The sequence below is a fragment of the Sporosarcina saromensis genome, from assembly GCF_033253735.1.
In the GTDB taxonomy this organism is placed as follows: Bacteria; Bacillota; Bacilli; order Bacillales_A; family Planococcaceae; genus Sporosarcina; species Sporosarcina saromensis.
On record NZ_JAUBDI010000001.1, the window covers coordinates 1 to 57,671 of the forward strand.

Sequence of the window (57,671 nt, forward strand, 5' to 3'; positions counted from 1 at the left end):
TACCCCTCCAGTCTTTATGGAATGTTTTCGTCGACTACCATTATACAAGACTTGGGGAGGTACTTCCTTTTTTGTGTCTACAAACCCTTGGGAGACATAGGCTGGTAATTATGAAATTCATTCAACTAAGAAGAATTTCAATAAAATACGAAACTTTTAAAGAGTTTAGACGTAAATATTAGAGAGGATAGTTCTATGTAAAATATTGGAGGTTTTTGTTTTGAAAAAAGGAAGCATTAGTATTGCTTTATTTACTGGTCTATTTGTTGGAATTACTGTATTTTTAACAGAGTATTTACTTCCAAACAGCAACCTTGTTACCTCAGTAATAATTGCTGTATTATCTGGTGTCATCGGTGGCTTAATAGGCATTAAATTGTTCCCAAATAAATCTTGAATAAAATTAGTTAAAGTAAATAGTGTTTAGTTAAATTTAAAACGAATACTCAATTTTGGGGTACTTTCAAGAGGCCCTTGATCATCTACAAAACGTAATTTATAAAAGCTGTAGGTCAACACATTAATTCTTAATGTCTGCCTACAGTTTGAAACAATATTACTAATCTTTTTTTAGTTATTGACATATGAAGTGTTATTATAACGAAAGTTCGTTTTCGAACAAATTTTATACTGATTGCAATCATAAATTTACAAAATATAAAGATGCATTTTAGTTAGTAACGATACAAAAAGGTCATCCCATTTGCAGGTTACCCTGAATTTGAGATGACCTTATTTATTTCAAGTCAATAACTGTACATGTCTTTTTGAATTCGTTGAAGTTTGAACGATGCTTTCCGTTGCTTGCTCCATCGATTTATACAGTTAAATCGCATCATCCATAATACCGTTTTGTAGTTGGTACATCATATAGTACAATCCCTTTTGAGAAAGTAACTGCTGATGCGTTCCACGTTCAACAATCTCTCCCTGATGCAACACGAGGATTAGTTCTGCATCTTGAATCGTACTTAACCGGTGGGCAATTGCAATTGTCGTTCTTCCTTTTCTCATCTTCTCCAAGCTAGCTTGAATGGCGACTTCCGTTTCTGTATCGATATTTGCGGTCGCTTCATCCAAGACAAGGATTTTAGGATTGGTTGCAATCGTTCTTGCAAACGCGACGAGTTGTCGTTGTCCACTTGAGAACGTCGAACCGCGTTCCGTCACTTTTTGTGCATACTTATTTGGCAGCTTCTCAATGAATTCATTCGCATGGACGAACTCGGCCGCACCGCGAACTTCTGCGGAAGACATTCCTTGATGGTGCAAGCGGATATTGCTTTCTATATCCCCATAAAAGAGGAATGGATCTTGTAGGACAAGGCCGATTTTCTTGCGCAGTTCCGGTTTCGGTAAGTCTTTCAATGACACACCATCAATGAGGATTTCGCCTTGATTGTACTCATAAAAGCGCATGAGTAAATTGATGATTGAACTTTTTCCACTACCCGTATGTCCGACAAGCGCGACAGTTTCCCCGGCACTCGCTGTAAAACTAATATTTTTCAGCACATCGTTTTTACCGTCATAAGAGAACGTCACGTTTTTAAATTCAATCGTTCCGTTTTGAATTGCTTTGTGTGCTGTGTCTTGTTGTTCTGGCTCCATATCGGGATCATCCATTAGCTTGAACACACGCGATGCTGATACGAGTGCTTGTTGAAAGATGGACATTCTTTGCATAACTTGTTGAACAGGTTGGAATAATCGTCCAATCAACGTAGTAAATGCATAGATAACACCTACTTCTACAGCACTGTCCAGTGATAGAAATCCAAAATAACCTAAGACAAAAACGATTGCTACGGCATAAAGTAAATCGATGAATGGACCAAGCAAAATACTATCGAACTTAATATTTCGCATACCTGCTTTGTAATGGCCTTCATTAATATCATCAAATTCATTCGCCAATCGTTGCTCCTGTCTAAATGCTTGAATCATGCCCATGCCTGATAATGATTCTGCAATTTTCGCATTTAATTGACTGAGTCGCTCTCGAATATCCTGATAAAAGTCTGCACTGTATCGTCGATAAACAATAATGATCGCCATGAATAAAGGCAATAGCAGCATAGAGACAAATGTCAGTTTCACGTCAAGCGAAAACAGTGCGATGTAGACGCCGATAATGACAAAGAACGCTTGTAAAAATGTGACGACGACACTGACGAACATTTCCTTAATGGATTCCGTATCATTTGTTACACGTGACACGATGCTTCCTGCAGGTGTCTTGTCAAAATAGCGCATTCCGAGACCCTGCACTTTTGTAAACACGTCAATCCGCATTTGCTGAATGACCTTCAAGGCAATGTCTTGGAAGCGTAACAATTGAAAGTACGAGACAACGACGATGAATACTTGGAGTCCGATATACGTTAGTGCGAGTGTCATTACTTCATTCTTTGGAAACTGTAACGGTGTTAAGTGATTATCAATGAATGATTGGATAATTAAGGGCCCCACAATACTTCCTGTAATGGTTAAGAGCAGGAAGAACAATGCGATAGAAATGCTCACTTTATGCGGAATGGCATAGCGCATTAATCGCTTAAACACGATCCATTGATCTTTTGCCGTCAATTTCGGTTGTTTTTCCATTTGCATCACTCTTCCCCTCCTTGCTCGACAAGTACTTCAAGCTGCTGCAAATCGTACATTTCTTTATACTTTCCATTAAGTGCAATCAACTCTTCGTGGGTTCCTTCTTCCACGATCGTCCCTTCATCCATGACAATGATTTTGTGGGCATGTTGAATCGCACTAAGTCTGTGGGAAGTGATGACTGTCGTCTCTCCTGTACGTGTACGTTTTAACGATTCAAGGATCGCTTCTTCTGTTTTCGCGTCAACTGCCGATAATGAATCATCTAAAATGAGCAATTCTGGTTGCATGATAAGTGCTCTGGCAATTGACACCCGTTGTTTTTGACCGCCGGATAACGATACGCCACGTTCCCCTACGATTGTTTCATAGCCCTGTGCAAAACCGAGTATATCATCGTGAATATGCGCGAGCCTTGCTGCGTCATAAATTTTTTCGCGGTCAATTTTAGGATTTGTGAAGGCGATATTTTCTGCGATCGTTGTCGAGAAGAGGAAATGATCTTGCGGCACATAACCGATCGACTCGCGTAACCGCTGTTGCTTATACTGGTTAATCGGCTTTCCGCCATATATGATTTTTCCTTTATAGCCTTCAAATTCTCTTAGCAATAATTTAAGGATGGCAGTTTTCCCTGAACCGGTCTTCCCTACGATACCAAGTGTCTCTCCCCGATTTAACGTGAAATGCACGTTTCGGAGTGCAGGACTTTTATCGTCAGGAAACGTAAATTCCTCAATATTAAAATGTAGATTTCCTTCTGGACGTTCATCAATTGCACCTGTTATGTCCTGGATATCAGGTGTAATGGATAGCAACTCCGTAATCCGACTATATGATGCGTTCCCGCGTTCTACAATATTAAACAGGAAACCGAAGGCGAGCATCGGCCATGTCAATAAACCAAGGTATGTACCGAAAGCGACCATATCTCCGATTGTCATTTGGTCTGCGATGATGAACTTTGTTCCAAAATAGAAGGACAGAATGTAGGAAAGCGCAAAAATACCCGTAATGGTCGGATCGAAAAGTGCATCCACTTTGGCAACTCGCATATTTTTTGCGACGACATCAGTCGATAAGTCTGTGAAATCATCAATGTCTTCTTTTTGCTGCCCAAATGTTTTAATGACTTTAATGCCTGAAATACTTTCTTGCGTTTTATCGTTCAAGTTGGAAAACGCCTCTTGCGCAAATCGGAAACGGCGTCTCAACAATCGACCATAATAACTTGTCAAGAATATCATGAGAGGGAATGGAATGAGAGCGATCAATGTCAATTTCCAATTGATGGTCAATGCCATCGTCAAAATGACAAATCCTCCAGTGGAAATTGAGTCAACTAATGTCAGAATCCCCATGCCCGCAGTTTGTTGAACCGCATTAATGTCATTTGTTGCATGAGCCATTAAGTCCCCAACACGTCTCTTTTGATAAAAAGACGGTGACATTCTTGTAAAATGATTGAACAACTTTTCCCGCATCGTCCTGGACAGCAAGACAGCAGAACCAAAAATCATGACACGCCAATAATAGCGTGACACATACATCAAAACCCCTGCGACTAACAACACAATTAGCCATTTTGTCAGCTCACTCGCTGACAATGTCCCCTCAGTAATATCATCGACAATGAAACCGATGATCTTTGGAGGAAGCAGCTGCAGTAAAGAGACAAATACAAGCGCTGCGATTCCGAGCCCGTATTGTTTCTTCCGTTGTTTGAAAAACCAGCCAAGCTGAACTAGAACTTTCACAGTATTCCCCCTCTTTTCTCTATCTTTGAATAGTCTATCAAAAGTGTGAACAATAGAAAAGGTACGACACACAAATTATTCGAAATCTGAAATACTTTTTATATCGACAAATGGAATGCGATGTGCTACACCAGTTGGAGATTGAAGTTGCAGGACCCCTTCCAGCACATCTGCTTTTTGAATGAAACCTTTTGCACACACTACGTCAGGCTCCCGCCAATAGTGGACAACAAGTTGCTCTTTCGTTTCGAGTGCTTCCTGTATGCGCAAATTCCATTCTTCGATTTGTTGCTCATCAGGCTGTCTCCTGACTTCATAGCCATCTTCCTTTTGCCATTCACGCAGTTGTTCCACGTGTTCCGGTAGCATCATCGCTGTCCATTTAATACGCCCGCGATCTCGGATCATTGCATAACGTCCTTTCTTGAGTTTGTATGCTTTTGCCTTTATCTAATTGGTTTTCCGGCAACGAGTTGCTATAATGGAAGAACCATCCAATAAAAAGAGGTGAATAGGTGGGTCTCGATTTAACTACATTCATTTTGACGATCATCTTCGCTTTCGTCATCGGCTCCTTTCTTTCCTTTTTCATCGTGCGCAATGCGATAGAATCTTCACGACTGATGAAAAAAGTGGAGCAATTAGAGGCCGACATAGCTGAATTGAAACGGAATGAAACAACTAAAACGGATTGACTGTCAACCTTCTTACGAACCCCATCATGTAACACTATTTAGCATGTAGGAAATAATCTTTTGTGTATGAAAAGTACTTTAATTTTCAGTTGTCTTAATTAACCTCTTATTTACAAGTAGACTTTATTGAACCCGTCGGCTTGCGTTTCGGCGCACGCTTTCCGCGGGGCACGGGTGAGCCTCCTCGTCCGCTTCGCTTCCTCCGGGGTCTCACCATTCGTGCTATTCCCCCGCAGGAAAAGCCGTAACGTAGAACGGCTTTTGCGAGCAAAAGCGTAGCGTTGGGAGCACATTTTTGCTCTTCGGCGCCTGCACTCCAGCCGACTAGCATGTGAAGACACTTGTATGCTGAAACTGCTTGTCAGGTTAGAGTGAATCGGTAGTTATAGTTTTTTTATGACCAGCCTTTTATATAATTTGTTATTAAAACACCTGATTTTTGATAAAAATTACGAGGAGTGAAACGTGTGTAAAAACTGCCCTGTATCAATCAGATCACTACGATTGTAAAGGGGTAGTAAGAATGAACAGTCAGTCTTTCCGTCTTCTATGGATGAGCCAGGCATTGGCGAATTCCGGAGACATCATTTATATTGTCGGGCTCATCACAGTGCTTTACCGTATTACTGAATCGCCTTTCATATTGGCTTTAGTTCCTTTCCTTACGATGATCGGCCGTTTCATTAGTGGATTGTTGTCACCGCTGTTATTGAACCGGTATCCGCTTAAGCAATTACTCGTCTATTCACAAGTTTTCAAAACGATTGCACTCGGCATCCTCGTTGTACTCGTTTTCCAGTCATTCAGTGTGCTGTCGATACTTGTTTTCGTATTCGTCATTGCCTTTTTGGATGGATGGGCCGCACCGGCAAGCCAAGCGATGGTGCCGCGTCTCGTCACACCACATGAACTTGTCAAAGCCAATAGCTTTTTCTCGATTGTTTACGAAACGGTCAATTTAGGTGGATGGGCGCTCGGCGGTTTATTTGTTGCGTTTGCAGGCGGACACTTTGTTTTACTGTGGACGGTTGCCATCTATATCATCGCCACAGCGCTCCTTATGAAGCTCGTTGACCCAACCGTTTTCACAAAGCAAACGCCATCCATTCGGAGACGGAATGAGCTCGTTGAAGGGTGGATGCTCATTGTAAAACGGCCGCTTTTTAGAAGTTTGCATGTCACTATTGCTTTTGAGGCAGTCGCCAGTGTCGTCTGGATTGCGTCCATCCTTTATGTGTTTGTCACAGAAATTTTAGGAGAAACCGAAGCTTGGTGGGGCTATTTGAATACAGCATTTTTTGTCGGTATGCTCGTAGGTGGAATTTTCTTTTCCCGCTTTGCATCTGCAACAAAAAAGTTGCTGAAACGCATTTTGCTCATCTCGTCCTTTGGCATTTGTGGCGTCACAATCCTTTTTGGTTTTACGCAGATAGGTTTGGTCGCCCTTGTGCTTGTCGGCTTAAGTGGTGTGTTCCAACAACTGAAGGGCATTGCAACGGATACGTATTTGCAACAACATGCAACCGCTGATGAACTGCCTAAAGTGTACGCAGCGCAAAGTTCGCTCGTTTCGCTTTTGTTTGCGATTGGCTCTGTAGGGTTCGGTTTATTGGCCGAATTATGGGATGTGCGGATAACGTATTTGCTGTCAGGTGCATTACTATTTCTTGCATCTGTCCTTCTCTACAAGCAACGACGACATTTGCCTTCTATAAAGTAGAAGCGGAACTGTTCGGCTACTTGATGAGCCGGACAGTTTTCCTATTTATAATGGCCACCAATCAATTTCGATCGATGAATTGCTGTCCCTGCATCTGTGTAAGAGACTGCGCGCAAGATTGCGGTAGATCCGTATTTCTTTCGCAAGGCATCCATCGTTTTCCCTAACTGACGATTGCGCCATTTATGTTCATCAAACAGACTGAGCTGCATCGTGTATTCATTCTCCAAATTGGAGAGACTGATGGCAATGCGCCTGACCGGTCGGCCGTCATGGAATTCATCGAGCAGCTTCGTACACAATCGGTAAATCGTCATCGTGTCGTTCGTCGCCTCATGCAAAGAGCGGGAACGTCCGAAACCACCGCCAAGTGCGTTTTTGGAGTAGCCAATGGACAGGTGGACAGTTCGCCCTGCTTTTCTCGCTTCCCTCGCCCGCAGTGCGACATCTTCACACATTTCAAGTAGAACCGCAAGAATATCTGCCCGCTTCGTATAATCACGATACAAAATTTGCCCTTTCCCATAGCTGATTTGTCCCTCAAGGAGAGGTGCCCCCATATCGGACAAGTCGATGCCATGCGCGTGGTGATACAACTGATTGCCCATGACACCAAACTTTTTTTCTAGACGTTCCAGTGGCGTATGTGCCAAATCTCCAACTGAAAAAATCCCCATTGTATTTAATGTTTTTTCTAATCGATTGCCGATTCCCCACATTCTGCTTAACGGTGCTACCGGCCATAACTTTGCAGGAACATCGGTATAATGCCAACGGGCAAATCCCGTCTTTTTTGCATCCAAGTCCAACGCAAGCTTTGATAGCAACATATTCGGTCCCATGCCGCATGCTGAACGCAGCTGAAATTGTCCAAATAGCTCATCTTGTATGTGTCTCACAGTATCCTCTGCATTTCCCCATAAGCGCTCCGTTCCATCCAGATCGATGAAACTCTCGTCGACAGAGTACACATGGATCGCCTCTTTAGGTACATATCGATTTAAATGTTTCGCGATTTCCATGGATACGTCGATATAAAACTGCATTTTCGGTTCAATTAATCGAATGGAAGGATCATCAGGAATTTCATAGAGGCGCATGCCCGTCTGCACACCAAATTCCTTCTTTAGCGCAGGCGAAGCAGCTAAGACGACTCCCCCTTTTCGTTCTTTATTGCCAATAATAGCGATTGGTGTGTCCATGACGTCCAATCCTTCCATGGCCGCTGCGCAACTTGCATAGAAACTCCGCATATCAAGGCAAACAACTTTTCGGTCCGGCAAATTTTCATACATAACGCATTCCTCCATAATAAAGAACACTTGTTCTTTATAGTATATACAGAACAAGTGTTCATATTCAATGGTTTTTATTGGGTAGTTGATTTGCGGAAGGATTTAGCTGTGCAAATAGAGGGGAATGGGAAGGAAGTTAAACAGAAAATACCGTCTGAAACACTAAAAACAAGAAATATACAATCCATCCAACACCCGTGAAAATAACTAAAAACCTTATAATCCAAGGCCATCTTTGTTTGAAAGAGGCAAGAAAACCTACATATAAAAACAATAGACCGATGAAAAAGCTAACAAGCATTTCCAATTCACTCACACCTTTGCGTTATAATCTCTGTCGCCACATTATTAATCAATCCAATAAAAAATGGCATCCATCACTAAATAGTCTTTCGGCCTCCGATAGATCGTCGGGATATTGGTTTGAAAAGTTAACGGGTGATGGATATGTTGTTCTTCTAACAAATTGTAATCGAATTCTACTAAAGCTTGACTCAACGTTTGTGCTACTGTTTGAAGTTGCTCTCCTACAGTCAATCGGCGCGGGTCATCTAACAATGTGCCATACGCCCCACCAACTAGTTCGTTCGTTTCTGTACAAATCGTTTTATATCTGTCGTCCTCACCCATGATGGCGACAGGGGCTAAACGACAAACATCAATAATGATTCCTTTTGTAATAAGCGTCCGACGATTCCCCTTCTCTTCAAAGAGGGTAACATCTTTTCCAATGGATGATTTCTGAGCTCATAGCCTTGTAAAGTGTTGGATTGACTTGAAATTCCAGTAATCTTTGCTGGATCTCAGCCGGAAATTGTTTTTGTTTTTCTGTTAATGTTGGATTAATAATTTCTCGTAACGCATCAGTCGTCATAGAAGAATAGAGTTGGTATTTTTCAATCCATGTCTCGTCTGTATTGTCCTCATCCAAAACCGGTAACTGTAATGTATCCAAAATGGCGAAATCAACAGAAGTCGAATCCACTAACACCAGCCCTCTTAGCAGCTCAGGATAAACCTTTGCAAAGTGTTGCACACACAATCCGCCATAAGAATGTCCGACAAGAACAATGGGCTCTTGAATATCCAGTTGCTGCAACAACTCCTTCAACTCTTCAACAGTTGCTTCTGTAGTTCTGTTCTCATCCCTAAATTCGCTTAAACCTTGACCTGGTCTATGAAACAGTATGACTCGATTCGCTTTGCTTAGTTCCTCGGTGATGTCATACCAATCATCAAAAGAGCAACCTAATCCCGTGACGATAACAATCGGCGTACCGTTACTCCCTTTTTGATGTACTTCTAATAGTTTGTTGTTTATTACGACATTTCGACTAATGGTAATCACCCTTTTCATAAGTCAGAACTGTCCCTATCTTATGGATAGACGACTCTTGATTGAGAAGTATGAAATCTCATTCACGCATATTCTCGATGTCCAGATTGCTTTCGAATTGTCCGATAAAGTAAATAGCTGCCCGCAACAAAGACTGTAAAAACACAGATAAATTGCAATGCAAATATGTCTACTCCATTGATTTCTTTTATCAAAGCGATCGGATTAAAAAATAAATCCCAACTGTTGAATCGCAAAAATCTTCCAATGTACACTCCTAGCCCCGTAAGAACAGCTACGACAGAAAGTGCACAAAAACTACTAGCGACTGAATATTTCCTTCTCACGTTCCGTTCAAAAATATAGAAAGACTCTAACCCTGCTACGATCGCAAAAAAGAAACCGAATCCAATCACGAACAATTTTGCCCAAACGATAATTTCGTTGCTGTATGCAACACTCGATTCTGACGAGTACCTCCCGACGTCTAGCATCCATAAGAATTTATCATTGGATATATGAATAAAGTCCGTTATAACATATACGGAATTTGGAAAAAACAATAACCAAAGAAGGAGCCAAAGGACAGATACACCAAGTTTTCTTTGTTTGATCGACATCTCAGCTTTTATGATGAATAACAGAGGCAATACAGCTAACAAGACATTCCACGATAACATCACATAAAGGAAACTACCATCCGCCAAAAGCATGGCAAAACAAATCCCCCAATAGAGAAACATGAACAATAGTAACCCTTTATAGTTCTCAATAAATTCTCCCATAGCCCCACCCCCATTTAGAAAGTTTTAGTATTTCTTGTTACGATAGAAAACACGTTTTACTAATCTTCCCTTTCATTCGGAGACAATAATTCTTTTAATTCCATCAAATCGTCTATTACGTAATGCGCATGGGACAGTTCATCTTCTTTTGCATAATCGAAATTACATCCTATAGATAGTAACCCATTATCTCTAGCTGCATTGAAGTCCGATAGACGATCACCTACCACCGCCGCATTCGTTATTCCGTATTTCTCAATGATACGCTTAACAAGATCAGTTTTATTTAATGAGTCAATCTGTTGAATACTGAACGTCTCTGTAATCCATTGATCTAGCTGATAGTGACTTATGATTGCTTCTAGGTATACAGTTAACCCATTGCTTGCTATGTAGATGGCATAATGTTTCTCATGTAAATAACTCAAAATTTCTTTCGTATTTGGATACAAGCTCCCATTGCCATCACATATATTTTCCAGTAATTCTTTTAGAAAATACGAATCAACGTATTCTCGATCTTTAGTCGAGTAATTCGGCAAAAGAGTTTCCCATACTTGTGGTAATGGAACTCCCATAATTTCCCGATATTGCTGGAGTGGCGTTGGATCATTCCACTTATCCATAGAGCGCAAATGCTTAAACGTATCTTCAAGTGCGTATTCTAATATCAAATCTGTTTGAAAAAGCGTTCCGTCCATATCAAAAATAATCGACTTTGACATTCTGTTCCTCCCTGTAAAAACCTGATATTTATAACCAATTACAAAAGAATGTCTCTTGCAAAATGTGCCGTTGTATTCGTAAAGCAACCGTTTGCCATATTAGAAGAATAGGCAGCATCTTTATTCAATAATTGCGCGAGATTGCAGAGTACTATCTTATTACCTAGTCTAAAAATCCGATCTTTTCAAGGATTTTTTTTGACGTATCATTTAATTTCGGTAAAGACTCCAGTGAAAAGTATGCTAAATCCAAACTTTCATTATCTTTTCTCAGTTCTCCAGTAATCCCTTTCGCTTTAAATATAACAGTAGCGTTATATATTTCGTCCCCATGAGGAAATTTATAGTAAAAATCTTTCCCAGAAGCTAACCCTAAGATTTCAAATTGGTTTGCAATAAGACCTGTTTCCTCATATAGCTCTTTCTTTGCTGTCTCTTCAAAACTATCCCCCAACTCCATTCCGCCTCCGGGAATACCCCAGTCATTTGTATCCGAACGTAACTGCAATAAAATTTCATGTTCCTCATTGACCACTATGATTGCTGAACCTGGAGCAATAATGGGTTTCGTTCCAATAACGCTTCTTAGTGATTGAATATAATTCATTGATTTCTCCTTCAATACGGTTTTATCCCCTATTGCTTCCAGAGGGTGTGAGGGGATCCCACAAGTCTCACTTCGCACACAGAGCATTTCACTTGTTCGCTATTCCTCCCGAAGTCGCCAGCTTCCGTTCCAATCAACTAAGTATTAGAACTTATTCCATAAAAGGTCATTGACTCGGATTCAGAAAGTACACGCCAAGTACGTCCGCTAATTGATTTAAACATGAAATGTTTGAATGAGACACAACTCTTCGTCAATTAAATCTTGTCTTTCGTTTATTTCAATATTTAATTCAAGATAGACTTTTTTCCAAAATGCAACTGCACGTTCATTTTTAACAATCTGTATTATAAAATATTGCCCCGTTTTCTTTTCAAATAGCACTTTAGCTGCTTGCATAGCTAAACCCTTACCTTTGTATTGATTAAGTATAAAAAAATCGTTTATTCCATAATCATTGCTTTTTGTCAAAAATGGACGTTCTAGTAGTAATATGAAACCAATAATTTTTTCATTCAAGGTGATAAAATAGGGTGATAATCCATCCACGCTCCAAAAATCATCCAATTCCTCATAATGAAAAACACCATCTTCACTTAAATGTAAATTCGTAGTGAAATTCGAAAGCTCGTGAAGATACAATGAATACAAGTTACGCAGAACTGATTTTTCTGATTCCAAAGCTTCTTTGAGTTGAATAGTCAACTTATAACGCCTCTTCTCTTTTTACATATTACCGCAATTAACTGTTTCTTATCGCCAAATACTACGCACTTGTAACAATCAACATCGTGATATAAAAAACAAAGAACCCCCCTCCCAATCCGCTCAGAAACGTTTACAAATTATCCTTCTGCAATCTTGCATTCTCGTAACATGCTCATGGCATACAAAAGATCCAGATCTTCATCTATGTGCTTAGGTGTCCAAGGGATATAACGATCAGGTCGGATTCCCTTTCCATGCAAAGGGTCGTTCGACGTTTTATGGATACGGCGAGACATCGGGTAGTAGAGTGCGTATATGCCATCCCACTCCTTGATGAGCAAATCGCTGTAGTCATTGATGCCCATTGTTGCGCGTCCAATTACGGTCGTTTTGGATGATTCCATGCAAATTTCCACAAAATATTCGGCGGCACTTGCGCAATAGACATCCGTCATCACGATTACATTCTTAGGGGAATCAGTACCTTCAAACTCAAGTGCTTCCGTCTCCAACTCATCCGAAAAGTCCATTGTCACAAAACCTTGACCGCGATATTTTTCACATTCTTCTTCAATCGAATCAAAGAATTTTAGTGTCTCAACATCAGTGATGTCTTTTCTTAGCTGCTGGCAGAGTTGGATGAACAGCTCCGAGTTGCGATTGGTATAATTGAACTCCTTCAACTCACCGCCCGTGCTTGGGTGTTCATCTGGTGGAAAAATGTACGGCAATAAGTTCGAAAAAGATTTTCCATTCCCTCCATGATTGTTTCGTACGTCGATAATCAGATTTGTACATGCTTTTAGCTTTTCTTCATGGTTCTTCACGAAATCCAACGTCTCGTCAACGTTGGCGAAGCTTGGTAAAGTGAGCTGTAACGTCTCCCCATCAACTTCCTCCAACGAAGGTGCTAACTTTTTGAAGATGGGTTCATAATTCTTCAAATCGAACGTTAATCGTTCGCCGTTATCATCCTCTATTTCAATGGATGATGATTTATTGAGAAGATGTGTCCAGTCCTCACGTTCTGCACTTGTCTCCCGCAAATAGCTTCGATCCGAAGTGATGATCATTTCGATTTCCTGTTGATCAATTGAAATGATCTTGGAGCCGACCGGAAACCTCTCCTCCACGCAAGTCTCCACGACATAGAGCGCATCTTCATATCTTCTTATCCGGAAACCTCGAGTGCTCCGTTTTACGTCATCCGCCCCTTTTAGATTGAAAGACATATGTCGATCTTGAAAAGCCATGAGATATTCGCTGACGAGATCCGTAAAAACTCGCGGTGTAATTTGCTTACCGGATATCAATCTCTCAATTTCTCCAAAATAATGGGCAGGCTCATCCCATCCTTGTTTTTCATCATATCCTGCGTAGTCATGGTGTACAATATCGACAATTTCTTTAAATATTTCCATATACCGAGTCATTGACGCTCACCTTTTCCTTTCTATTGGCCGTTTGTGAGATAGCATATACAGCAAGTTATAACTTCGAACCGCACCACGGACAATAGGTAATTCCCACACTTGCAGAACCACCATCATGAATGATCAAACCATAATCATTGTCATCTTCATCATAAATTACAATCTTATCAGGACATTCAAACGGATTACTATGCAAATCACATGTGAAATTCGCATGTACATTCATTTCTTCACAACAGTGTTTCAAATGTTACTCCCCCTCACTAGTACCCGCTCTCCAAGTACCGATCATTTATAAATGCTAAGCCTTACTCTATTTGTTGTACTTTAAGGCCAGGTATTTCACAAAGTAGATTCTTGTAATAATCTGAACGAAACGTAAAACCGCCAAATGCCTCGTGTGTCGTACAAGAAAACCAAGCGAAATTATTCTTCATAAATGTGATGTCTTCGGGTAAATTAGGCGCAACCCAATCATATAAAGTATTTGCGAATGTAGTTAACAGCTTATACGTTTCTTCATTTGACTCGATTACATAAACTGTTGCAGCTGGACCTTTTGTGATCGTATTAGCCCACTTTTTCGTTTTATACGTTTCTAGGGTGAAAGGAGCGAAGTGTGCAAGTATTTCTTGATTATAGTTGAGTTCTCTTCTTGTTATGAAATAGAATTTATCAGAATTACGCGTTAAAACTTTCATTAGTTGCCTATATGTTTCATCTTTAGGGTTCTCAATTAACTCCCAGTATTCCATGTTAAACTCCTATTCTTTTTTATTAAAACTTCATCATTGGGCTATTCCATTCATACTGTTCTCACGGAATCGAGCCAGTTTGTTGTATTGCATCTCTTTGATTCATCTTTAATTTCCGTTTTAATCTACTTTGAGAAACCAATACTTGATTGCCTTAACACTGGCAAATCATTAACACATTACCGTCTGGATCACTAATGTTGAACCAGTGACCATTTTCAATTTCAGTCAATATGTTGACTACCTTAGATACGGCGTATTCATAGGCAGCCTCAATGTCTAGCGTATCAAAGTGAAATCTCGGCATTCCATCACATTTAAACTTTTCAAAAATCTTACTATCTAGCACAAGATTGACATTATCCAATGAAATCACGTAGATATGTCCATGTACAATTTCTCCATCTGCTGGAACTCCTAACAAATCACAATACCAATCTCTTGCCTTTGTAACATCACTTACTGGGATGAAAATCGTGCTAATTCTCGTTCCAATCGGACTACCCATAACTTCTCATCTCTCCTTTTGGTCACTTATCTAGATAAAGCGCTATTCCATAATGCTAATCAAGCTTGTTGTGATTTAAAGTAATACATTTTCTAAAATGGAAATATTTCTCTTCAGGAATAAAGCGTTCTTTTCGATACCACGGCGCTTGCACCATCCAATACTATTAAACGCATCTGTAAATTGATAAAAAGGCAACACAACTTCTAAATCAATTAAAGGCCTTATGGAGTTGTAGCCCTCTTTATAGGCCAGGTACAAGCTACAATCAAAACGTAGAAAATCTCGATACAGCTTGGTGAAATCAATCTCTGTTGAGCCAAATCGTACACTTTCAAAATCGATTACTCCTGACACCTTATCTTCATTTACAATAATATTCGCGGGACGAAAATCCATATGTATGAAGCTCGGACCATCTGAAGGAGGCAGTTGCCGTTTCATACTTTCGAACTTTTTAATGGCCTGACTATAAATGCTTCCATCTAAAACTTCCTTTACGTCCTCAGCAAAACTATAAAATTGCCTCTCCACAAAATTTGACCAGTTCGGAAACTCATCTTGAATACCTGTTAACTGTAATGTGGTAGGTGGCTGAATTTGATGCATGGTTGCATGCAGAACGCCAATCTGATAGGCAACGGTAAGTGACGCAAAGTTGGTTAAAGGTTGCCCTTTTAGTTCTGACAAAAGGAAGGCACCTGGATATTGATCATCACCTGGCCAATAATCCAACATATTCGGTATAGAAACTCGATCTTTTAAGAGCTTATAAGCTTCTAACTCTCGCACATACTTCAGTTTCGTGTGAGGTATTTTCAGAAATACATTTTCCCCGTTCACTAAATTGCATTGATAAACAGTTGAACTATGAGAATCGTCGACTTCGTTAATTGATACTACTTTCAAATTGAATTGCTGGATAACCCTATTGACCATCGGAATTCCCCTTTTCATAAAGTTCTACTTTTGACTGCATGCTAACCTATTGTGCAAAAGAGAACTTATGAACTTGATCGTAACGTAATTGTTTCAGACAATTCACCTTCTACATTTACTAAAATCGTAGATGTATTTGGCGTTTTGCGAGCCAATTTAATGACATCTCCACTTTCATAAATGCCGTTATTATCGAAAACTACATCGTGAACACCCCATCCTAAGAAATCACTGCTTTCAACATCGAAGTTGAAGTTGCCGAGCTTTTCAAGGTTCTCTCCTTTGTACGTAATTATTATTCGCTGCGTCTCTTTCCCCCAGAAATTAGAATCAGCAATTAACTCGCAAATCCAGTTGCCACTTTCCCCTTTGAATGCAATACTACTATTGTTTTGACAAGACGCTAGCATGAACAATGAAAATATAAAGAGTATGCAATATAAAAACTTCTTCAATGTGTTCCTCCCCCATCTTTTCATTATTCTGTATGTAAAACAGGCTAGTTGCTAAAAAGTGCTGTAATTTGATAAAGAAGCAAACAATCACCTTGACCGTTTGTACAAGCTCTCCCCTTTTAGATTCCACAAATCTACAGAAAATCCTTCATTTTCTAGCGATAAAAAAAGAAGCGCTGTATGTAGAAACGCTTCCAAAAGGTGTTCAGGCAATAATGTTATATGCATTCTATAAATACCCACTAGGCGAGTTTCGGTCACCTTCCATCTTGTAATCCAACTTCACTTCTGATTGATCACGTACATTGTTTGCATCATGATGGAATTTTCTATATCTCTTTCTTCTCCAATCGACAAATAAGCCAAACGTGATTAATAGAAGTGTAACCAGTAAGAAAGGCATTGTTTCAACCCCCCTTCTCGCTAAGCATATACTTCATGGGCCTTTGCCTTTTTGTATTCCTTCCTCATTTCAAAAACAGTTAGGGCAACCACAATCCATAAGACAGGATTAGACAAGGATATGCCTACTTGTGAGTTGCCGCCAAGCAACGTGAATATAACGATTAAACTCAGTAAATAAGATACCAAGCTAACATTCCACCAAAAAGAAGATTGCGCTGACTTCTCTTCTTGAAAATGTATTGTGAAAAAGCCTAACAAAACTACCAATAGTAAAAGTCCAATCAGCATTGGTTTTGGAAAGAACAAAAAGTCATTTAAACTAGGAAAGAAATCATAAGCCATTAATAGTGTCAGTGGGATGAGGATGAATATCATCACATATAACTCTTTACCTTTCACGTTCATCTCTCCTCTCACAATTGTATACGTATGAATGTCTAAATAGTTTCATTGCTCCAATAGTCTAACCCGCTAAATCTACAAAAACGTCTAACGCCCGGGCATGCTAGCAATATTTCCTTATCCCTATAAAAGTTATCCAAGCCACCCGAAGAAATCCGTTGTAAACAAAACAATCAAGATCATAACGCCAAAACCCAATTGCTAATAGTAAGCAAATAAGCTTTTTTGTTTTCGTCATACTTCCATTCGAAAAACGCTCTCGTTAATTCTGTTAATGCAATTAACACAAAAACGACATAGGTTGATTTCAAAAACCAATCACGATCCTCATGTATTCTACCGATATTGATAAAATAAGCAAAGAACAAAAAGCCAATACAAGCGATCCGAAGTGTCCAATCAATCATCTTATGCTGTTTATTTATGTGATGATAGGAGAAACTACTTCTTTTCTTAACTTTGAGCAAATTCTGCATTATAAGATTGAACAATGATATTGCTAACACGATAATGATGATTAGAAGAATTAATTTCAACCAGTGAAATGGATCGATACCATACATGCATGCTCCCCTCCTCCTACTGTATAGACGCCAAAAAAAATAAAAAAGTTTCATTTTTGCAATTACATTAATTATACTAACAGATAATCATCTCTAAGTACGAATTTATTCAACAAAAAAACACCGTAATTAACGGTGCTTATTCGAGTTCTATCAGTATTTATCTTTCTAAGCTACATTTTTCAATCAGCAGTAAAACGTTTTTACGTACACTTACCTTACCGAGAAACTAACTCAGTTACTTCCTTCGGTACAGTAAAATCTTCGATATCATTAAAATAGCTATACGTGGCGTTCAACTTTTGGCGTGTTTTAAAAGAGTTGCCTTTGCTGTATATTTTCATATCCGCATACATATTGAAGCCCGTCACATAGGACGTTTTTTTATTAATTTTAATAGTGATTTCCATGCGATCAATTAAGAGAAAACCTTCTTCACTCGGTCCGACTTCTGGGAAGATTTCTTTGAATCTAGGGAATTCATCACGATCTAATGAAAGTTTCAACACATAGTCGTAACCGATTTCTTCTAATTTGAAATCATCGTTGAACGTTTTGAACTTGGCAAGATCGACAAGCGGATTGGTTGTCGATACAAGCGTTCCGAATGCTTCTTTCAATGGATCCGTTTCAGACTCGCGCAAACCTTGTTCCCGACTGTCCGCGACAACCGTTTGTTCACCAACGTCATAAATGTCCATGTTCCATACTTCCCCGCCTCTTGGCTGGACTGTTACTTGACGATGGACTTTCATCGGGTCTAAAAAAGCATCCATGTTCATATCGAAATTCACACCGGATTTTTCGGTCTTTTCAGGATCGCCGTCAAAAACCGTTCCATTATATTCGTCATACACGACGTGTGCACTGACCGAAGTTAGTGAAGAATTCATCGCTTGCTCAGATTTGTCCAATAAGTCACCAGCTGTTAATTTCTTTTGTGGTTCTTCTGCATTGTTACATGCCGTTACTAGAAGAACGAGCGAACTGACGACAAACGCACTAAGTATTTTTTTCACAATATACTTCCTCTCTACAAAACCTACGTTCATTTTACTGGAAGAATTACACTTCATCAATGCTTTAGACGGTTTTTCTGGCGTGTAAGTTGCATAGACTTGCAAACAGTTTTATTCAACAGCCGAAAAACACCACTTCCCAATTGTAAAATTGTCGATTGCATGCATGTCTGGTTCATAACCAATCCCATTGCTACGCGGGACAGCAATCACACCATCTTGGACAACTACTTCAGGTGTAATAATGTCTTTTTCCCAATAACGTGATGACCCGGCTGTATCACCTGGGTAAATAAAATTCGGTAATGACGTCAAAGCGATGTTGTGAGCACGCCCAATTCCCGCCTCTAACATGCCGCCACACCAAACAGGCACACCCTGCTCCATACAATAATCATGAATTCGTTTCGCTTCCGACAATCCGCCAACCCGTCCGATTTTCACATTAATGACTTTTGTACTTCGTAGCGTGAGTGCTTTTCGTACATCGTTCAAGGAAAGGATGCTTTCATCTAGACAAATTGGGGTCTTCAATTCTCGTTGTAACACAGCATGGTCAACAATATCGTCATGGCCAAGTGGCTGTTCAATCATTAAGAGGTTGAATGCATCCAGTTCCTTCAACAATTCAATATCATCTAGTGAATAAGCGGAATTGGCATCTGCCATCAAAGGAACATCGGGAAATGCAGCGCGTAATGTACGAAGTAGTTCAACATCAAAACCCGGTTTAATTTTCACTTTGATGCGCCGATACCCTTCGTCCAAATAGCCTTGTACTTTGGCTACCAGTTCCGAAAAACTTGCTTGCAAGCCAATACTAATGCCAACTTCAATCTCTTTTCGAGTTCCTCCTAACGCTTCCGCTAACGACATGCGGTTACGCTTAGCATATAAATCCCAGACGGCTGTCTCTAGAGCCGCTTTCGCCATATTGTTTTTGCGGATGGAAGAAAAGAGCATACTTACTTCATCGGGATGAGTAATGTCTTTTCCTAGCAATAAAGGGACTAGAAAATCATTGATCATATGTACATTCGTTTCGACGGTTTCTTCCGTGTACCAAGGAGCTTCAAAAGCCACCGATTCGCCCCATCCACAATTTCCGTTTTCATCTTGTACTTCAATGACTAAAAACTGCTTGTCTTGCATTGTGCCGAAGCTCGTGGAAAAAGGTTCTTTCATTCGCATTCTTAGTCTTCGGACGGTCACTTCTGCTATACGCAATTTCATCACCTCATAAAAACATCCTGCCATAAAATGACAGGACGCCTGTTGGAATTACAATTCTACTTTCATGCGCCATTCAAAAGGATCAGGCAGTTTTCCTGTTTGAATCCCTGTCATTGTATCATAGATCTTTTTCGACAACTCCCCGATTTCACCATGATTGACGACCAACTTCTTATCTTGCCAGAACAGTTCGCCGATTGGAGAGATAACCGCTGCCGTTCCTGTACCGAACGCTTCTTCTAACAGTCCGGACTCATATGCTTCGAATAATTCTTCCATTGAAATTTGACGCTCCGTAACCGGAATATCCCAGTGTTGCAATAATTCAATCACCGATTTGCGTGTAATCCCTTCTAAAATGCTACCGTTTAGTGAAGGGGTAACAACTTCTCCATTGATTTTGAAGAATACGTTCATTGCACCGACTTCTTCAATGTACTTATGTTCTTTTCCATCCAACCATAACACTTGGGAATAGCCTTTCGCCTCCGCAACTTCTTGTGCTTTCATGGCACCTGCATAATTCCCTGCCGTTTTTGCACTACCAGTCCCACCTTTGACCGCACGGACGAATTCAGATTCTACAGCAATGCGGACAGGATTAATACCTTCCTTGTAATACGCACCAACTGGTGAAAGGATAATCATGAAGCGGTACGTCTTCGAAGGTGCAACCCCAAGATACGGTTGTGTCGCAAAAATGAAAGGACGTATGTATAACGAAGTACCTTCAACATTAGGAATCCAATCTTTATCAATTTGGATTAACTTCCGCAAACCTGCTAGCGCGAGCTCTTCATCGAAAGCCGGCATGCAAAGACGTTCATTGGAACGGTTTAACCGCTTCATATTCTCATCTGGTCTGAACAATAACACTTCATCTTCTTGCGTAACATATGCCTTCAATCCTTCAAACACTGTCTGACCGTAGTGGAAGACAATCGCAGCAGGATCCAACGTAATCGGTTTGTACGGGACGACTTTGGCGTCATGCCATCCTTTACCTTCTGTATAGTCCATTGTAAACATGTGATCCGTAAAAACAGTTCCGAACGAAAGCTGATCAAACGCCGGCTTCTCTTTCGGATGATTCGTCAATTGTACGTGAATAGATAATTGATCCATTCAGAACCCCTCCTCTATGTATGTATAGTTTTACATTATACACGAAATCATAAAAACTGATATGATATTATGGAAAGATTGGAGGGATGCAAATGAGTGACAACATGAAGATGCCCGGTGAAGAAAGACGGGAACTGCTATTGGAAACTTTACGGACAGCGACAAAACCTTTCACGGGCAAAGCACTAGGAGAAATGACTAACGTAAGCCGACAAGTGATCGTGGGTGATATTACGTTGTTAAAAGCAAAAGACGAGCCGATTATCGCGACAAGTCAAGGCTATTTGTATATGCACACATCATCCGGCCCCGATAAGATTGAAAAAACACTTGTTTGCCAACATACACCAGAACAAACTGAAGAGGAATTAAATATTCTTGTAGATTACGGGTTAACTGTAAAAGATGTCCGAGTCGAACATCCTGTTTACGGAGATTTGCGTGCATCGATCATGGTATCCAATCGACAGGAAGTGAAAGCATTCATTCGTCGAGTGACCGAAGCAAATGCCGTATATTTGTCCAACTTATCAGAGGGTGGCGTCCATATGCATACCGTCAGTGCGGACAATCCTAGTCAAATTACAAGTGCAGAAGCAGCATTAAAAAAAGCGGGTATCCTCATTGAATGAGGGATACCCGTTTGTTAGTTTTATAATGCTTCTTCATCAACAATCAGTTTAGTGTTTGGTAATGCGAAGGTGATTTCTTCTGCGCGTAGGATATCAAGGATTTTGTAATTCACTTCTTCTTTTATATCCAGATAGGCTCCCCAATCGGTCGTCTTCGTGAAGAAGTACAGCATAATATTCATGCCGTTTTCCTTGTATTCATCAAACTTCACGAAAATGGTCTCCTGATGAACACCTTCATGATTGCGTAATAAATGTCTAATGTCGTCAATGCTTCTTTGAAGTGCAACTTTGTCGGTAGTAGGCGCTACTCGAATGGTGAAGGAGACTTGCCGTTTGCCCATCTTACTCCAGTTCGTAATGGCTTCATTCGCTAATGTGGCATTGGGAACCGTTACAAGCGCTTGACCAAACGTGCGGATTTTCGTACTTCTAAAAGAAATGTCCTCTACTGTTCCTTCGACGGTTGGCGTATAGATCCAATCACCGATCGTAAAGGGTTTTTCCGTAATGATGACCACTCCACCGAAAAATTGTGCTAATGCGTCTTTTGCTGCAAGCGCAAACGCCAATCCGCCAATTCCAAGACCCGCGACGAACGTACTGACGTTATACCCAAATTCCTGAGCGATGATGCTCAACGTAATCACAATAATAATGAAGCGCAATGCTTTTGAAATAAAAGGTATTAATATGTCATCGATTCGCATATTAAATCGATTGTTCAGTCCTGAAAAGAAACTTGAGGTAGCTCCTGTCAAATTGTAAAAACCCCAAGCGATGACAATGACGATGGACGATCTGATCAGGTGTAAGAATAGCAGATTTTTTTGATCAATATATGGGAAATACCCGACTGCTACATAGACACCGATGATCGTCACAAGCCATTGGAACGGTTTTTCAAACGACAATAATATTGTTGAAAAGAAACTATTCGGTGCTTTGTTACTCAGTTTTAAAATGAGTGTAAAAATGTATTTTGCAAACACTTTCCGAAACAACCAAAATAATAATAAGACTCCTAATGCAATACCCGTATGTACAACTTCATACCTCGTAAACCATTCGTACCAATCCATAATCCATCACTCCTAACACGTCCATCTTAACAAATCATGTTAAGGAGAAAAAGTAATAGCTATTAAAATATCAAATTTCAACGAAAAAACTTCTATGGATTTTTATCGTGTATCCAATGCTAAATCGGTTTCATCACTCAATTGTTGAAGGAACGTAACCATGAATGTATGACGTTGTTCGGCAAGTCGTTTTCCTTCATCCGTCACCATACGTTCTTTTAACAATAACAGTTTTTCAAAAAAATGCGTGACAGAGGATGTCTCTTTCGAGCGGTATTCCGCTTCTGTCATGTCTTTCCTCGTCACTTCGTCCGCATCGTATAATTTCCGACCGCGTGCACCACCAAATGCAAACGTTCGTGCAATTCCGATTGCCCCCATGGCATCTAATCGGTCCGCATCCCGAACAATCGCACCTTCTATGGAAGTAATGTCCCGCTCGTTCCCACCGTTAAAGGAAACGCTGTTGATTGTCTTTTGAACGGTCTCTATCGTTTGTTCGTCTGCACCAACTTGAGATAGAATTTGACTTACTGAATGAGCGCTGACTGATTGATACTTCGGGTCTTCGATATCATGTAACAGCACAGCAAGCGTAATGATGGACACGTCAGCATGAGGGATTGTGCCTGCTATCTGTTTAGCATTTTTTAAAACACGTACGATGTGATCAAAATCGTGACTTGCATCGAATTCGTTGTAAATATTTTTGACAGACATTGTACACTTCTGAATAATTGTTTGCATAAGCTAGAGCTCCTTTTCGTTGAGTCGACTGAAAATTTAGGCGTATCATTGACGTTTACTGTCGATTCATGTATAGTTAATGCAACCATGTTAATAATGGGAAGACATTGAATTGCCGAGGGAGGAATAAGTATGTACCAAGGTAAAGTAAAATGGTTCAGCAATGAAAAAGGGTATGGGTTTATTGAAACGGATAATGGAGAAGATGTATTTGTACATTACACGGGCATTAAAGCCGATGGATTTAAAACATTGGATGAAGGCCAAACCGTTTCATTTGAGATTATTGAAGGAAACCGTGGTCCTCAAGCGGCAAATGTCTTACCAATCACGTAAAAAATAACGAATTATCCCGCCAAGCTATGACAAGGCGGGTTTATTTTGTTAATTTATTCATTTCATTGCCTAAGAACTGTAATTGTTCACCGATTGTACACGTTTGAATGCAAAATTGATGGGCTTTTGTCTTTCCGCTATCTTTTCTCTGTTGACGTTTGACAAAACACCCTTCACAATACGTATCAAGCAGTTCATCAATTTCCTTCATAATTGATAATTTATCCATAGAAGCCTCCTGATCGTAACATTTATTGTAGTATGCTTTCCATTCTGATGCAACTTATGAAAGGAGGATACGCCATGCTTGAAGTATATGTAGATGGAGCAAGTGCTGGAAACCCCGGGAAAAGTGGAATCGGTATTTTTATTAAAGGTGAAGGGCAACAACTGAAAATTGCCGAGCCAATTGCACCAACAAATAACCATACTGCTGAATTTATTGCCCTCCTAAGAGGAATGGAAGAAGCTGCAAAACTAACGACTGGAATCGTTTCTGCCCGTTCAGATTCGAAAGTCGTTGTCGCAGCAGTGGAAAATGAATTTGTTAAAAATGAGCTACATAAAGAGTACTTGCATAAAATTCTATCCATTGCAAAATCCTTTGACTTCTTTTTTATAAAATGGATTCCAGATCATGAAAACCGAGCGGCTGATGCGCTCGCCCGCGAAGCAATCCATAAAAGTGGACAATAAAAGAGCATTTACCTGGCAGGTTCTCCTGTTGTCGGTAAATGCTCTTTCTATTATTTTGCCTTCATGAATGTCACAGTGTTTTGGATGCTATCAAAAAGAACCCATTCCTGATCGTCGATAACTGCCCCTACATTGACAAGCGTCTGTTCTTGCCCGAGTTCGTAGGGCTGCCCAAATAACAAAACCTCTTCCACATGACCATCTCGTTGTAAGCCTGACGTATGGCTATGGCCGTAAAATGTCACAGGCTGAGAAACTTCAGGTTCTATTAACGCCCAAGGATTTCCTCCCCATTTCCATTGGTGGCCGTGAATGACTTCAGCCATGCCAAGTTCGATTTTTTCGGGCATTGCCGAAAGAATGCCGAGTAATGGGTCATCTGTATTTGTAATAAGCAGGATTCGTTCTTCCTGATTCCCTTTGACCGATGGAAAAGTCAATAACTCGACAAACCCATCGGGTAACAGCATGACTTCTGCAAGATTATTATAACGATGTTCACTAACGTGACGTTTACTAATCGTGCATTCAAAAAGATCGCCTGTTCCGATCAATAGCGCATCGGGTACTTCTTGTTTAATGTGCGCCAATACGCTTTTCAAGTCTTCTTTCGAAGAATGAACATCCCCGATAATGGCATATTTCATTTGCATCGTCATTCCGCCTTCTTTTCAACTTTTTTCAATTTCGATCGGTTCTTTGGAAATCCAATCACTGTAACTCCCAACATATAAGCGGACATGTTCAAAACCGTTCTGCTTCAGCATCGCATAAAGCGGTGCTGCTGTCACACCACTCCCGCAGTATACGATGACTGACTGATCTGTTTGAACGACATCCTCTAATCGGTATTTCATGTCTTCATTCAAATTGAAGGAACCACTCTGTTTCAATTGTTCCCAATCAAAGTTCAATGCGCCCGGAATACGTCCAGCAATTGGATCGATCGGTTCAACTTCACCTCGGTATCGTTCAGCGGATCGTGCATCCAACAACACATGATTCCGATTGCCATGAACAGTCTCTTCGACTAGTTCTCGAGTTGCAAGTATCTCTTCCTTCCACTCTGGTTCTACATTTGAAGGAGACGGTTTTACTTGTTCTTGACTCAGCGGTACACCATGATCTTCGAATGTTGTAAACCCTTCAATTGCGATAGAGGCATTCCTAAAACCAGCATATTGCAGAATCCACCATGCTCTGGCAGCGAAAGGACTTCCGCCGTCATCGTAAACGATGATTTCATCATCCAACTCCAAACCGCTCTTTCTGAATAAATGCGTCAACGCTTCCTTGTCAGGTAGCGGATGTCTGCCGGCATCCTTCGTCATATCTGACAAATCCTTTTCAAGGTCCCAATAGAGCGCGCCTTCGACATGTTTTTCTCCATATTTTTGCAAACCGAGTGCTGGATTTTGCAAAGCATATCGTGTATCAATCCACTTCACGACTTGAGCATCCACTTGTGTAATCGACTTAAAAACGTTTTGCATGTCAACCCATCCCCTTCAACTGGATTTTACCGTAAACCTGCCGCCATTCCTCCAACTGGTGAGCATCGAGTAAGAGAGCGCGCTCGGATTCGATTTGTTGTAGACTTTGCGTCATTAAATGAAGACGGAGACCTTCCGCTTCCGTTTCAATCCATTGCTCCGCCCATTGCTCAATCCGCTCTTTCTCTTTCCCTAAATACATAGAGGCATCCTCTTTTAAACGCTCTTCCAACAAGTCTCTTAAGATTAACCGTTCACCTTTCTCAAAAAACGCTTTTTGGTTTTTAAATGCACGATTTACATCTTTATAGATGGTAGGATCTTCAAATGGTTGCGGGAATGAAAGCATTACTGCATCCTCTGTTTCATATGGAGAGGGTGCAATGGATCGGTCTTTTTCCGCGAGTCGGCGTAACTCGTTTCGTTGACGCTCTTTCAATTGCTTATTCATGAAATTCAACATACGTAAATTCGTCACTTTTAACTCCTGCGATAAATCGAAACCGACCATTTGAACCGTTTCTGCTAACGCAATCGACAGCGCCTTGTCTGAAGAATAATTGGCAAATGTCGACGGACTATACCCTTCCTTGAAGAAGTCTCCAAATCGAAGGAATACCCGTTGTAAAATATAATAAACCAATTCATTTAATTCGTTGCTAGACGCTTTTCGAATGACCTCTGTAAACCGTTGAGAAAAATGCGAACGGATTTCTTGTTCAAATCGATCAAGTTCCTGCATGCGATCCGCTTTACGGGATTGGTTCAATTCCGTTCTTTCAATTAATGTACGGAGCCGTTCAACGGTTTTGGTCACTTCATCTTCCAATGCTTGAACAGCTAAACTTTTAAGATCTTCTTCTAAGAAGCGTTCAAAGTATTGTTCAAATTCGGCCATGGCAGGTTCCGTTTCATTGCTCAGTTTCGCTTCAAGCGCCTGGATGCTGGAAATCCCATGAACACGCGGGTGACGGATTCCAAAAGTCGTCAGTTCTTGTTTCACAAAGTCTTTCACTGCTTCCGCTTCTTCTTCGTTTGCCGCAAGATCAATTGCATTTACGATGAAAAACATTTTATCTAACTCAAATGCATCTTTGACACGGCCAAGTTGAATAAGAAACTCGCGATCTGCACGGGCAAATGCGTGATTGTAGTACGTGATGAATAAAATCGCATCCGCATTACGGATATATTCGAAAGCAACATCCGTATGGCGGGCATTTGTGGAATCAGCACCTGGAGTATCAACAAGCGTAATGCCCTTTCTCGTTAACGGACAATCAATGAACAAATCAATTGCATCGACAAAACAACTACGGTCTTCTTCGGCAACGAATCGTGTAAATTCAACTTGATCAACATTCATCGTCTCACCTAAATGCCCACCGTACGTTGGATATCCCTTTTGGAATGCGCGTATGAACGTCTTATGGATATGTAGACTTTCATCTTCTAATGCTTTCGTCAGCACAGTTTCCGCTTTGTTGAATGCATCCTCTAATGATGTAATGGGTGTGCCTAAAGCATCAAATGAAAAAGCGACATCTTCTGTCATCTGCTGAACTGATTTTAAATGGACATCCGCAGTTCGATCCTCTTTTCCTGGCTGAATAGGTCGAATACGGTTAATGGCAGCGGTTGTTGGGTTAGGTGACACTGGTAATACACGATCTCCCATGAGCGCGTTGGAAAATGATGATTTTCCAGCACTGAACGCACCAAACAAAGCGACAGTGAATTCTTGTTGGGCTAACCGGTCTGACTTATTGTGTAAGTACGTTGCGGTATCAGAGAATCCAGGAATATGCATTACCGCATCTGCTATGTGAAGCGCTCGTTCGATGACAGCTTGTGCATCAGTATGATGTACAACTTCAGGTTGCATAACTTCTTCTGTTTGTACGATCTCATCCGCTGATACTACATGCCTATCCGTTTCCATCTGACTAAGGTCAATCGTCTGCATGTCTTCACGTACGTGCCATTCCTTCAACAACTGTCGACTGTCAGCAAGCAATTTTGCTGAAGGCGACGCCAAGCTTTTTTCAAACTGTTTCAGTTGTTCTCGAATTTCTTCCACCTGATAGATAGCGGACAGTTTTTGTTCGTACACATCGATGGTATGCTGGAGTTGTTCAGCTTCTTCATTACCGGTTGACGCAGCGAGTTCAGACATTTTCATTTTCCAGTCATCCGTTCGCTTACGGAAGATTTGTTGAATTGCTGTTTTCATTTGATCTGCCATGTTTAAGATTGTATCGCCCGTCATAACGTCAGATACATTCAAATGCACATCAATTTCCTCAAATGGAATTTGCATATTCATCTCATCGATTTCCATAGAACGTTCATCGGACATCAGACCTGCATTTTTCAATGTTTGTTTCATTAACGCCTTCAAATGGACTTCAATTTGTGTATGGATAAGGCTCGCAAGATTATTCGCTAATTCCGTTTTTCTTTTTTCCCTTTCCTCAGCTGTTTTTTTCGCTCCGAATAAAAAACCTACTTTAAACCGAGGTGATTTTGCTTCTAAATACAGTTTCAACAACTCGCGTGTATCGAACGGACTGATAGATGCGTTGCGCAACAACTCATTTCGTTCCCTTTCGAATGTTGCGTAAAATGCATCTGCAGAAAGGAGCGCTGCACGTTTCTTTACGGCATTCATTTCCTTTTGTAAATCTTCAGATTGACCCCATTCATCCTCATCGATTAGATGCGCGTATGCTGTTTGACGCTCAGCTATCTCTTCTTCCAAAAAGTTCACGTGTTCTTCTTCAAACTTCCGTAATGATTGCTGGGCGTTTGATAAAAATTGTTCTTTCCAGTTTTCCATAGACCCTTCTACTATTGCTTTTACTTTTGCAAAATCATTGTGGGGATGATCCATGGCACGTAATGATGTATAAAAAATCCCTTTAGGCTCTACGCCCCATAACGAAAATGAGTCTTCCACAGATTGCTTGAACGCGTCAAACGACAACTCACTTTCTCGGTGCTTATCGATTTGATTGATGATTAAATAGACATTCGGATTGAAACGCAATAAATCCTTTGTAAACGTAAAATTCAATTCCGATTGGACGTGGTTATAATCCATCGTATAGAAGACGAGATCGGCTAAATGTAATGCCGATTCTGTTGACAAGCGATGAGCATCATCCGTTGAATCGACACCAGGCGTATCCATTACGGTAATCGCTTCTGGCAGTGCAGATTGCGGATGGCCAATGTCGATAAGAGAAATTTCCGCTCCGTCTTTGCTAAATGATTTGATAGCATCAAAAAATCCATGCCCTTCAAATTTTACGGTAGATCCATCTGTCTTATGTACAATTGCAAATTCTTGGTTTGATTTTTTCACTTTAACGATATTCGCACTTGTCGGTATCGGACTTGAAGGTAAGAGATCTTCCCCGGTCAGTGCATTAATCATTGAAGATTTCCCTGCTGAAAAGTGTCCAGCAAAGCCAATAACAAATTCCTCGTCTACTAATTTTTGTGCTAAGGAATGTGCTTTTCTTACTCGATCTTCGTCATTACCTTCCTTGAACAGTTGTCCATGGATGGCTGTTCTTTCTAAAACATCAGTATGAGACATAATTCCCGACCCTTCCATCTAGTTGATTCCACATCTAATCATAACACTTTTTTCTAATCTAACTACCTACAAAGTGCTTTGAAATTTATCTATACTTTATTCCCTCGATAATGGTATTATTAGACTATACATATTAGAAGGAAAGGAGTGCCTTTATGAGTACTTCATCAACGATTCAAAAAGTGTTAAACGGTGCTATTTCCTCTTTAACGACAATCATACCCCTTAAATTTGATGTGCTTTCACCAGTTCTGACGTCCCAACCTTATGAACAGAAGGAGTTAAGTGTTCTCATCCAGATGGTTGGCGCGATAAAAGGTCGATTAATCCTCGATGCAAATAGTGATATCATTCAAATGATTGGCCAATCCATGTTCGGTATGCGGATTGAAGGTGAAATGATTGAATCCTTTACAGGCGAATTAGGCAATATGGTTGCTGGAAATTTGTGTACCGTTTTGGAACAACATGACTTTTCACTTGACATCTCGACTCCGACAGTTATGGTTGGTGAAACGAAGCTTTATGGTTTTACACAAGCATTCAAGTTACCGCTTCGCTTTGACAGCGGGACAACGATGAATGTCCTTTTAACAATTGATGAGCAAGCATAACAAAAGCTGTCTTACGATGGGTATCTTACCATGAAAGACAGCTTCTCTTATTTCATTTGCGTACAACTGTCTTACTTTCCACTGGGAAAGCTTTTGAAACAATTGTTTTCAGCTCTTTTTCTGAACCTTCCATTAAGACATGTATACTGCCGTAATCTCCGGAAGTCCGAATGAGGCGGCCTGCTCCTTGACGTAAACGTAAAAGCATAAATGGTAAATCAACGTCTTCAAAAGGATGCTTCGCATTTTTTCTACGCGCATTAAACAACGGATCATTTGGTGGAAACGGTAAATCATAGATGACAACTCTCGTTAATGCGTCCCCCGGAATATCGAGCCCTTCCCACAAATGATAAGAGCAAAGGATGCGCACGTTCTTCTGTTGGAAATCCCGAATGATCGCCGATAGTTCACGTTCTCCTTCAAACGCAATGTTCTGCTTGTGTTCATCAGAAAGTGCACGTTGGAACGCACGCATTGATACCTCAGATTTGAATAAAATCAACGTTTGTTCCTCATTTTCAAGGAGACTTTCTACATAATTTGTTTTTCCACCTGAATCGACGTCAGCTAGAACAACTTCCATCGCTTGTTCATAGTCAAATGGTGAATCCACAGAGAATGATAGGAATTCTTCAATTCCCAAACTATCGAGGATGTAAGAAAAGTCCTGATCGACCGATAAAGTTGCTGATGAAAACACAATTGGAATATTTGAGGAGAATAACTTTTCTCTTAAAATGTCTGTAACGAGACGAGGCATAATAATAAGCGTCATTTCGTCTTTTCTTTCTTCCAACCAATCAACTGCTTCATTGTCAGAAATGAATAGTTCCAACGAGAAAATGTATTGTTCCAAATACTCTTCAACCATCGTCAAGTCATATTCCGGAATAATGTACAATTCACCTTCAAACACGAATTCTTCCAATAGCGCAGTCGAAATTGTCATTGCTTCTTTTCCTACAGCAACAAGTTCATCGGTTTTCGCAATGGCTTTTCGTGTTTCATCATGATTGCTTGCATTTGTGCGAAGCAAACGGAAAAAATGCTCGTGGGCATCAATCAGACGCTCCATCAATTGCAATGTCTCTTCACGAATGCCATCGACCATTACCCGTTCCAATAAATTCAATAACGTATTATTTTGCACTTCATATGTCAATGCTCGTTGCGCAGAATACTCTAACAAATGACCTTCGTCAAAAACTACCATTGATACTTCTGGTAATAATGCCAATTGTCCTTGTCGCTTTCTCGACTCTTTCGTCCAAATATGTTCCATATAAAAGTCGTGTGAACAAATGATCAAATCGACTGATTCCCGGTAGTGATTTCTGTGGATCGTTTGGCCACAACGATTGCGCACATCACAAGCTGCACATTGTTGGATTGGATGGAAATTAATCGACTTCCACTGTTCATCATTCAAATCAGGATAATCTGAGCGTTCACCGTACGGAAAAATAGATTGAAGTGATGCGTTCCCTCGTACAAATTCAGGTAATTCACTTTGAACGATATCTGCATATTCTTCCTCTGATGAATCGGCGGTCTCCTCTAGTCGTTTCAAACAGAGGTATTGGTCCCTTGCTTTTGCTAATCTTACATCAATGTCAATCGCTAATGCTTCACTTAATTTATGGATGTCGCCTTCTTTTTTCACAAGTTGGTCGATTAACGTTTCGTCCGCACAAGAAATCAATGCAGGCTTTCCGGTATAGCGTGCATAAGCAATGGCCGGTAATAAATATGCGATTGTTTTACCTGTTCCGACCCCAGCCTCCGCCATTAGGACTTTCTTTTCTTTTAATGCTTGCTCGATTTGGAATGCCATATAAATCTGTTCATCTCGACATTCGAAACCTTTTTCCGTTAGATCGTCATACAACGTATCGCCAATCCAGTCATTCAACGATTCATAAAATGATTTTTCTTTTGATAACACAAATGGCATTTGACGCTTCATCGGCATCGACCCTTTCTTTTAAGCATATGGTAGAGGTTAGAAAAAACTCTATATAGACCGTTCCTCTGCGCTCCAAAAGGCACGCTTTCCGCGGGGCGCGCTTGAGCCTCCTCGTCCGCTACGCTTCGCTTTGCTTCCTGCGGGGTCTCAACAATCGCGCTAAATCCCGCAGGAGTCGTCCTTTTTCCGCTCCGATCCACTCTTAAGTTTAAAAAAGAACCGTTTTAAAGTAAGTAGGCATATAGAAAAAATGCATGACGGCGAGTTGACCTTCATGCATTTTTCACATTTTGTCACAACCACTTAATTTTTACTTATGTCGTTGACCCCAGTATTGATAGAAGTCTGTACGGATGAAGCCGTTGAACAACTTCCGTTTTTTTGTAGCTTTCTTGCCGTACATTGTCTCAAAGTTTTCAAGTGAAGATAACATATAAACTGACCAAGATGGATAGTGCTCCATAATACGGCCAATCGTTTTTGTTATGTCTTCAGCTTCTTCGATTTCTCCTAAACGTTCTCCATAAGGAGGATTTCCGACAAGTACGCCATTCAAACCTTCTACAGCTAAATTTCTTATATCTTGCTGTTCAAAACGGATTAGATCCATAAAACCCGCTTCTACTGCATTTTGCTGAGCTACTTTAATCATTCTTGGATCTACATCAAATCCTGTAATGTCTAGCGGCTGATCATATTTTGCCAACTCTTCAGCTTCTTCACGTACGCGATCCCAAATGGCTTCTTTCATCCACGGCCAGTGTTCACTACTGAATTCCCGATTGTATCCTGGTGCAATTTGTTGCCCGATCATTGCTGCTTCAATCGGAATGGTTCCTGATCCACAAAAAGGATCTACGAACGGACGGTCAGGATTCCATTTCGTCAATTTGACGAGGGCTGCTGCTAACGTTTCTTTAAGCGGTGCATCACCTTGCCCAACTCGATAACCGCGTTTGTGCAAGCCGGCACCACTTGAGTCGATCGTGAGCGTCACTTTATCTTTTAAAATGGATACTTCCAGTTTAAATAACGGGCCGGATTCATCAAGAAAACCGTTCCTTTTGTATGCTGTCTTCAATCTTTCAACGATTGCTTTCTTCACAATTGCTTGGCAATCAGGAACACTATATAACGTTGATTTGACAGATTTTCCTGCGACCGGAAAATTGGCGTCAACAGGCAAATACTGTTCCCAAGGCAAGGACTTTGTCTGTTCAAACAAATCGTCAAAAGTAGTTGCTTTAAATTCCCCTACAATCACACGTACGCGGTCTGCAACGCGCAACCACATGTTTGTCTTGGCAATTGCCGTTTCATCACCTTCGAAATAGATTTTGCCATTTTCAGTTGTCGTTTGGAACCCTAGTTCCTTCACTTCATCCGCAACAATTGACTCAAGCCCCATCGCGGAAGTGGCGACTAATTTATAGTTTGACATACATTTTCAACTCCGTTTCTAACGTGCTACAAAAAGAGGATTGTAGTTCAGCCGTGTTTAAGGGACTCCTATTAGAACCTCTTTGTAAAGGACACTAGCACGCTTGGATCTTTCGTACATTCATTCTTATGTAGTGTGTGTTTCGTTGCTAGAATTCATTCAATTGCCCATGAATGAAGAAATGCCCTCCAAACGAAAAGGAGAGCATTGATTGGTATTGTTAAACCATCGTAAATTCGATAAGCCATGTTTTGTTCCCGTGTACTCAAACGGCTCACGCCTCGTACGATGGGTGGTAATCATCTATCTACAGACACAGTCTGTCCCTTCCTCCGTTCAATTCCTTCAGAAGAGTGCCCCTACCATAATTTGGGTTTCTCGCTCGTGGGGTTTACCGCGTTCCATCCGACCCGTTTCCAGGCCAGCTACGTTACTGTGGCACTTTTCAGGGAACCTCATCCATATTTGCCGAAGCAAACGTAGGATTTATTCCCGCCGTCAACGCGCTAAGCGCGAAGCCCCGGCTTATTTTTTCGCCGAGCACGAACACTACGGTCTTCTCAGAACCGTGCGAGCATGGACTTTCCTCTACAACTAACGTTGCAGCGATTACCTGAATTCACACTATGGTTTCAACAGTATACAACAATTTTCAACAAATCACAACGGTTTTTAAGCAACTTGCTTATTCATAATCATACAATTTGCTGCCGAATACATGCTTCTCAAGGTTTGAAATCCTTTTTAACAAATCGAAGTTCGTCGTATTCGTATTCGTTGACGCAGGACGTTTCGCCGCAGCCGCAACTTCTTCTTTCAACTTTTCGTTTTCTAAGCGTAAGTCAGCTACTATTTTTTTGAAAGCTTCATAATCCTGTATGACTTGATCTAAAAATAAATCTACATCTTCTTGGTTGTATCCACGCATTGCTGTTTTAAATTCTTTTTCAAGAATCGTTTTCGAATCCAGTTTTATTTCCATAAAATGACGCCCTTCCATCAATGTTTACACATCGCAATTATAGCATAATTTGTACATCTGTGTCTTTCCATATCGTGAAAAGAAGTAGGATTTTGTCGGTTACTGCGCTTCCCCGGGAAATAGTTTCTTGCGCAATCTCATTTCCCGATGTGCAAACTCATTTCCCTTCTTCCTTCTGTAATCGGAAGTAAAGTCTGAATCCCTTTGCAAAAGCATAATTCCCTCCTTCGTCCAATTCAACGCTTTTCCAAACTCTTTCATCCTATGTTCATAGAGCTTGGCCAATTCCTCATAGGCAATGAGTTTTTCTTTGCCCGCCAATCCTGCAGCCCCTATATGAAATGCTTGAACAGCATTTTTGTAGTCGCCTTCTCTTTTAAGGATGAATCCAATATGGAAATGTGCACGCGGCTCATTTTCTCCATACGTCTCAATCACCTTCTCAAAGACTACTTTACTACGATGATACGACTTTAAATCAGCATACCACTTTCCAATATTCGTTTTAGCAGTCGAGGAAGCGGCGTGTTCGTTTTTCAACAACAAATTTGTAGACAGTGTATACAACGTTACGAGTGATAAAATATCCCATTCATTGTGAAGCAACACTTTCATCAGCAGTTCCGCACGTCCGTTTTTCACAGCATCTTGATAAATGATGGGCGCCATATGACCTGGCACATCATCTTTACGGAAAAAACCAAGTTGTTCTTGTTCCACTGCAGTCAGTTTAAAAGTGGTCATTTCATTCTTCCAAATTCTTTTGGAACCGTGCAATAAATCGATCTCTGTATGTTTTATTAACGGAGGAAGTTGCTCACGATTCATCGTCCATCTCGTTTGGACTTGGGGCATGTCAAAACTTTTCCCATTATACATGACGATCGACTTCGGTTGTTCCCAAAGTTTAGAAGCATACAGAAATGCCGCTTCATGATCAGGTCCAGCCAAGACATATTGTGTTAATGTAAAGGATTCATTTGTATATTCGATAAAGCCCATTAGAAATATAAGTGTGCCAGCCCCTTTTAAACCCGTTGTCTCAGTATCAAAAAAGACAAGTGGTCTTGAAGGATTCAGCGCTAACGGATGTGGTTCACGGGATGTCCGCCACGAATCAATCGTATGCACAAGCCCTGAAAGTGGAAATTTACCATGTTGGTGATGCAAGTCGTAGTTCACGATCCGTTTATAGACGATCCCAAACTCATTGACTTCCTTCGTCAACCCTGCACGCAACCAACGATCTTCGTATGGTGGAGGAGGCGGTATGGGACGTTCAGTTTGCTCCTCGACTACTTGAGGTTCAGTTGTATTCTTTTTCAGAAGCTTCTTCATTTGCATCAGTTTTGCTTCGTAAGACATTGCTTTCGCCTCCAATAAGCGCATTCAGAAGAAAAATGACATCTTTTTTCATCCGTATGCCTTCTTCCTGCGCACCGATACAAGCGGGACAGCCGTTTTTACAGCGGCAATTACGTACATGTTCAGCAGCACGCTCCAATAGTTCTTTCCACTGATTAAACAGCTTTTCACTTAACCCAATGCCCCCCGGGTAGCTGTCATAAAAAACAAGATAAGTTTGACTGTGTAGACTTACTTGTGGACAATCGCGAATATCATTCTTGTTATAGTTGTTATCAGAAGAATTAAAGAAGAAGGAAGTGTAAAAGTGAGATCGCCCCACCATTATTGCATTCTATTATGGATATCTTAACATAGAAATAGTAATTTATGAGGATGATTGTTTAAACACCGGATTTCCGCTCCAGGCGGACGCGTTCCGCGGGCACGGCTTCAGCCGCTTCCCTCGCTTCGCTCAGTCCAGGGTCTTCAGCTCGCGCTGTTCCCGCAGGAGTCGCCGCCTTGCGCTCCAATCCTGAAGAGCAGTATCTATAGTGTATGACCAATAAAGTGTTGTCATATGCTAGTTGGCCAAAGTGCAAGCACGGACACTAGCGGAGAATAGCACGAATGGTGAGACCACGCAGGGCGAAAACACACGAGTAGCTCACCTGTGCCCAGCGGAATAAAGTCCTGCCGATACCTGATTGCTTTTTTGATGACAAAATCAATAATTTTCTAAATCTCGTAGCCCCTTGCACAGAATGTTTATTCAATTAAACAATTTATTTCAAAGAACCGTAGGAAATCCCCCTCGTTTCTTAATTACAAACTAAAACTAGAGACTTATCGAAGCTATCCAATTCAAAAATAGCAGGTTTGTAAATTAGAAATTTTAAACTTTCCTTCGAGTGCCCCGAAGAGAAGATTTCAATATTAAAAATCGATAATGTTGACTGTAATCTTGTATATACAACACTTGTAGTAAAATAGTTAGCTACTTCTGTTTTTTCCTTCATTGGCTTCAATTCATATTATCTATAAAGTGCATTTTATACAATACTAAAAATTATTGTGTAATTTATTCACAATAGATGGAATGTGCATTTTTTCCACTGTATAATACAGGTAATTGAAAGGGTGAGTAAATTGAATTATGGTGACAGACTAAAGACCCTACGAAACAATAAAGGTCTATCTCAAAAAGATCTAACAGATAGACTACATATAAATCGTTCAACTTATGCCAGATACGAAACGAATTCAACACAACCAGATTACGAAACCCTTTCAAGGCTTGCTGATTTTTTTGATGTTACCATTGACTATCTCCTAGCTAGGTCTGACATTCCTAATCATAAAGCCGTTTTTGTTGCCGGTAAGGATATAAACCTAACCGATGAAGAACTTGTCTTATTTAATGAGCTTAAGAAACACCAAATCATGTTTCATCATTTGATGTCAAATCCGAAGAAGAAAGTGAAAGAGCTAAACAAGCTGTATAAAATGAAACAGATGTTTATGGAAGATGAAGAATAAGAATATAGGGATGGATTTGGTGAGTTGGAGGATTAACTATTTAAGGGGTGACTAACAATTGACGGAAAATCTACTTCAAGAACGAATTAATGAACTAAGCAGTGCAATTGTAAATTTCGAATCTAACAAAACACATATTACTGGGTTCTATAATGAAAAGATGCTTCTCTCACACCTAGAGAGTCATAAAAGAAATTATTTATCTATTGGTTTATATGAAACTACCCTCGTCAATTTCTCTAACATCAAGGACGATGCTCTATTCCTTGTTCAAGAAGACGGCAAGACGATTTCTAAACATCAGTACCGCGTCATCTTCAAAGATCGAGTTCAAAGATCAAAAGGAGCTTCTTCATTACTCCTTACCGTCAGAGAGCATCAATTTCTTGATCAATGGCAAATTGTCATGGAAAACCAATGCATTGAATTTGAAACTAGGTCTGAGTTGAAAAGTTATTTGTCTGAACACTTTAGAACGGATTTCGAGTTTTTAAATCAATGAAATCATGGGGTGATTAGTTGAACTTTGTAACTATTGATTTTGAAACAGCAAACTCATCGCGTGCTAGCATATGTTCTATTGGACTAGCTAAATATGAAAACGGTAAACTGGTGCAAACATTAGAAACTTTTATAAATCCTGAAGACGAATTCGATTATTACAATATTGAAATACACGGTATTACTGAAGAAATGGTAAAAGACGCTCCTACGTTTATTGATTATTACCCACTCTTGTCAGACTTCATCGAGCATCATACAGTGCTTGCTCATTATGCTGCATTCGACATGAGTGTACTACGTCATGCCTGCAATAAATATTCATTGGATTATCCGTTATTCAAGTATAGCTGTACCTATCAACTTTCTAAAAAGTTACTTCCTAACGAACTTAATTATAAATTAAATAGTTTAGCTGCTAAATATCAGTATGAGTTTACACATCATGATGCATTAGAAGATGCAAAAGCTTGTGGTCACGTTTTGTTGAAGCTCTTTGAAGAAACAAACACAAATAGCTTCATTGATTTGCTTAGTTTAGCAGATTTATCGTTAGGTGAACATTTCAGTGACAGGTATAGACCAAGCCAAACTAAGTTCTATAAAAGCTCACGAATGGACATTACGACAACCGTTACAGAATTCAATCAGAATCATGTGCTGTTCAATAAGACAGTAACCTTTACAGGTACATTAAAATCCATGGTACGAAAAGAAGCTGCCCAAAAAGTAGTTGATCTTGGAGGAATATATGGAAATGGAGTCACGAAAAATACTGCATTTTTAGTAGTAGGTGATTACGACTTAACACAATTCGGCGCTGGATTCCTAAGCTCTAAAATGAAGAAAGCAAGCCAACTGAAAGAACAAGGGCAAAACATTGAAATTGTTGGTGAACAAGAGTTTTTGAAAATGTTGTAAGCTTGTGATAAAGGAAAAAGGCCGTGATCCTTTGCAACTTAGACAACTACATACTGACTACTGGGAGGAACGGGCCGATAAGGTCCTCTCCTATTTTAAATATACATAACCGGTTGCAAGTATATGTTTTCGAAGAAGTGAAATCGTTCTCGATACCTAAAAAGAAAGCACGTTGGGGTACGACCTACCTTAAAGAGCATCTCCCTCACGTTTAAAGGAAGAAACTAGTCGTTGAAGAGTTCTGACATCTATATGAGCACCACACCTCTCAGCTGTGCATAGACAAGTATGCAGTAGTCAAAATGGAGCAGTAGGCGAAAAGGATGTCAGCCTATCTGCTAATGCTTCTCGGTTTCTAGGACAAGTTTACGCGGATGCGATGGATGAAGGAGTATTGATAAGTGATATCGCAGACTACTTTTTTACAACTGAAGAATTCGCGCAATAATATCGGCTTGAATTGATATTTACTAGGAAAATAGATGTTTTCATTGAACATAAAAGAAAACTAGGGATGATTGAGTGGATTAATTTAAGTGGGGTGTAGGGATATTTCACTAATATAGTGTTGCAAGACAAAATGATCAGACGAAATAAGTCTAAAGGGGTGTAATTATGGATAAGATACAACGACTTTTTTTCGAAATGAAATTTGATTTGTTTTTTTATAAAGAACGAGGAAACGGCTTTGAAGACTTATTTGCACGTATAATGAAAGCAAAGCATAAACATGATTTTATAGAAGTGAAGACATGGGGAAATAAAGGAGACTTGAAATGCGATGGCTATTTGCAAAGTGAGGGCATCATATTCCAAGTATATGCACCTAATCAAATTAATGGATCTAAACTAGTGGCTAAGTTTGAAGAAGATTATGAGAAAGCAATGATTCACTGGAACGGAATTGTGTATCAATGGATTTTTGTTCAAAATGCTAAAGACGGTGTTCTAGGTATTGATGCCGTTACTCTTAATGAAATTGAGAAGTATAAAATAAAAGAAAAGGTCGCAATCCCTATTCTTTTATGGGGTATAGATGAAATCAAGGAAATTGTATTCTCTTTACCTGCCAAAGAAATTATCAGCATTTTTGGTGAAGTACCCACCATGGACGATTTGTCTAGTCTTCAGATAAAGCATATTGAACCGTTTTTAATGCCGTTTCGCGTCATGTCAGAGGGATATATCTCAGATATAGAGATCAAAGAAGTCCCTCAAAACAAAATACAGATCAACTACTTATCTGAATATATTCAAGACTTATTAAAGATCGGCATGAGAAAAGCTCATCTGATTGAAAAGATAATTTCTTTAGGGCATGAAGTTGATGCTGTGCAAAATCTTTCAGTAGCTTTTCAGGAAAAATATAAAATACTAAAAAAGGAATACAAAGAGAATACCGACCAAATATTCTACGAACTTAGAGATTTTGCCGGTTATAAATACGTAAAAAATCCTACTGACGAAATTGCGATTCTCACTATTTTAGCTTATCTATTTGAAAACTGCACTATCTTTGAGAGTGTTCCAATTTATGCCGAATAATAATATTTGGAATGCTGGAATTGTGCATACTCATAATATAGAATTGATTATAGAGATTAAACTGAAAGAGGTGGTTCGAGTGCTTTTACCTAACAAATATATACATGAAGAAAGGACAATTGTAATGGTTGGAGGGAAGCTCATCCACCTCTTACGAAACCCAGTAACAGTAACTCAACTTTGGGATTCATACAGAAAGCAACAAGAAATTCAAAACCTCCCTCAGGTCCCTTTCGATTTATTTATATTAACCTTAGATTTTCTCTACATTATTGGAGTTATCGATTTTAGAAAAGGTAAATTAAGGAGGTTAACTCATGATCAACAAAATATCTAGTTCCATTCCTACCTTTAAAGAAATTTGTTTTCATAGCGGATTAAATATCTTAGTGACTGATAAATCTGTAGACTCTACTTCAACTAATACAAGAAATGGGTCAGGTAAGTCTAGCTTGATAGATATTATACATTTCTTATTTGGTGCCAGCGTGGATAAAAATTCGATATTTAAAAAAGAAGAACTTGCCGATAGTATATTTGATCTTGACTTTACAGTTGAAGACATAGCTTATACTGTTGAACGCAGTACAGTAGCTAATTCTAAAATTCTGCTTACAACTCATTTACCTGAAGGTGAACAAAAAGAAAGTCATTCACTAGCCAATCTAAATAGTAGATACTTAGAAATACTTTTCGGAATAAAAGATGATAAGGTTTCTTTTCGTGGAGCATTCTCTTATTTTATACGCCAAGAAGGAAATGGTGGATTTTCCGATCCTATCGAAATACATAAAAAACAAAACAAGCTTTCCAAACAAGCTTCCTTGTCTTTTCTTTTCGGTTTAAATACTCAGATACCATTAGAATGGAAAGAATTGAAAAGAAAAGAAACAGAATTGAATGTGTTAAAAAAAGCTTTGAAAAATAAAACTGTAAATATATTAAAAAGTGAAGGCGAGATTAATACCACCTTAACCATTTTGAACGAAAAGATTAATCGCCTAGAAAGTCAATTGCACAATTTCCAAATACTACCTAAATATAGAGATTTAGAACATGAAGCAGATAAATTAACCATTTTTATAAATGAAGCGACTAACAATTCTCAAATTCTTTCTTCACAAATACACGACATAAGAAAATCTTCTGAGTCAGAAGATTTACAGCAAAACATTTCGATAGAAACTCTATACAATGAAGTCAATGTGGTCTTGCCACAAAATATAGTTAAACGTTTTGAAGATGTACGGAAATTTCATGAATCTGTTGTAAATAATCGAAAAAATTATTTAATGTCTGAAATAAAGGAAATAGAAGATGAGATTTCTGTATTAAGAAGTAATATTGATAGATGGTCTATAAGAAAAGAAGAAATTATGCAGACACTTAATGATAAGGGTGCGCTGGATCAGTTCTTAAAAATTCAGCAAGAGTTAAATAAACTTAAGTCCGAGTATACTGTTTTATCCCAACAACTCAATGTCATCCATTCTATTGAAAACACTAAAGCTGAGATTAATCAAAAGAGTACTGAGCTACAACAAAGACTCAATGAAGATATTTTAGATAATGAAGAAGTTATTAAAAGAGCCATATTGTCCTTCTCTCATGCCGCAAGATTCTTATACGGCGAAGAGGATACAGCTAAAATTATCATCGATAAAAAAGGAAAAGATGGCATAAATATAGAGATTATTAAGTCAGACAAAAAAAGTAAAGGAATTCATAATATGATGGTCTTTTGCTTTGATATGATGCTAATGGAAATTAATATGTATTTGGAGAGACCTCTTGATTTTATGGTTCATGATAGTCACCTTTTTGACGGCGTTGATGAACGACAAATAGAATTGGCTTTAACTTATGCTAAACTTAAGTCCGAGGAATTAGGCTTTCAATACATCACCATGCTTAATTCAGATACTTACAAAGGTTTCGAATCGCAATTTGAGGAACACAGAATTAAAATTGACATATCAGATGCTACTGAATCTGGTGGTATTTTCGGTTTTAGATTTTGAAAATAAGAGGAAGTCTCAACATTGACGAAATTAAACTAGTTCGTATTGATGAAGATGTAATAAAGCTACAAAGATTAAATGCTGATGTGCGTTCTAAAATGGATAAGTTGTTGGATTTGTATTTGGATGATAAGTGGCCAAAAGAAAAATTGTATTAGATCAACGTTATTGGATGTCGGAAGAGCAATTAAAACGGATTGCAACTGACTTGTAAGAAAGAAACCGCAAGCGCGCCTTATTTGAGGAACTGCTCGAACCTGCAGATCAGCTACGGCTATATGGGAGCCTATTCCCTTCTGCTACAATTGAACTACAAACCCATAGATTGACGCTGCATGCGCTCGTGACAATCGAAGTAAACATTTCAATTGAAACTATGGAAGAAGCCACAGGGCGTGAAGTTTTAGAGCAGGACAAGTTTAGTTATATCATAGCACAGCAAATTCTAAACGATCAAAAAGGATTATCGCTAGAAGCACTCAGTCGTATGATTGGTAGCCAACCTTCTACTCATAAATGGAACCAGGAGCGTTTGGGAGCATTCAAGAACTTAGCCCCTATCAAGCAGTCCCTGCCGTCAGACCGCAACGTGTAGCCCTGCTCAAAGGAGAATTAAGAAGGAATCCGGATATTAGTGGTCGGCAATTGGAGTAAAAGACGGGCATCTATTGAAAGATGATTTACAAGCTAATTGAAGAAGAGGGATTGAAGCCATAATGACAAAGCTTCAACCCCTCTTTTTATTGTGCCAATTCATATAGCAATGCACTAACATTTCTCTTGGCCGTATTCACTCCTGCTTCTTGAGCACCAATACAAATTGGACAGCCCAATTCACATGAACAATCTTCTACATGATTGGCTGTAAGTCTTAATAACTCCCCCAAATTCTCATACAACTTCTCACTCAATCCAATACCTCCCGGATAACTGTCATGAATGAAGATGGTCGGCTTGCCTGTGTGGACTGCTTTCACTTGAGGAATAACGTGAATGTCATTTTTGTCACATTTAATCATTAGTGGAATCAAAGACCGGACTGCATATGCTGCGCCAGTCATTGCGTCAGTCAAATCGGACTCTTTCCATCCATCTGGTAAGTCAAAAGCAAGCCAAGTCGCATTCGTATGCAGTTCTTCGGCTGGCAAGTTGATTGGACCCGAACCAATATTGTCACGTTTATCATGAAGCTTAATCTTTTTAAAAATAGTAGGAATCGCCAGTACAGCTATGTCCCCGAATGCGACAGTTGCCTTCCCGAATGGTTTCTTTTCGTCTTCGCTAATTACTTTCAGCTCGACAGCTAAGTTTGCATCCGTATAATAGTCGACATCGACTTCGCGCACATATGCTTTCTTTTCATCCCAATCAAGGATTTCGACTTGATATTGTTTGCCTTGGTGGATATAAATCGCTTCTTCGTGTAAGAGGGTCATGGCACTATATCGATCCATTTCTCCGATGACAACAGTCCCTTTCGGAATCGTTTTGTCGATAATAACGACATTTTCTTGCGACGCAGAACGCAGACTGATTTCACTTGCCGGGAATCGATCGGTCATCCAATGCCACTTATCGGACGTTCGGACAAGTACACCTTCCGCTTCTAAAAACGCGAGCAATTCTTGTACCTCAAATTCGCCGTACATTTCTGTCAGTGAAAACGGCAATTCGAACGATGCACATTTTAAATGGTCCATTAAAATCAACATATTATCGGGGTGGATCATCGCTTCTTCAGGTGTCTGTCCTAGCAAATAATTTGGATGCTGAATAATGTATTGATCGAGCGCCATTGACTGCGCAACATAGATGATTAGCGCGTCGTCCTGTCTTCTTCCTGCCCTGCCCGCTTGTTGAAGTGCACTTGCAATATTGCCTGGATACCCCGTCATGATGCATGCTTGTAACTGACCAATGTCAATTCCTAGCTCCAACGCATTCGTACTGACAACCGTCTTTATCTCCCCATCACGTAACCGTTTCTCAATAGTTCTTCGTTCTGACGGTAAATAACCACCTCGGTAGCCCATAATCGTCGAGTCGAATAATTTTTTCTTCGTCAATTCCTTCATATAGGTGACGAGCATCTCTACCCGCACGCGGCTTTTTGCGAAGATGATTGTTTGAATCCCTTCTCGATATAAATAAGAAGCGATATCCCTTACTTCAAGAATAGCACTTCGTCGAATCCCAAACGTTTTATGAACGACAGGTGGGTTATAAAAGATAAAATGTTTTGCGCCTGCGGGTGCGCCGTTATTTGCGATTAACTTCATTTTAGTGTTGGTCAGCGATTCTGCTAAATCTTGCGGATTGGCAATCGTCGCAGATGTGCATATGAAAATTGGATCACACCCATAGTAGTTGCAAATTCGTTTTAGTCTTCGCAGTACATGCGCGACATGACTTCCAAACACGCCCTTGTACGTATGCAGTTCATCAATGATGACGTACTTTAAATTCTCAAACAAGGACACCCACTTCGTATGATGCGGTAAAATACCAGAATGCAACATATCTGGATTCGTCAATACAATATGACCCGACTTGCGCACCTTCGTCCGTAATCCTGGGGCTGTATCGCCATCATACGTATAGCTCAAAATGGTTTCTCCACTCGCTTCAATCAATTCGTGCAAATCTGCCAACTGATCTTGTGCAAGTGCTTTCGTCGGAAATAAATACAATGCACGGGATGCATCATCTTCTAAAATTTGCTGAAGCACTGGCAAATGATAGCAGAGTGATTTACCTGAAGCAGTCGGCGTAACCGCAGTGATGGATTGTCCACTCGTTGCACTATCAAATGCTTCACGTTGATGGCTATAAAGTTGCGTAATGCCTTTACTTGAAAGTGCTTTTACAATTGACGGATGCAATTTTTCTGGAAATGAAGCATATTGGGCTTGTTTCCCATCCATTTTTTCGTAATGCTTAATGTTCCTTTTCAAATCCGGATCTTGTAGCATTTCTTGGACCACATCTTGAACAGTCTTTCTTGTCATTGTCCATCTCCCTGTTCCGACTGTAGTGCATCTATGACAGTTTTTAATGTATACATTGCAGAGTTAATTGAAAGGATGAAGCGCTTTTTCCCTGTTTTCGCATAAAAAGATTGCACGATAAACTGCTTCATCGCGTCATTTAATGATTCGATTTGTTGCAAATGTACGTATTTCGGTTTTTCTGTCCGTATGAGCTGTCGCATTTCATCGGACCAATCGTCCAACAGTTTATGATTTGTATCTGCGTAAGGTTTTACTTCGTTAAAGAAATCGGGTTCACGGTCCAATTCCCTCATTGCTGCATGCCTTGTTATGCATTCTTCACATACTGCAAGGAGTCTGACCGTATCATTATATAAGTTTGACAAGCTATCTCTTCCTTTCGACTTCCTTTATATAGTCTACCAAAAACAGAGGCAAATCACCACCTTACAACGAACGTGCATTCCGCATTTAGATTAGAAAACGATGAGAACGGAACTTTTAAAAGACGAATCCGTCCAATCATTATGGTATGATAGGAAATGCGAGGTGGTAGGTATGACAATTCGTTATCCAAACGGAAAAAAATATGTACCGGTTAATCAGACGACAACAAAAAAGACGGCGAACATCTCTTTTAGTAATCGCGGTAAGACACTTGAAGACGAATTGAATGATTCCAATGAATACTATTTGTCCAACAATATTGCCGTCATCCATAAAAAACCTGTACCCATTCAAATTGTAAACGTCAAATACCCTGCCCGAAGCGCAGCCGTCATTACTGAAGCGTATTTTAGATCACCATCGACAACAGACTATAACGGAGTGTGGAAAGGACTATACATTGATTTTGAAGCAAAAGAGACGACAAGCAAAACCTCTTTTCCGTTGCAAAACATTCATGAGCACCAAGTAAAACATATGAAACAAGTGATCGAACAAGATGGTTTAGCTTTTTTTATCATTAAATTTACCACAATTGACCGGTATTTCATCCTTTTCTATGAGTATTTCGAAAAAAAGTGGGAAAGAATGATAGCAGGAGGAAGAAAATCTATTACTCTTGCTGAAATGGAAGAGATGTCCATCGAAATGCAGGCAAGTTTTCAACCGAGGTTGGATTACTTGGCAGCTCTCGAAAATCATTTGCAATCTTTATTATGAACGATGTGAAAGGCAGGAAAACGTATGAGTGATCAAATGAAATCACGAGCAGCGCGCAGACAACAGATGGAGTCTGAACGCAAAAAAGGAAAAAAGAACAACAAAAATTCAAAAGGGCTTTTAAAGAAAATCATACTTGGCATTGTAGCACTTGGGATTGCAATGTTTGTCGGAGGATTAGGGCTGTTTGCATTTTACGCTAGCAGCGCACCTGACCTTGATGAAAGTTTATTGAAAGACCCCCTCTCCTCTTCCCTTGCAGACATTAATGGGGATGTTTTCATGAAGTTAGGGGAAGAAAAACGAGAATTTGTACCGTATGATGAAATTCCAAAAGAAATGAGAGATGCAATTCTTGCAACTGAAGATGTCCGGTTCTTTAAACACCACGGAATGGATTTTTGGAGACTGGGAGGCGCAGTTCTCGCCAACTTCAGAAGTGGATTCGGTTCTCAAGGAGCTTCCACATTAACGCAACAAGTCATTAAAAACTCTTTCCTATCCGATGAAAAAACACTGAAACGGAAAGCGCAAGAAGCATGGTTGGCTTTTAAATTGGAAAGAGAATACGAAAAAGAAGAAATCTTTGAAATGTATTTTAATAAAGTATTGATGTCTGGAAGAATTCACGGTTTTGGTACAGCAGCTGATCATTTTTACGGGAAAGAACTAAGCGAACTTGAATTACACGAAATTGCTATGCTTGCTGGATTACCACAATCACCGAACGGTTACAACCCGTTTAAAAATCCTGAGCGAGCTGAAAAGCGACGAAACATTGTCCTCGGTCTCATGTACAAACATGAAAAAATAACAAAAGCTCAAATGGAAGAAGCAAAGGCAATTCCTGTTACTGAAACTTTATTGCCAGAAGATCAACGCCAAGAAAACAGTAATTCCAAATACCTTGCGTATGTAGACGTTGTACTTGATGAGTTGGAAGCTGCAGGAATGATGGATCTACTATCGGAAGGTGTGACAATACACACAGCACTTGATCCTAAAGCACAACAATCCGTTGAAAGTGCCATCAATTCCGATATTTACGAATCAGAAGAGATGCAAGCTGGTATGACCGTATTGAACACAAAAACAGGTGAAATCGTCGCAATTGGTGGAGGTCGTAACTACGGTGGTCGTAATTTGAACTTTGCATCCGGTGACAACCCAAGAATGCCTGGTTCTGTTATTAAACCAATCCTTTCTTATGGGCCAATTATCGAAAGTAAAAGTTGGTCAACTGGGCAAGTGATCGTTGACGAACCTTATAAATACAAAGGGACAAATACTTCCATAAACAATGTAGACGGTAAATTTCACGGAGCGATTTCAATTCGACAAGCTCTGTATAACTCAAGAAATATTCCTGCCGTTAAAATTTTCGAAGAAATTGGCGGGAAACAAGCAAAGCAATTCGCAGAAAATCTTGGACTTAATTACGAGAAAATTGATGGATCCAATGCACTTGGTGGTGGCGAAGCAGAATTTTCTACAATTGAAATGGCGGGCGCTTATGCCGCATTCGGAAACGGAGGCATTTACACAAAGCCACATACGATTAAAAAAATCGTATTACGCGATGGTAAAACTGAACGGAACCTTGCGCCGGATCCTCAAACAGCAATGAAAGATTCAACCGCCTACATGGTAACAGATATGTTACGTGATGTTGTTACAAAAGGAACTGGTAAAAAAGCGAATGTATCAGGATTGGATATGGCCGGAAAGACAGGTACAACAAACTATTCTTCAGAAGTTAAGAAAGCAAATGGCTTGAAGAATACTGACGTTCCTGACAGTTGGTTTACTGGCTATACGACGGAATACACGATTTCTGTATGGGGTGGATATAAAAACCGTAATACCCCTATTAAAACGTTTGATCAAGGACGAGACGTTCCTAAACACCTCTTCCGGAACGTAATGACCGATCTTGTCAGAGGTAAGACAACACCACACTTTAAGCAACCAAGTTCAGTGGAAGAAGCGACAATTGTTAAAGGATCTAATCCATTGATTCTCGCTAGCAATTCCACTCCTGATGAAATGAAGAGCACAGAATTATTTGTTCGAGGCACGGTGCCAACGGAAATGGCTGAAGAAGTACTTACCGAGTTGGAAGCACCAACAAACTTATCAGCCGAGTATGATGACGAAAGCAAGTCCGTGACACTAGAATGGGATCATAACGAACCTGATTCCGATTTGTTCGATGGAGACGTAGAATTTGCGGTTTCGGTATCTGTTGACGGTAGTAACGCTCAAAATATGGCGACTACAGCCGAAAATTCGGTTACCTTTAATGGCGTAGAGCCTGGACGTACGTATGTATTCTCTGTCATAGCGATTGCAGGTGATATACAAAGTAGCCCAGCTTCCACTTCCCTACTCGTTGATGAACAGGTAGAGGAACCAGAAGATGACGGTGAAGACGAGCAAGAGGAAGAACAAGAGGAAAACGAAAACGGTAACAATGATGGAAACAACAATGGCAATAACAACGGTAATAATAACGGCAATAACAATGGTAATAACAATGGTAACAACAGTGGAAGTGGAAATGAAAACGGGTCTAACGATGGAGATAACAGTGGTTCATCCGGTGATTCCTCAGGCACTGGAGATGGCTCAACCGGTAATGAAGGAAGTAAAACGCCTGGATCCGGTACGAATGATGATTCAGGCGATTGATAAACGAATTGCATAGTAAAAAGAGACAGTCGAAGCATTCCGTGCCGACTGTCTCTTTTTTCACTTGTTTAATTCGATTTATAACCAACTTGTTTATTGCGTGATTTTCAGTAAACTGGACATCGATTAAAAGATCGGTTTGCATAAAACAAAAATCTCCCTAACCGATTACTTTCATCCTTTTCTTCCCTTCCCTACACAAAGGAAGAAGCGGACATTCTTCACAAGCTGGATTTTGGGCTTTACAATGATAACGGCCAAAGAAGATTAGCTGATGATGTGTATCCGTCCATCTTTCCATCGGTGTCCACTTCATAATCTTCTCCTCAACGACGAGGGGCGAATCTTTCCATCGGTTCATACCAAGCCGCTTCGCTACACGTTCAACATGTGTATCGACAGCAAGTGCAGGTATGCCAAAAGCATTTGAAACAACGACGTTTGCGGTTTTTCTGCCGACACCTGGCAATGTTGTAAGCACGTCTCGGTCTGCCGGAACTTCCCCATCGAATTGCTGAATTAGCATGTTGCTAAGTGCTTGTATATTTTTAGCTTTATTGCGATACAAGCCGATGGACCGGATATCTGTCTGTAACTCTTCAATTGTGACATTTACATAATCCGCAGGTGTCTTGTATTTTTTGAAAAGATTTGCTGTCACTCGATTGACAAGCACATCCGTACACTGCGCAGATAGTAGTGTTGCTACAAGCAATTCAAACGGATTGTCATGGACCAATTCACAATGCGCATCCGGAAACATCTTACCTATCTCATCCAAGCAGATTTCCCACTGTTTTTTTGTTAACATCCCTCATCACCTATTCCCGTTCCTCCAACCAATTATAGAAAGGTGCTTTTTTTACAGCTGTTCCATGCGTTGTCGGAGGTTGGACGTTTATAGTCCGAAATGATTTTGTTTGTTTTTCTACATCAGCCAACGTCTTGACATTCTTTTTCTTCCATTCGAAAAGAATTCTGTCAATATACCGTAAACTAAGTTTTTGTGCAAGCACTGCTTCTTTCAATGCAGCTTTAATGATTTGTGCGGAATGACCATCTTGATCGATCCACATGGCAATCGTTTCACATTCCATTGGCGATAAAAGACGACCGAATTCCTGTTCAAACAATGAAAAGACTTCGCCTTCCGCTGTACGATTGTCTTGTGCTTGTTCAGCAGTCTCTTTTGCCAGAGCAATTGTCATGAGCCGGTTCAACAGTGGAAACATGGAAAACTGTTCAAATAAGACGCCTGAAGCATCCTCATCCTGTTGAATTTCTAATAAGCCTCTTTGCATGAGTTTTTGTAAAATAGAAGACACTTGGTTCTCCGTTAAATGCATTCTGTCTGCCAAGTCTGTCGGAGTAGGAAATTGAGCACCTGCAGCTTGAAAGGAAAACATATGCATGAGTAACATTGCATCGATATCTTGAATGTCCAAAGACTTGTAATGCTGAAAAAAGAGCTGGGAAATGGTTACATTTCCCTGCTCAATCCATAAACGGAGCCGTTCTTCGTCTTGCATGTCGAACACCTCATTCGTATGTTAGTGCGTGATCAAGGATACAAACGATTCAACAGACGAGGGAATGGAATAGACTCCCTAACATGTTCTACGCCGGAAATCCATGCGACTGTCCGCTCTAAACCTAACCCGAAACCTGAATGCGGAACAGCACCATATTTACTAATATCTAAATACCATTCGTATGCCTTTTCATCCAAATTGTGTTCTTGAATACGTTGTTTCATCAACGCATAGTCATGAATACGTTGTGATCCACCAATAATTTCTCCGTACCCTTCAGGAGCGATCAAGTCCGCACATAACACAACATCATCTCGATCAGGGTGTGGTTGCATATAGAATGGCTTAATGCCTATTGGATAATGTGTAATGAACACAGGCATGTCAAAGTTCTCGGCTATAGCCGTTTCATGCGGAGCACCAAAATCATCGCCCCATTGAATATCGTCGAACCCTTTTTCGTGTAAGAATGTAATTGCATCATCGTACGTAATTCTCGGGAATGGAGCTTGGATTTTTTCAAGTTTTGATACATCACGACCAAGACGTTCCAACTCGAGTGGACAATTTTGAAGTACAGATTGGACAATATGCGCGACATATTGTTCTTGTACTTCTAAGCTTTCAGCATGCTCAACGAAAGCCATTTCAGGCTCAATCATCCAGAACTCAATTAAATGTCTACGTGTTTTCGATTTTTCAGCACGGAAAGTCGGTCCAAATGAGAAGACTTTCCCAAGTGCCATCGCCGCTGCTTCCATATATAACTGACCGGATTGTGACAAATAAGCATCTTCATCGAAATACTTCGTATGGAACAATTCAGATGTTCCTTCAGGCGAAGAACCTGTCAAAATAGGCGGATCGATTTTCACAAAACCGTTCATATGGAAAAACTCGTATGTTGAACGGATGATTTCATCACGAATTTTCATAATGGCATGTTGTTTACGTGAACGCAACCAAAGATGACGGTGGTCCATAAGGAATTCCGTACCATGTTCTTTTGGGGTGATCGGATAGTCCACTGCTTCGTGAATGACCTCAATGCCTTTCACTTGTAGTTCTACTCCGAATGAAGAGCGCTCATCTTCAGTCACTTCTGCAGTAATATAAAGCGAACTCTCTTGGTTAAGCGACTTTGCTGTAGCAAAGATGTCCTCTCCCACGACTTCCTTCACAACAACTCCTTGTACAAAACCAGATCCATCTCGAAGTTGTAGGAAAGCGATTTTTCCGCTTGATCGTTTGTTTGCCAACCACGCACCGATTCTTACCGTTTCACCAACATGGTCTGGCATTTCATGTATCATTATTGTTTTCATAAGTTCCTCCATAAGTATGACATTTCGTTTAATTGCGGCACCCTATATTAACCTACCGCTTTGCACAATATACTATTTTATTCTTTCCAATTCGCTTTTACAAATGAATGAATTCGGCTAACCGCTTCCTCCAATAAGTCAATGGAAGTTGCATACGACAAACGGATTGTATTTGGAGACCCGAAACCTGAACCAGGAATGACAGCAACTTTTGCTTCGGTTAACAATGCCGCCGCAAAATCGTCAACGGACGAAAAGCCTGTTTTCTCCATTGCTTCTGACACTTCAGGCAGTAAATAAAATGCCCCTTGCGGTTTAATGACTTTGAAGCCTGGAATTGCAACAAGTTGAGGATAGATCCGCTCTAGTCTTGATTCGAAATCTTTTCGCATTTCTTCCACAGCATCTTGTGGTCCGTTATACGCCTCGATTGTCGCGTATTGCGAAGTTGTTGTTGGATTAGAAGTTGAATGACTCGCTAAGTTCGTCATTGCACTAACGACTTCTTTATCACCAGCAATATAGCCAATCCGCCAGCCTGTCATTGAATGTGATTTGGACACACCATTAATGATGAACGTGCGATCTTTTGCGTCTTGCGACAATTGTGCAATTGAAACATGTTGCTCTGTTCCATAGATTAATTTTTCATAAATCTCATCGGAAATAATCCAAATATCCTTCTCCTGACAAACCGAAGCGATCTGCTCTAATTCTTGACGAGAATAAATCATTCCTGTCGGATTACCAGGTGAATTAATTATGACCGCTTTTGTCTTATCCGTAACAGCCTCTTTAATTTGTGTTGCTGTCACTTTAAATTGTGAAGAAGAAGTACTATCGACAAAAACCGGTTTCCCACCAGCAAGTTTAACTTGTTCAGGGTAGCTGACCCAGTACGGAGTTGGAATGATTACTTCATCCTCAGGATCTAAAATGACTTGGAAGAGCGTATAAAGCACATGTTTAGCACCGATACCAATCATAATCTCAGCACGTGAGTAGTCCAGTCCCTGGTCATGCTTGAGCTTTTCGATCACTGCATCTTTAAGCGCTGGCAAGCCACCTGAAGGTGTATACTTTGTCTTGCCCTCTTGCATGGATGCATATGCGGCCTCCAGGATATTTGCTGGCGTATTATAATCAGGTTCTCCTGCGCCTAAACCAATTACATCAATGCCCGCTTCTTTCATCTCTTTTGCTTTTGCAGTAATCGCAAGTGTAGTTGATGGACTCAATGTACTTACACGATTTGCCAGTTTCTTTGTCATCTGAATCTCTCCTTTTTGCCTGCTCATCTAGTCTCTAGTGATGGATATAGCTATTAAAGATTTAATATCCGCTTCCACCATTCACCGTTTTCAAAAAAGACATATACATAATTCAACTTTCCATTTTCACTTTTAAAAGCAACTTCCCAAACAGGATATTCACCTTCTACACCAAGTGTAACGTGAAGAATTTTGTCCACTTTCAGCTCTGATTTGACTGTTTGGATAGCTTGCTTAGAATCAATTCCGTCTTCCAATTTCACTGAATCGAGGATTTTGCCACTTTTCTCATCTACAAACACTGCCTTCTCGATTCCTTTTTCATCTTTACCGAATACAGTCACCATGGATATCGTACCATTGTATATTTCCGCATGCTCGATGGACAGCAATTCACCAGACTGCTGTACACTCTTTTCAGCATTTTGCAACGCTGCTGAAAACGGCTTTTGTGCATTGGTGAAGATGATTGTAACGAGAACAATCGCTAAAGCTAACAGGAATGCCGAGAAAAATTTTATCCAATTCATCATTATGCATCACATCCTACTCTCGACACAACAGTATGCCAACTAGTCATCCTGCTTTCGCTTACATTCTGTTTCATTATAACAATCTTCGAGCTCATTCACCATACGTTCTAATGATACTCTTTTTATCGGTACGTTAGGTAAAGCATTTAGAAAACGTCGACCATAAGACTTTGTTTCGATGCGACGATCTAAAATGATAAAATACCCTCTATCATTAGACGATCGGATTAATCGCCCAAACCCTTGCCTGAATCGAATAATCGCTTCAGGTAACGCCAACTCACTAAATGAATTAGCACCACTAGCAGTCAATCGATCAGCTTTCGCCTTAAAAACGACTTCATCTGGTGACGAGAACGGTAGACGTACGATAATTACTGCAGTGAGTGCCTCTCCAGGAACATCGACCCCTTCCCAAAATGAATTCGTTCCAAATAGAACCGACTTATCGAACTGTCTAAATGACTTCAGCAATTTCATACGGCTTCCTGAACTTACACCTTGAGCAATTAATGCATAATCATTTAGTAATTCACTCTCTAAAATCAATTCATATGTTTTGCGAAGCATATCTTGTGAAGTAAATAGGACAAACAAACGGCCACCAGTAGCTATGACGGTTTGGATAACTGCATCTGCAACCGCTTCAATATAAGCACTTTGGGATACATGTTGAATAGAAGGCATGTCTTCGACAATAAAAATCGAGGACTTATTATAAAAATGCAACGGTGCTTCAAACGCTTTAATAGGCACCGTATCGGCGATCCCTAATTGACGGGTTACGAACCGCTCATCATCTTTTACCGTCATCGTGCCTGAAGTCCATACAAGCCCTACTTGCTCATCTTTTACTGCACTTATGAATTCCTTCATAATTCTTGAACCATCTACGGGTGTTTTAATGACTGTTAAACTGCCAGGCAGACTCCGATTATCTTTTTCCACCCAAACGGTATAGTTTTCCTCTTCTCGTTCAAGGAAAACAGTAACCCATTGAGCCGCCTTAATTTTCAGTTCCCTTATCCAATAATCCCATTCTGCGATGAAAGCATGTTCATTTGCCGACATCGACTGTTCGGTCATATGGAGCTCATTTCGTACACGCTCAGCAAGGTAAATATATTCGGTCATCTTTTCAGCCACTCGTAAAAAGGATTGTTCGAGTCCACTGACTTCGTTTAAACGGAATACAATTCGATTCCCTAAATTTGAATTGCGTTTTGGGAATTTACGCGTTGTCAATAGCATCGCTACATTGTCAAATGCACTTACAAATTGCTCATAGGCATCGTTCAACTGACGAAAAACAGCTGAACCACCTGTACCCAATTTCCTGTGCAACTTCATCATCCGGTGCAATAATTGTCCGTCAGCATCTGAACCTAGTTGGCCCATAATGTATTTCCAATTCATATAGGAAAAGACCGTTTCATGCACTTTTGATGCCGAATGGATGAATTGATGCGCTTCGTCAATAATTAAACCAGAAAACAAATGGAACTTCTTACGGCTCTGTTGAAAATCCGCCACTAATAACGAGTGATTTGTAATGATCAGGTTGGCAGTTGAACAAGCCTTAATCATACGTTCGTGGTAATCTGCATCTTTTTCATCTTCTCGTAATTGATTGGAACGCTTGCGGATTCTGTCAATAAATAACTGTCCACCACCCGATACGTTTAACTCTGTCAAATCCCCCGTCTCTGTTTGTGTTAGCCAAACGAGAATTTGCAAAATTGTAAAAGTCTCATCATACGACTCGTCTGTTATACGTAATAATTCCTCAAATTTGCTGAGAGAAATGTATTGCTCTTTGCCTTTTAGAACGACAGCAGTACATGAGATTTCCAGCATTTCTTGTATTTTACCAACTTCGTCAACTAAAATTTTATCAACTAAGTGATTTGTAAACGTACTAATAATAACGGGTTTTCCTGTTTGTAGTGAATGGATAACCGCAGGCAATAAGTAGCCGATTGTTTTTCCGATGCCTGTCGGAACTTCCGCCACTATCTCTTCTTTCGTCGTCAGCATCTTCCAAACGACATCCATAAAGCGAAGTTGTGACTCCCTCCACTCAAATGCAGGAAAAACTTTTGACAGTTTTTTCACTTTCTCATCATCCGTAAACGGAAATGAACAACGTGCTACCGCAATTCGATTAGGATATGAAGGTTGTCGATAAGGAATCCCTCTAAATAAAGGGAGATTGTTAACATTTCCTGTTTTACGAACGTCTGACAAAGCTTCATGAATAAGTGTGGATATGTTTGATTTCAACGAAAAAGAACGTCTGTGTAAGAGGTTCAAGGTCTCTGCTGGCAAAGTTCGAAGTTTAGCTAAAGCCGTTAACAACAAATAAGCTGTCGCTTCAGCGTCATCATCCGCTCGGTGTGCTGTTGGAAGTATGATGTCTAGGTCTTCCGCAAGGTCTTGCAACCGATAACTAGTAGAAGATGGAAATAGAATTTTCGCCAATTCGACTGTATCAATTTTCTTGCCTGACCAAGCCGGTACTTGGCATCGTTTAAACTCACTTTGTAAAAATGCAAGATCAAAATCCGTATTATGTGCGACAAAAACTGTTCCTTGTAGCATTTCGGAGACAGTCAATGCAATCTCTTCAAATGAAGGTGCTGCGCTTACTTCACGATGTGTAATTGACGTCAATTGTTGGATGAACACAGGTATTTCACGGAGGGGATTTACAAAGCTTGAGTATTTCCTGACAATTGTACCGTCCTCAACGAACACAATTGCAATTTGTATAATCCGATCTCCTTTTGAAGGCGAATGTCCTGTCGTTTCCAAATCAACGACTGCATATGTACGATTATCCATTCAATCATCAACTTCCTGTATTGGATACTACAGCAGATTGTATCATATTCAGCCTAAAGTTTGCGCAATTACATACTTATCAGCTCTATTTAATTTTTTGGATGTTAGAAGTAGCATTCAGTTTTGTATGCAATTGAAAAATACTGATGAAAGAAAGTTCTTCTCTCATCAGTACAAAATTACGCCTCTACGCCTGCAACTTCTTTCATCACTTGTTGAATCCGATTCTTTTCATCCATTAGGAGTACGGTCGGTTCATGTGTTGCCGCTTCTTGATCGGTAACGTACACATAGGAGATGATAATGACAATATCTCCAGGTTGGACAAGACGGGCAGCTGCACCATTTACACAAATAACTCCACTTCCCCGTTCCCCTTCGATGATATACGTTTCAAAACGTGCACCATTGTTATTGTTAACAATATGGACTTTTTCGTTCGGCAACATCCCTGCCGCATCAAGCAAGTCACGATCGATTGTTATACTTCCCACATAGTTTAAATTGGCTTCTGTAACGGTTGCTCGGTGTAGCTTACTGTTCATCATCATTCGAAACATTGTATCCACCCTTAGTTGACATAATAATATTATCTATCAATCTTGTCGTTGAAAACTTTATTGCACACGCGATTATCATTTCATTCGTTTCTTCTGTAACTGGTCCTAAACTTGGATAATCCAACACTTGTACGTAGTCAATGGCGCCACTGCTTGTTGAAGTGATGAATTCCGCAATTCTTCGTTCTACCTCTTCAGGTGAAACACTCTCTAACA

At 40.1% G+C, this 57,671-nt stretch carries 62 protein-coding genes and 1 other RNA gene (1 of these 63 running past the window's edge); 18 read left to right on the plus strand and 45 right to left on the minus strand.

All coding sequences use genetic code 11. The features are described from left to right. Positions 1–220 precede the first annotated feature (220 nt). A complete protein-coding gene (locus tag QT711_RS00005) occupies positions 221–397 on the plus strand; it encodes a hypothetical protein (protein ID WP_317941439.1) in 177 nt (58 codons plus the stop codon). 428 nt (positions 398–825) lie between these two features. Here QT711_RS00005 and QT711_RS00010 read toward each other — a convergent pair whose 3' ends face one another. The 3 genes from QT711_RS00010 to QT711_RS00020 form a co-directional block, all read right to left on the minus strand. After that, positions 826–2,607, minus strand: coding sequence for an ABC transporter ATP-binding protein (locus QT711_RS00010; protein ID WP_317941927.1), 1,782 nt, complete (start codon positions 2,605–2,607; stop codon positions 826–828). Between the two features lie 5 nt (positions 2,608–2,612). Further along, complete coding sequence (locus QT711_RS00015) at positions 2,613–4,367, minus strand: ABC transporter ATP-binding protein (RefSeq protein WP_317941440.1); 1,755 nt, start codon at positions 4,365–4,367, stop codon at positions 2,613–2,615. Between the two features lie 75 nt (positions 4,368–4,442). Next, positions 4,443–4,775, minus strand: a complete 333-nt coding sequence (locus QT711_RS00020) for a YolD-like family protein (RefSeq protein WP_317941441.1) — start codon at positions 4,773–4,775, stop codon at positions 4,443–4,445. 107 nt (positions 4,776–4,882) lie between these two features. Here QT711_RS00020 and QT711_RS00025 point away from each other — a divergent pair, with 107 nt between their 5' ends. Both QT711_RS00025 and QT711_RS00030 read left to right on the plus strand, forming a co-directional pair. Further along, positions 4,883–5,062, plus strand: a complete 180-nt coding sequence (locus QT711_RS00025) for a hypothetical protein (RefSeq protein ID WP_317941442.1) — start codon at positions 4,883–4,885, stop codon at positions 5,060–5,062. A gap of 523 nt (positions 5,063–5,585) precedes the next feature. Further along, entirely contained in the window at positions 5,586–6,782 is a 1,197-nt protein-coding gene (locus QT711_RS00030) for an MFS transporter (protein ID WP_317941443.1), read from the plus strand. A gap of 41 nt (positions 6,783–6,823) precedes the next feature. Here the strand turns inward: QT711_RS00030 and QT711_RS00035 are convergent, their stop codons facing one another. The 19 genes from QT711_RS00035 to QT711_RS00125 all read right to left on the minus strand — a co-directional run bounded on the left by QT711_RS00035 (position 6,824) and on the right by QT711_RS00125 (position 21,075). Beyond that, complete coding sequence (locus QT711_RS00035; protein ID WP_317941444.1) at positions 6,824–8,077, minus strand: Y-family DNA polymerase; 1,254 nt, start codon at positions 8,075–8,077, stop codon at positions 6,824–6,826. Between the two features lie 348 nt (positions 8,078–8,425). Next, complete coding sequence (locus tag QT711_RS00040; protein WP_317941445.1) at positions 8,426–8,707, minus strand: hypothetical protein; 282 nt, start codon at positions 8,705–8,707, stop codon at positions 8,426–8,428. Positions 8,708–8,783: 76 nt separating this feature from the next. Then, positions 8,784–9,434, minus strand: a complete 651-nt coding sequence (locus QT711_RS00045) for an alpha/beta fold hydrolase (RefSeq protein ID WP_317941446.1) — start codon at positions 9,432–9,434, stop codon at positions 8,784–8,786. Positions 9,435–9,496: 62 nt separating this feature from the next. Beyond that, a complete protein-coding gene (locus tag QT711_RS00050; RefSeq protein ID WP_317941447.1) occupies positions 9,497–10,198 on the minus strand; it encodes a DUF1361 domain-containing protein in 702 nt (233 codons plus the stop codon). 59 nt (positions 10,199–10,257) lie between these two features. Next, entirely contained in the window at positions 10,258–10,923 is a 666-nt protein-coding gene (locus QT711_RS00055; RefSeq protein WP_317941448.1) for an HAD hydrolase-like protein, read from the minus strand. A 163-nt stretch (positions 10,924–11,086) separates the two neighbouring features. Continuing rightward, positions 11,087–11,530, minus strand: coding sequence for an NUDIX hydrolase (locus QT711_RS00060; RefSeq protein ID WP_317941449.1), 444 nt, complete (start codon positions 11,528–11,530; stop codon positions 11,087–11,089). Between the two features lie 216 nt (positions 11,531–11,746). Beyond that, entirely contained in the window at positions 11,747–12,235 is a 489-nt protein-coding gene (locus QT711_RS00065; RefSeq protein WP_317941450.1) for a GNAT family N-acetyltransferase, read from the minus strand. A 140-nt stretch (positions 12,236–12,375) separates the two neighbouring features. Next, positions 12,376–13,671, minus strand: a complete 1,296-nt coding sequence (locus QT711_RS00070) for a S41 family peptidase (RefSeq protein ID WP_317941451.1) — start codon at positions 13,669–13,671, stop codon at positions 12,376–12,378. 55 nt (positions 13,672–13,726) lie between these two features. Further along, on the minus strand, positions 13,727–13,918 hold the full coding sequence (locus QT711_RS00075; RefSeq protein WP_317941452.1) for a DUF6980 family protein: 192 nt from the start codon (positions 13,916–13,918) through the stop codon (positions 13,727–13,729). Positions 13,919–13,979: 61 nt separating this feature from the next. Beyond that, a complete protein-coding gene (locus QT711_RS00080) occupies positions 13,980–14,426 on the minus strand; it encodes a hypothetical protein (RefSeq protein WP_317941453.1) in 447 nt (148 codons plus the stop codon). 154 nt (positions 14,427–14,580) lie between these two features. Further along, the gene (locus QT711_RS00085; protein ID WP_317941454.1) at positions 14,581–14,934 is read right to left on the minus strand and encodes a VOC family protein; all 354 of its coding nucleotides are present in this window, start codon (positions 14,932–14,934) and stop codon (positions 14,581–14,583) included. 75 nt (positions 14,935–15,009) lie between these two features. After that, positions 15,010–15,873 carry an aminoglycoside phosphotransferase family protein gene (locus tag QT711_RS00090; protein ID WP_317941455.1) on the minus strand — a complete coding sequence of 288 codons (864 nt, stop codon included), beginning with the start codon at positions 15,871–15,873 and terminating at the stop codon, positions 15,010–15,012. Positions 15,874–15,938: 65 nt separating this feature from the next. Beyond that, the gene (locus tag QT711_RS00095) at positions 15,939–16,328 is read right to left on the minus strand and encodes a hypothetical protein (RefSeq protein ID WP_317941456.1); all 390 of its coding nucleotides are present in this window, start codon (positions 16,326–16,328) and stop codon (positions 15,939–15,941) included. A gap of 229 nt (positions 16,329–16,557) precedes the next feature. Then, entirely contained in the window at positions 16,558–16,731 is a 174-nt protein-coding gene (locus QT711_RS00100) for a hypothetical protein (RefSeq protein WP_317941457.1), read from the minus strand. A 20-nt stretch (positions 16,732–16,751) separates the two neighbouring features. Beyond that, positions 16,752–17,132, minus strand: coding sequence for a hypothetical protein (locus QT711_RS00105; protein ID WP_317941458.1), 381 nt, complete (start codon positions 17,130–17,132; stop codon positions 16,752–16,754). Positions 17,133–17,314: 182 nt separating this feature from the next. Then, positions 17,315–17,698 (minus strand): DUF4181 domain-containing protein, encoded by a 384-nt coding sequence (locus QT711_RS00110; RefSeq protein WP_317941459.1) that lies wholly within the window; start codon positions 17,696–17,698, stop codon positions 17,315–17,317. Positions 17,699–17,916: 218 nt separating this feature from the next. After that, a complete protein-coding gene (locus tag QT711_RS00115; protein WP_317941460.1) occupies positions 17,917–18,717 on the minus strand; it encodes a DUF6612 family protein in 801 nt (266 codons plus the stop codon). Between the two features lie 111 nt (positions 18,718–18,828). Continuing rightward, a complete protein-coding gene (gene menC, locus QT711_RS00120; RefSeq protein WP_317941928.1) occupies positions 18,829–19,944 on the minus strand; it encodes an o-succinylbenzoate synthase in 1,116 nt (371 codons plus the stop codon). Between the two features lie 54 nt (positions 19,945–19,998). Then, complete coding sequence (locus QT711_RS00125; RefSeq protein ID WP_317941461.1) at positions 19,999–21,075, minus strand: branched-chain amino acid aminotransferase; 1,077 nt, start codon at positions 21,073–21,075, stop codon at positions 19,999–20,001. Positions 21,076–21,167: 92 nt separating this feature from the next. On the opposite strand from QT711_RS00125, the gene QT711_RS00130 reads away from it, so the two are divergent. Continuing rightward, positions 21,168–21,707, plus strand: a complete 540-nt coding sequence (locus QT711_RS00130; RefSeq protein ID WP_317941462.1) for a transcription repressor NadR — start codon at positions 21,168–21,170, stop codon at positions 21,705–21,707. Between the two features lie 20 nt (positions 21,708–21,727). Here QT711_RS00130 and QT711_RS00135 read toward each other — a convergent pair whose 3' ends face one another. Then, positions 21,728–22,789: a mechanosensitive ion channel family protein gene (locus QT711_RS00135; protein WP_317941463.1), complete on the minus strand. Its 1,062-nt coding sequence runs from the start codon at positions 22,787–22,789 to the stop codon at positions 21,728–21,730. A 102-nt stretch (positions 22,790–22,891) separates the two neighbouring features. After that, positions 22,892–23,536, minus strand: coding sequence for an HD domain-containing protein (locus QT711_RS00140; protein WP_317941464.1), 645 nt, complete (start codon positions 23,534–23,536; stop codon positions 22,892–22,894). Between the two features lie 132 nt (positions 23,537–23,668). On the opposite strand from QT711_RS00140, the gene QT711_RS00145 reads away from it, so the two are divergent. After that, positions 23,669–23,872 carry a cold-shock protein gene (locus QT711_RS00145; protein WP_317941465.1) on the plus strand — a complete coding sequence of 68 codons (204 nt, stop codon included), beginning with the start codon at positions 23,669–23,671 and terminating at the stop codon, positions 23,870–23,872. 40 nt (positions 23,873–23,912) lie between these two features. Here QT711_RS00145 and QT711_RS00150 read toward each other — a convergent pair whose 3' ends face one another. Further along, complete coding sequence (locus QT711_RS00150) at positions 23,913–24,101, minus strand: zinc-finger domain-containing protein (protein WP_317941466.1); 189 nt, start codon at positions 24,099–24,101, stop codon at positions 23,913–23,915. Between the two features lie 74 nt (positions 24,102–24,175). On the opposite strand from QT711_RS00150, the gene QT711_RS00155 reads away from it, so the two are divergent. Further along, the gene (locus tag QT711_RS00155; protein WP_317941467.1) at positions 24,176–24,568 is read left to right on the plus strand and encodes a ribonuclease HI family protein; all 393 of its coding nucleotides are present in this window, start codon (positions 24,176–24,178) and stop codon (positions 24,566–24,568) included. A gap of 50 nt (positions 24,569–24,618) precedes the next feature. On the opposite strand, the gene QT711_RS00160 is transcribed toward QT711_RS00155, so the two are convergent. From QT711_RS00160 to QT711_RS00170, 3 genes are read right to left on the minus strand one after another with little or no spacing between them, the layout of a single operon-like run. Further along, entirely contained in the window at positions 24,619–25,221 is a 603-nt protein-coding gene (locus QT711_RS00160; RefSeq protein WP_317941468.1) for a metallophosphoesterase family protein, read from the minus strand. Positions 25,222–25,239: 18 nt separating this feature from the next. Next, positions 25,240–26,061, minus strand: a complete 822-nt coding sequence (locus QT711_RS00165) for a sulfurtransferase (RefSeq protein WP_317941469.1) — start codon at positions 26,059–26,061, stop codon at positions 25,240–25,242. A gap of 1 nt (position 26,062) precedes the next feature. Then, a complete protein-coding gene (locus QT711_RS00170; RefSeq protein WP_317941470.1) occupies positions 26,063–29,665 on the minus strand; it encodes a dynamin family protein in 3,603 nt (1,200 codons plus the stop codon). A 155-nt stretch (positions 29,666–29,820) separates the two neighbouring features. Between QT711_RS00170 and QT711_RS00175 the strand changes: the two genes are divergently transcribed. Then, on the plus strand, positions 29,821–30,279 hold the full coding sequence (locus QT711_RS00175) for a chemotaxis protein CheX (protein WP_317941471.1): 459 nt from the start codon (positions 29,821–29,823) through the stop codon (positions 30,277–30,279). 52 nt (positions 30,280–30,331) lie between these two features. Here QT711_RS00175 and QT711_RS00180 read toward each other — a convergent pair whose 3' ends face one another. The 7 genes from QT711_RS00180 to QT711_RS00210 form a co-directional block, all read right to left on the minus strand. Further along, entirely contained in the window at positions 30,332–32,248 is a 1,917-nt protein-coding gene (locus tag QT711_RS00180) for an ATP-dependent DNA helicase (protein WP_317941472.1), read from the minus strand. Positions 32,249–32,558: 310 nt separating this feature from the next. Beyond that, a complete protein-coding gene (locus QT711_RS00185) occupies positions 32,559–33,689 on the minus strand; it encodes a THUMP domain-containing class I SAM-dependent RNA methyltransferase (RefSeq protein ID WP_317941473.1) in 1,131 nt (376 codons plus the stop codon). A 235-nt stretch (positions 33,690–33,924) separates the two neighbouring features. Further along, positions 33,925–34,310, minus strand: an RNA gene (gene rnpB / locus QT711_RS00190) — RNase P RNA component class B. Positions 34,311–34,374: 64 nt separating this feature from the next. After that, positions 34,375–34,671, minus strand: a complete 297-nt coding sequence (gene gpsB, locus QT711_RS00195) for a cell division regulator GpsB (RefSeq protein ID WP_317941474.1) — start codon at positions 34,669–34,671, stop codon at positions 34,375–34,377. Between the two features lie 99 nt (positions 34,672–34,770). Further along, positions 34,771–36,036 (minus strand): ribonuclease H-like domain-containing protein, encoded by a 1,266-nt coding sequence (locus tag QT711_RS00200; protein WP_317941475.1) that lies wholly within the window; start codon positions 36,034–36,036, stop codon positions 34,771–34,773. After that, positions 35,978–36,361 carry a DUF1998 domain-containing protein gene (locus tag QT711_RS00205; protein WP_317941476.1) on the minus strand — a complete coding sequence of 128 codons (384 nt, stop codon included), beginning with the start codon at positions 36,359–36,361 and terminating at the stop codon, positions 35,978–35,980. Before QT711_RS00205 ends, QT711_RS00200 begins: the two co-directional genes overlap by 59 nt. A 58-nt stretch (positions 36,362–36,419) precedes the next feature. After that, positions 36,420–36,617, minus strand: a complete 198-nt coding sequence (locus QT711_RS00210; protein ID WP_317941477.1) for a hypothetical protein — start codon at positions 36,615–36,617, stop codon at positions 36,420–36,422. Positions 36,618–37,164: 547 nt separating this feature from the next. On the opposite strand from QT711_RS00210, the gene QT711_RS00215 reads away from it, so the two are divergent. From QT711_RS00215 to QT711_RS00255, 9 genes are all read left to right on the plus strand, one after another. After that, positions 37,165–37,554: a helix-turn-helix domain-containing protein gene (locus QT711_RS00215; RefSeq protein ID WP_317941478.1), complete on the plus strand. Its 390-nt coding sequence runs from the start codon at positions 37,165–37,167 to the stop codon at positions 37,552–37,554. Between the two features lie 58 nt (positions 37,555–37,612). Beyond that, positions 37,613–38,056: a hypothetical protein gene (locus QT711_RS00220; protein ID WP_317941479.1), complete on the plus strand. Its 444-nt coding sequence runs from the start codon at positions 37,613–37,615 to the stop codon at positions 38,054–38,056. A gap of 17 nt (positions 38,057–38,073) precedes the next feature. Then, positions 38,074–38,976 (plus strand): exonuclease domain-containing protein, encoded by a 903-nt coding sequence (locus QT711_RS00225; RefSeq protein ID WP_317941480.1) that lies wholly within the window; start codon positions 38,074–38,076, stop codon positions 38,974–38,976. Positions 38,977–39,250: 274 nt separating this feature from the next. Further along, on the plus strand, positions 39,251–39,424 hold the full coding sequence (locus QT711_RS00230; RefSeq protein ID WP_317941481.1) for a hypothetical protein: 174 nt from the start codon (positions 39,251–39,253) through the stop codon (positions 39,422–39,424). Between the two features lie 167 nt (positions 39,425–39,591). Beyond that, the gene (locus QT711_RS00235) at positions 39,592–40,521 is read left to right on the plus strand and encodes an ABC-three component system protein (RefSeq protein WP_317941482.1); all 930 of its coding nucleotides are present in this window, start codon (positions 39,592–39,594) and stop codon (positions 40,519–40,521) included. Continuing rightward, a complete protein-coding gene (locus QT711_RS00240) occupies positions 40,511–40,858 on the plus strand; it encodes an ABC-three component system middle component 6 (protein WP_317941483.1) in 348 nt (115 codons plus the stop codon). The genes QT711_RS00235 and QT711_RS00240 overlap by 11 nt, the downstream gene beginning before the upstream one ends. Next, positions 40,839–42,542: an ABC-three component system protein gene (locus QT711_RS00245; protein ID WP_317941484.1), complete on the plus strand. Its 1,704-nt coding sequence runs from the start codon at positions 40,839–40,841 to the stop codon at positions 42,540–42,542. Before QT711_RS00240 ends, QT711_RS00245 begins: the two co-directional genes overlap by 20 nt. Next, positions 42,539–42,700 (plus strand): hypothetical protein, encoded by a 162-nt coding sequence (locus tag QT711_RS00250; protein WP_317941485.1) that lies wholly within the window; start codon positions 42,539–42,541, stop codon positions 42,698–42,700. The genes QT711_RS00245 and QT711_RS00250 overlap by 4 nt, the downstream gene beginning before the upstream one ends. Positions 42,701–42,885: 185 nt before the next feature. Continuing rightward, a complete protein-coding gene (locus QT711_RS00255) occupies positions 42,886–43,137 on the plus strand; it encodes a hypothetical protein (RefSeq protein ID WP_317941486.1) in 252 nt (83 codons plus the stop codon). A gap of 145 nt (positions 43,138–43,282) precedes the next feature. On the opposite strand, the gene QT711_RS00260 is transcribed toward QT711_RS00255, so the two are convergent. Then, complete coding sequence (locus QT711_RS00260; RefSeq protein WP_317941487.1) at positions 43,283–45,550, minus strand: DEAD/DEAH box helicase; 2,268 nt, start codon at positions 45,548–45,550, stop codon at positions 43,283–43,285. Beyond that, positions 45,547–45,918: a YppE family protein gene (locus QT711_RS00265; RefSeq protein ID WP_317941488.1), complete on the minus strand. Its 372-nt coding sequence runs from the start codon at positions 45,916–45,918 to the stop codon at positions 45,547–45,549. The genes QT711_RS00260 and QT711_RS00265 overlap by 4 nt, the downstream gene beginning before the upstream one ends. 172 nt (positions 45,919–46,090) lie before the next feature. Between QT711_RS00265 and recU the strand changes: the two genes are divergently transcribed. Next, on the plus strand, positions 46,091–46,699 hold the full coding sequence (gene recU / locus QT711_RS00270; protein WP_317941929.1) for a Holliday junction resolvase RecU: 609 nt from the start codon (positions 46,091–46,093) through the stop codon (positions 46,697–46,699). Between the two features lie 24 nt (positions 46,700–46,723). Further along, complete coding sequence (locus QT711_RS00275; protein WP_317941489.1) at positions 46,724–49,390, plus strand: PBP1A family penicillin-binding protein; 2,667 nt, start codon at positions 46,724–46,726, stop codon at positions 49,388–49,390. A 160-nt stretch (positions 49,391–49,550) separates the two neighbouring features. On the opposite strand, the gene nth is transcribed toward QT711_RS00275, so the two are convergent. The 8 genes from nth to panC all read right to left on the minus strand — a co-directional run. Beyond that, positions 49,551–50,201: an endonuclease III gene (gene nth / locus QT711_RS00280; protein ID WP_317941490.1), complete on the minus strand. Its 651-nt coding sequence runs from the start codon at positions 50,199–50,201 to the stop codon at positions 49,551–49,553. Positions 50,202–50,211: 10 nt separating this feature from the next. Next, entirely contained in the window at positions 50,212–50,919 is a 708-nt protein-coding gene (locus QT711_RS00285) for a DnaD domain-containing protein (RefSeq protein ID WP_317941491.1), read from the minus strand. Positions 50,920–50,951: 32 nt separating this feature from the next. Then, positions 50,952–52,247: an asparagine--tRNA ligase gene (gene asnS / locus QT711_RS00290; RefSeq protein WP_317941492.1), complete on the minus strand. Its 1,296-nt coding sequence runs from the start codon at positions 52,245–52,247 to the stop codon at positions 50,952–50,954. 77 nt (positions 52,248–52,324) lie between these two features. Then, positions 52,325–53,518, minus strand: a complete 1,194-nt coding sequence (locus tag QT711_RS00295; protein WP_317941493.1) for a pyridoxal phosphate-dependent aminotransferase — start codon at positions 53,516–53,518, stop codon at positions 52,325–52,327. Between the two features lie 53 nt (positions 53,519–53,571). Then, positions 53,572–54,051 (minus strand): cell wall elongation regulator TseB-like domain-containing protein, encoded by a 480-nt coding sequence (locus tag QT711_RS00300; protein ID WP_317941494.1) that lies wholly within the window; start codon positions 54,049–54,051, stop codon positions 53,572–53,574. A 39-nt stretch (positions 54,052–54,090) separates the two neighbouring features. Next, positions 54,091–56,895 carry an ATP-dependent DNA helicase DinG gene (gene dinG, locus QT711_RS00305; protein ID WP_317941495.1) on the minus strand — a complete coding sequence of 935 codons (2,805 nt, stop codon included), beginning with the start codon at positions 56,893–56,895 and terminating at the stop codon, positions 54,091–54,093. Positions 56,896–57,074: 179 nt separating this feature from the next. Beyond that, positions 57,075–57,455: an aspartate 1-decarboxylase gene (gene panD, locus QT711_RS00310; protein WP_317941496.1), complete on the minus strand. Its 381-nt coding sequence runs from the start codon at positions 57,453–57,455 to the stop codon at positions 57,075–57,077. Beyond that, positions 57,430–57,671, minus strand: the 3' portion of a protein-coding gene (gene panC / locus QT711_RS00315; protein WP_317941497.1) for a pantoate--beta-alanine ligase. It continues 658 nt past the right edge of the window; the window shows 242 of its 900 coding nt (coding positions 659–900); its start codon lies off the right edge, out of view — the gene reads right to left on this strand; its stop codon occupies positions 57,430–57,432. The genes panD and panC overlap by 26 nt, the downstream gene beginning before the upstream one ends.

Bases quoted from the DNA above. Each gene is read 5' to 3' on its own strand.
- QT711_RS00160 (WP_317941468.1), bottom strand. From the start codon at position 25,221: ATGCAAATGAAATATGCCATTATCGGGGATGTTCATTCTTCGAAAGAA.
- QT711_RS00045 (WP_317941446.1), bottom strand. From the start codon at position 9,434: ATGAAAAGGGTGATTACCATTAGTCGAAATGTCGTAATAAACAACAAA.
- QT711_RS00040 (WP_317941445.1), bottom strand. From the start codon at position 8,707: ATGGGTGAGGACGACAGATATAAAACGATTTGTACAGAAACGAACGAA.
- QT711_RS00300 (WP_317941494.1), bottom strand. From the start codon at position 54,051: ATGATGAATTGGATAAAATTTTTCTCGGCATTCCTGTTAGCTTTAGCG.
- QT711_RS00285 (WP_317941491.1), bottom strand. From the start codon at position 50,919: ATGCAAGACGAAGAACGGCTCCGTTTATGGATTGAGCAGGGAAATGTA.
- asnS (WP_317941492.1), bottom strand. From the start codon at position 52,247: ATGAAAACAATAATGATACATGAAATGCCAGACCATGTTGGTGAAACG.
- QT711_RS00135 (WP_317941463.1), bottom strand. From the start codon at position 22,789: ATGGATTGGTACGAATGGTTTACGAGGTATGAAGTTGTACATACGGGT.
- QT711_RS00070 (WP_317941451.1), bottom strand. From the start codon at position 13,671: ATGACTCGGTATATGGAAATATTTAAAGAAATTGTCGATATTGTACAC.
- QT711_RS00170 (WP_317941470.1), bottom strand. From the start codon at position 29,665: ATGTCTCATACTGATGTTTTAGAAAGAACAGCCATCCATGGACAACTG.
- QT711_RS00235 (WP_317941482.1), top strand. From the start codon at position 39,592: ATGGATAAGATACAACGACTTTTTTTCGAAATGAAATTTGATTTGTTT.
- QT711_RS00245 (WP_317941484.1), top strand. From the start codon at position 40,839: ATGATCAACAAAATATCTAGTTCCATTCCTACCTTTAAAGAAATTTGT.
- QT711_RS00200 (WP_317941475.1), bottom strand. From the start codon at position 36,036: ATGTCTTACGAAGCAAAACTGATGCAAATGAAGAAGCTTCTGAAAAAG.
- QT711_RS00035 (WP_317941444.1), bottom strand. From the start codon at position 8,077: ATGTATGAAAATTTGCCGGACCGAAAAGTTGTTTGCCTTGATATGCGG.
- QT711_RS00085 (WP_317941454.1), bottom strand. From the start codon at position 14,934: ATGGGTAGTCCGATTGGAACGAGAATTAGCACGATTTTCATCCCAGTA.
- dinG (WP_317941495.1), bottom strand. From the start codon at position 56,895: ATGGATAATCGTACATATGCAGTCGTTGATTTGGAAACGACAGGACAT.
- gpsB (WP_317941474.1), bottom strand. From the start codon at position 34,671: ATGGAAATAAAACTGGATTCGAAAACGATTCTTGAAAAAGAATTTAAA.
- QT711_RS00010 (WP_317941927.1), bottom strand. From the start codon at position 2,607: ATGGAAAAACAACCGAAATTGACGGCAAAAGATCAATGGATCGTGTTT.
- QT711_RS00275 (WP_317941489.1), top strand. From the start codon at position 46,724: ATGAGTGATCAAATGAAATCACGAGCAGCGCGCAGACAACAGATGGAG.
- QT711_RS00130 (WP_317941462.1), top strand. From the start codon at position 21,168: ATGAGTGACAACATGAAGATGCCCGGTGAAGAAAGACGGGAACTGCTA.
- QT711_RS00155 (WP_317941467.1), top strand. From the start codon at position 24,176: ATGCTTGAAGTATATGTAGATGGAGCAAGTGCTGGAAACCCCGGGAAA.
- QT711_RS00090 (WP_317941455.1), bottom strand. From the start codon at position 15,873: ATGGTCAATAGGGTTATCCAGCAATTCAATTTGAAAGTAGTATCAATT.
- QT711_RS00030 (WP_317941443.1), top strand. From the start codon at position 5,586: ATGAACAGTCAGTCTTTCCGTCTTCTATGGATGAGCCAGGCATTGGCG.
- panD (WP_317941496.1), bottom strand. From the start codon at position 57,455: ATGTTTCGAATGATGATGAACAGTAAGCTACACCGAGCAACCGTTACA.
- QT711_RS00180 (WP_317941472.1), bottom strand. From the start codon at position 32,248: ATGAAGCGTCAAATGCCATTTGTGTTATCAAAAGAAAAATCATTTTAT.
- recU (WP_317941929.1), top strand. From the start codon at position 46,091: ATGACAATTCGTTATCCAAACGGAAAAAAATATGTACCGGTTAATCAG.
- QT711_RS00140 (WP_317941464.1), bottom strand. From the start codon at position 23,536: ATGCAAACAATTATTCAGAAGTGTACAATGTCTGTCAAAAATATTTAC.
- QT711_RS00165 (WP_317941469.1), bottom strand. From the start codon at position 26,061: ATGCAAAACGTTTTTAAGTCGATTACACAAGTGGATGCTCAAGTCGTG.
- QT711_RS00295 (WP_317941493.1), bottom strand. From the start codon at position 53,518: ATGACAAAGAAACTGGCAAATCGTGTAAGTACATTGAGTCCATCAACT.
- QT711_RS00150 (WP_317941466.1), bottom strand. From the start codon at position 24,101: ATGGATAAATTATCAATTATGAAGGAAATTGATGAACTGCTTGATACG.
- QT711_RS00100 (WP_317941457.1), bottom strand. From the start codon at position 16,731: ATGCCTTTCTTACTGGTTACACTTCTATTAATCACGTTTGGCTTATTT.
- QT711_RS00125 (WP_317941461.1), bottom strand. From the start codon at position 21,075: ATGGATCAATTATCTATTCACGTACAATTGACGAATCATCCGAAAGAG.
- QT711_RS00175 (WP_317941471.1), top strand. From the start codon at position 29,821: ATGAGTACTTCATCAACGATTCAAAAAGTGTTAAACGGTGCTATTTCC.
- QT711_RS00145 (WP_317941465.1), top strand. From the start codon at position 23,669: ATGTACCAAGGTAAAGTAAAATGGTTCAGCAATGAAAAAGGGTATGGG.
- QT711_RS00020 (WP_317941441.1), bottom strand. From the start codon at position 4,775: ATGATCCGAGATCGCGGGCGTATTAAATGGACAGCGATGATGCTACCG.
- QT711_RS00080 (WP_317941453.1), bottom strand. From the start codon at position 14,426: ATGGAATACTGGGAGTTAATTGAGAACCCTAAAGATGAAACATATAGG.
- QT711_RS00205 (WP_317941476.1), bottom strand. From the start codon at position 36,361: ATGGTGGGGCGATCTCACTTTTACACTTCCTTCTTCTTTAATTCTTCT.
- QT711_RS00055 (WP_317941448.1), bottom strand. From the start codon at position 10,923: ATGTCAAAGTCGATTATTTTTGATATGGACGGAACGCTTTTTCAAACA.
- QT711_RS00060 (WP_317941449.1), bottom strand. From the start codon at position 11,530: ATGAATTATATTCAATCACTAAGAAGCGTTATTGGAACGAAACCCATT.
- QT711_RS00185 (WP_317941473.1), bottom strand. From the start codon at position 33,689: ATGTCAAACTATAAATTAGTCGCCACTTCCGCGATGGGGCTTGAGTCA.
- QT711_RS00110 (WP_317941459.1), bottom strand. From the start codon at position 17,698: ATGTATGGTATCGATCCATTTCACTGGTTGAAATTAATTCTTCTAATC.
- QT711_RS00240 (WP_317941483.1), top strand. From the start codon at position 40,511: ATGCCGAATAATAATATTTGGAATGCTGGAATTGTGCATACTCATAAT.
- QT711_RS00050 (WP_317941447.1), bottom strand. From the start codon at position 10,198: ATGGGAGAATTTATTGAGAACTATAAAGGGTTACTATTGTTCATGTTT.
- nth (WP_317941490.1), bottom strand. From the start codon at position 50,201: ATGTTAACAAAAAAACAGTGGGAAATCTGCTTGGATGAGATAGGTAAG.
- QT711_RS00260 (WP_317941487.1), bottom strand. From the start codon at position 45,550: ATGACAAGAAAGACTGTTCAAGATGTGGTCCAAGAAATGCTACAAGAT.